This is a genomic window from Candidatus Ancaeobacter aquaticus, assembly GCA_030765405.1.
Lineage (GTDB): Bacteria > Auribacterota > Ancaeobacteria > Ancaeobacterales > Ancaeobacteraceae > Ancaeobacter > Ancaeobacter aquaticus.
In genome coordinates this window covers 1-47,346 of record JAVCCP010000018.1, presented here as the reverse complement: position 1 = coordinate 47,346, position 47,346 = coordinate 1, and the positions used below count along the sequence as shown (strand labels likewise).

The window sequence follows — 47,346 nt, the reverse complement described above, 5'->3', positions numbered from 1 at the left end:
GTCTTAAGATCGGATCCTTAGAAGAATGGCTTAAGAAAACATTAGAAGCTTATATTCATAATCCTGATATTGATCCTTATTTACTCTTACCTCCCAAATAATTCCCCCTTTTGCTCACCGGTTACTAATATACTTGGGTTTCACCTGTTAAAAATTTATCTGGAATCGACCTTCTAGAATATCGGATGAGCCGGTACTATTACGGTTAGAGTGAACATAGTTACCCATTACACGCATACATGGATTCCAATACCAATTCAGCCCTACAGATACATCTGAGACAATTCCGCCTAAAATATTCTTATCCTTAAGATCAAGATATGAGTACCGCACAGTAACCTCCCACGCACCCCATGTCTTATCTTTAATTGAGAACTTCTTCAGCGGTTTTACGCGGGTAAAACATCCTCTTTTCATGTGATAAGCCCTGTTTTCACCCGTAAGGAAGTAACTTCCGTATACATATACCCCGGGGAAATACGTATGCGAAGAATTGCTGTGTGATTGATCAACAAAGGATTGCATTAGCTCACTCTGCAAAGAGAATGAACCATAGACAAGCGCGGTTTCTAGTCCCAATATACTTACATAGTCTGCATCAAATGTATACGTATCTACGTAGCGTTGTGATAAATGTGTCTCCGGTCTCTCTCTATATCGGAGATCATCTCTCGGATCCCTTAAACTGTAAGCGGCTCCGACATGAAGCAACACTCTCCCCTCTTCCTTATATATAGGGAGCCCTGTAATACGTCCAGTAGCAGCCCCCCCTCCTCGGTCAGAAAAACCAAAATCATCACTCTGCCGAAACACACCCGCGGCCCAAGTGAGCCTTTTATCAAACAAAGTATTATTTAATTGCAGACCCATATTTCGGCTGGGTGCAAAAACGTTAGGTAATCCCCGTTCCAAAAAAGTGATGTAATTGCTACTGGTAAGCTCTTCAAGACTAAACGGTTCTTTAAAATGTCCCACTTTAAATGTGCCGATAAATGGAATATGTTTCATTCCTAAATAGACATTCTTAAAATCAGCATCTCCATCAGCAAAGTCATATTGCGCTTTGAAAAAATAATCTTTATATATATCACCCGAAATATACAAACGCGCCCGTCTAAACTCTGCGTTTCCGTCCGGTTTGCCCACTAAATCCTTCAGTGCAGTATCCTGTTTCATCCATGCAGTATCAGCCTGTATACGCCCGCCGATTTTTATTTTTACATTTTCGTCAGCCGTTTTCATATGAACGCCGTGTTTCCAATACACCTTAAGGTCGTTTTTTCCGGCGGGCTTAATGCTTGCTTGTGCTAACGAACTATCTATCTCTTGCTTCGTTTCTTGAGAAATCTCTTCTTTAGTCCTTTCAACAAGGATATCTATCTCACTTGCGTAAAGTCTCGCGTTAATAGATAAACTGACTGTTAGTATTGCTACGAAAAAGAATATTCTTTTCACGCATTTTCTTCCTTGTATTATTGAACTTCGCCTTGCCTTGTTTTTTCATCAAAATGATCGAGATCAGTAAGCGGCATATATACTGAAGAGGCAATATTCCCGAGATGAGCACAAATCCTTTTGTAATACCTAAGCGTCAACGTTGAGCATACTGCCTGATTTGTCTCTAACTTACTTTTTGCAAGCTTTTCAATTCCTGTATCACATGCTTTAACAATACCACGCTCTATATCAACTATTTCCTGTGCCAATTTCTCATCTGAATCAATAAAACATTTCTTTGTCTTCTGAAATATATCCAAAAGTTTCTTATCCATAGAATCAAAGAGATCTTCGTAATACCCCTTATCATACGGCCTTTGCAAAAGCTCGGTCACTTCATACAAGTTCTTTGCATAATCCCCGAGCCTCTCAGCATCTTTTACAACACTCATTAAAATAAGCGATGTAGGCATATCAACCGTTGGCTGTAGCGCAAAATGTTCAATAACCCTTTTGCGTATATCCCGCTGAAGTTTATTGATTGTACGATCCATTTTATAGATCGTATCCTTAATATCTGTTTCGGTATCTTCCCCCGTTAATCTCTTATTCACCAGAACAAACATTGTCTCGGAATCATTGAGCATAGTTTCAAAATCACCTAACACCTTAGACATGAAATCTTTACCTTTCCAAAAATTAATAATGCTTTTAAACATAATCTTTCCTCCCTTTTATTTAAAATATTCTGTAATAAATATTAGTATGCCTGGAACAATAAAAAACAATGTCACTACATACAAAATTGCATATCCTCTTTTCCTGTACGCCAGTTCACCGAGCGACTTTGCCAATCGTATCGGAATTTTCCTAAACAACTGTATCGGATAGAGAACCGTAACACCTATCATATTAAAAAGAAAATGTACAAACGCTATAATAATTGCCGATACATTTCCTGTCGCAAATGCCGCAAGAATAGATGTTGTCGTTGTTCCGATATTTGCTCCCATCGTAAGAGGAAATATTGTCTCGATATTCATGATACCAGCCGCGACAAGGGGTATCAATAAAGAAGTTGTTATCGAGCTGCTTTGCACCAATATGGTGAATATAACTCCCGCAATTATTGCAATAATACCGCTTTTTCCAAGAACCTTATCGAGTGAATTTTCCACCTTGTTCACAACAAGAGATTTCATTAGCTTAACGATGAAATATAGTGCTAAGAATAGAAGCGCAAATGAAAGAGCAAGCATTATTACATAGGCCGTTTTCTTGTGGTCTCCGGATAAATCTATTAAAGCATGCTTGATCATATTAATAACCGGTTTTGTAATGGCTTTTATCGGGCTATTAAACGTCGTTCCACCCACTCCTGCAAAAAGCGTACTCATCCATGTTGCAGTCTTTTGAAGAAATCCTGTCGCTAATTCAAGGGGGAACATGATCGCTACACAGATCATGTTAAAGAAATCATGCACGGTCGCCCCGGCTATTGCCCGCTTAAACTCTTCCCTACGAGTTACGTGGCCCAAAGATACAATGGTATTGGTTACCGTTGTGCCAATATTTGCGCCCATAATGATTGGAACGGCATTCGTTACGGTTAAAACCCCGCCACCAACCATACCCACAACCATTGATGTTGTCGTTGACGAGCTTTGAATAACGCTGGTCGCAAGAACACCGATAAAAAGACCAACAAAAGGATTTGATGTCGTTTGGATAAGATGCTCTGCAAATCCTTCTCCAAAGCCCTTAAACGCCGCGCCCATCATGCCAATACTTATTAAGAACAAATACAAAAACAACACGACGCATAAACTCTTAATAATAGTATTCAAATGTTCATTCTTTATATACACATTCTCTCCCTGTTAAAATCATGCGCATATAATAGAATATAATTGTGAAGATAGTATGAAGGAAATATGAAGATTTCGTGAAGATAGCACTGCAACTAACAGGAGAGAATAACAGTAACGGAAGTCCCTTTTCCCGGCTCACTATCGATATGTACCTGCCCGTTGTGTAATGATACAATGTGCTTAACAATGGATAAACCAAGACCGGTCCCGCCACGTTCGCTTGATCTGGCTTTATCTACTCTATAAAACCGCTCAAAAACGCGCGTGAGCTCTTCCTGTGGAATTCCAATGCCAGAATCAGTGATCTTTATCTTAAGAGCATCTTTTTCTTTTTCTAACGATATCTTTATAATTCCGCCTGGTTCAGAGTATTTCACCGCATTATCGATAATATTGACTATTATCTGCTCAATGCGATCCTTATCAGCTGAAATAGTAAAATCAGAACCGGTATAGTTAGTTTCAAGTGAAATATGCTGTTTATTTAACGCGTGACCAAAACCGAGAAGCACTTCTTCAATCAACTCTTTAAGATCAAAATGTGTCCTTTCAATTCTATCTCTTTCAAGTTCCAGCTCCGTAAGGGTCAAAAGATCATTTACAATAGCATCGAGCCGGATCGTATGCTTATTAATAATAGAGAGAAACCGCTTGGCGTTTTCTTTATCGTCAAGCGCACCGTCTTCTAACGTTTCAACAAATCCCCGTATAGATGTAAGCGGTGTCTTGAGTTCGTGCGATACATTTGCAACAAAATCTGTTCTCACTTTATCCATTTTTCTTAAATTATCCATCTTAATCTGAAGTTCAACAGCCATGCTATTAAGAGACTGAGCTAATTGACCAAGCTCATCTTTAGAAGTGATTTTGATCTTTTTTGTAAAATCTCCTTTTGCAAAATTCTCTGCTTTTTCTTTCATCTCATATATTGGCCTGGTAACGCTTCGTGAAGCATAATATCCAATAATGAGCGCGCAAATAAGAGCTATAACGCCACCGAACAATACTACTCGATAAATGAGTTTTTTTTGTATTTCGATATCTGCAAGCGGAACCGCTAATCTAACTATTCCAACGATCTGATTCTTGTTTTTTATTGCCGTAGCGACATATTTCATCCTCATACCGACAGTACTACTATACCGCGTACTATCCCCGTATCCATTATTAAGCGCTCCGACAATCTCTGGCCGTTCCTTATGGTTATCCATATTTCCAGGACGAACACGAGAATCCCCCAAAACCGCCCCATTATTATCAAGCACAGTCACTCTGTAATGCAACCGCACTGCTAGTCTTTTTACTTCTGTTTGCACATCACTGCTGTCTTTACGCTCAATACACTTCTGTATTATATCGCCAACAAGAAACGAGTTACTTTTAAGCTCTTCAATGATTTTATCCTCATAATAATCCTGAAGCCTCAACCCAACAAAAAAGTTCATCACAAATATTGATATAAGTGATACACATGCAAACGCACTTAATAATTTCCAGATTATTTTATCTTTCATGAGCTTATTCCTTCTTACTCCTTAAAGCGATATCCCGATCCACGTACAGTCTCTATGTAGCTTTTTGCGTTGCCCAGCTTTTTACGCAGTGATTTTATATGTACATCTACGGTTCGGTCATATACCGGAGAGTCATAACCGAATACCCGATCGAGAATTTTTTCCCTTGATAGGACCATCCCCGGTTTCTGCATAAAATATTCTAAAAGCTTGAATTCTGTACGCGTAAGTTTAATTTCTTTTCTATGCACAGTTACCTTTTGTTTTTCCGGGTCTAAACATATTGCGTTTTCATTTGAAGCACCTTTGCTATCAGAGACCGCATGTCTTCTTAAAACAGCTTTTATACGGGCGCTCAACTCACGGACACTAAACGGTTTTGTAACATAATCATCAGCACCAAGTTCTAGTCCAAGTACCTTATCTGTTTCCTGAGACTTTGCACTTAACATAATTATAGGCACGCGGCTTGTCTTTTTATCAACTTTTAACAGCTTACAGATTTCAAAACCGTCCTTATCGGGGAGCATAATATCTAAAATAATGAGATCTATTCGTTCCTTTTCAAGTAAGCGAAACGCTTTAGCGCTATTTCCCGCAGAAAAAACACGATACCCTTCCTTGGTAAGATTATAATCAATCATCTCACAGATATCTTTTTCATCTTCAATGATAAGAATATTGGCTTGGGACATTATCTTTCCTCAGGCAAGCGTTTCATACAAATCTGTAAATAATAGGTATGTATAGACTTTCTTATGCAATGCTTTTTTGTCTTTGTTCCCACTGCAACCCATCTATAACTTTTTGAGCAACATTATCGAGGTGATCAGCAATTTTTTCAAAATTACTTATTAAATCTAAAAATACCACGCCTGAAAGGGCATCACATTTACCATCTTCAAGGCGATGTATATGATTATCCTTAAACATTTCACGCATACTGTTTATACGCTCTTCAAGCTTTAACACTACTCGAGCCTCATGAATATTGTTTGCTTTTAAAGACTCGATCGTGGAATCGATCATTAGATCTACTTCTTCATGTATCTTCTTGCATTCCTCGAACGCTTTATCAGACAGCTTGAGACCACTATCAATCTTTTGCTCCGCTAAATCTCTTAAATTCTCAGCGTGATCACCAATTCTTTCAACGTCATTAATTACATGTAATAAAACAGGAATCTTTTGAGATTGCGCTCTGGTGAGCTCTTCCCCCATAAGATCTACAAGATAATTTGTAACTGCTTCCCGCATTGAGTCAACTGCTTCTTCCCCGCGAGTTATCTTATCCAAAGATTTAGGATTATTTTTATAAAAGCTTTCCATTGCAAGATTAATCATTTTTTTGGTAAGTTCAAGTGTTCTGACAGTCTCCTTCTTTACCGCGTCAATTGCAATGGGTGGAGTACTTAAAAGGTGCGGCTCTAAATATTTCGGCATATAATCAAACTCTTCTTCTTCTTTACCCTTAAATACCTTCATAAGAGCCGTCGCATATTGACCGACAAAGGGGAGAAAAATAAGCGTTGTAACGACATTAAATAAGGTGTGGACATTAGCGATTTGGCGCGGCAAATAATCAGAACTTGCAACAGCAAATGTTTGCAAAAGTGATATAAACGGAAAGAATATGATCACACCTAACACATTAAAGAATATGTGCGCGATGGCAACCCTTTTTGCGGTAACATTCGCCCCTATTGACGCAATAAGGGCTGTTACACATGTGCCGATATTACATCCCAAAATAAGCGGTATGGCAGCATGCAAATCGATCAGATTTGCCATGGCAAGCCCTAGAACCATACCCGTTGTAACAGAACTGCTCTGAGTAATAGCGGTTACAACTGCTGCAGCAAGAATCGCAAGAACTGGGTAACGGCTAAAGCTGACAAAAATGTCATTAAACAATGCAGAGTCACCTAAAGGTTTTACTGCCCCAGTCATAATTTTTAGACCTAAAAACAATATTCCAAAACCCAAGACAAAATTTGCGATATTCTTTGTTCTTTTCTTTTTAGCAAAAAGAAGCATGAGCATGCCGATACCAATAACCGGCAAGGCAAAATCTGTCAGCTTAAAAGCAATGAGTTGGGCGGTAATTGTTGTACCAATATTTGCGCCAAAAACAATGCCTAGGGCTTGTTTGAGTGTCATGAGGTTTGCGTTCACGAAACCGATCGTCATGACTGTTGTTGCAGAAGATGATTGAGTGAGGCTGGTAACTCCGGCACTTACCATAGCCCCCTTAAAAGGGTTATTGGTAAGTCCCGAAAGAATTTTTCTCATTTTTTCACCACATATTTTTTGCAGTCCCTCGCTCATTACCCATATACCATAGATAAAGAGTCCTAAACCACCAAATATGCCAAAAATAAGTCCCTGAACCATATTTCTTTACTCGCTTATAAATAATAGTATTGCTCGTTTAATTGAATATGTCTTCCTGCTAACATGTAGTGAATCTGCTATATAGTAATCTCCCTCCATAAATACATCAAGAACAAAATATACTACTATAATAATAAGAATTCCCCTTATTTATTCACTACATATTATTATTCTTTATAATGCCTTTGTCGTATGATATTATATGCGGTTCTAACCATCATATACCTATAAAAGGAGGGGAGATATGAAAATCACAATGTTTATTGTTTCTACTGCGCTTTTTGTTTTTCTTGCGACATGCGGACACGCAGAAGTAAAAGAAAATCCGTGGATGAAGGCAACAAAAGGCAGCTGGGCAAAACATAAGAACACCACTCAAACAAAAGTTGCAGGACAAGCGTTTAATACTGAAAACACGACGACCACAACCTTGCTTGATAAAGACGAAAACGGTGCAACCCTATCAATCAAAACACAGATGGGCAGTACAAAAACAGAAAACAAAATGAAAGTACCTGCAACAAGCGATTATTCAAAGATGGGTATGGACGTTAAAATCAAAGAAGTCGGCAAAGAAACAATTACTGTCGCTGGCAAAAGCTATGATTGTACCGTAAGTGAAACAATACTCAATTTTGGTGGTAAAGAGACTATCACTACCACATGGACATGCGACAAAGTGCCTTCAGGAACAGTTAAAGCAGTTACAAAAAACGATATGATGAACTCAACAATAGAGCTTGTTGAGTATGAAGTGAAGTAGGAGAATTCTCACCGCCCCGATAAATCGGGGCGGTGTTTTTTTTACTTTTTTACTGCACGTTTGTTCCAGATATTATTTGCTCGTTTAATCTCATTGCCTTCTATCTGAACCTGAATAAATATCTTTTTCTTATCAATGGTATGCTTTAAATACTTTCCGATCGATATCTTAATTTCCTTATGAGGCGGTATCCTTTTCTGGAGCCGTAATTGTCTCGTCTGAGGTTTTCCTTCGATCTTGATTATCATTTTTATCTGTTCGCCGTATTTTTTAGCAGGCGCTGGCACAGCCCCCTCATTTTTCAGGGTAACAACAACCTCATAATGAGCTCCTTCTCCTAAATGACGGGCACTAACATCAGCAATGGCAATATCAGGCAGCTTGTTCTTAAAAGGCTTTGCCTTTTTTGCGATTTTTTTAGGAGTCTCTTTTTTTGTCGGAATCTTTTTTTCCTTCTTCTCAATTACCTTTTCTGTTTCTTGCACAACATCTTCTTTTGGCTTCTTTTTCACAATAGGTTTTGCAATTGTGTCTTCTTGAATATTTTCAAATTTCACATCTTCGCTAACGATAACTTCCGGTGCTTGCGGTTTTTCAATCTCTTCGACTTGAACAACTGGCGCTACTTCTTTCTCTTCTTTTGGCTTCTCTTCAAGAATAGGCTCTGGTATTGATTGAGGAATTGCCTGCTTTACTTCTTCAATCTGTGGGCTTAACTCTTCCTTTTTCTCCTGCACAACTTCTTTTAAAGGATCAATTTCTTTGGGTTCGCTTGCCGCGAATGTCTCAGGAGCTATTTTATCTTCAGCGTCTTGGCGCGCAGCTTTTGAGTCATCTTCTTTTTCTATCTCTTTTATTTCTTCTCCGGCACTTTTTGAAAGTTCCTCTTTAGTTGGGACCGGCAACACATCCTTGGAATATATAATCTCTTCTTCAAAAGAGGGCAGAGATTTTTCAGCATCTTCGGCATCTTGTTCAGACCATATAGCCCCACCAACATCTATGACATTCTCATTTTGTACCTTCGGTACATTTTTATTTGATATCTCTTCTTCGCAATAGCTTTGCGGCACTACACAACATACAAAACCATATATAACACAACACGCAAATATGTTTTTAATTTTCATTTACTTCTCCTTCGGCCCGTTACAAACAATATAGCCGTTATACTTTTTGTATTATTAAAATAATATCTCCATGATGATTACAGTAGGGACACTCTTTACCTTCTCTGGATAAACGCAGTTTCTGGCCGTCTTTACATCCCTTGGGAATCTTTACGGTAAAGGCCTTGCCACCGGGTATCTTTATTTTTATCTTGCCGCCTTCTTCAGCTCTTTTACTATCGAGTTTTATTTTAACTTTTATATCAGTATTGGTTGTCTTTGGTGCTGTTGTTTCATATTGACACCCCGCACCTTGTCCGGGAGACGCTTGTTGATACCCGCCGCCGCCAAAGATATCACCAAAGATATCACCAAACATTGAGTATTGGCTATTTGCGCGTCTACTAGACTTTTTTCCGCCGGAATACTGGTGCAGTAAATCTTCAAAATCAAAACCCTGTGCCCCGGCAAAATTACCTGAATAACCGCCGCCATATTTACGCATTGTATCATATTCCTGACGGCGCTTCTTATCACTCAACACGTAATAAGCCTCAGATATTTCTTTAAATTTCTCTTCGGCTTCTTTTCCCTTGTTGGGATTTTTATCGGGATGATATTTTACCGCAAGCTTCCGATATATCTTTTTTATTTCAGCATCAGATGTGTTTTCTGATACCCCAAGAATTTTATAATAGTCTTTTTGCATACTCACTCCATTTTCCTTATACTACCACCACTATTTTTCTCTTGTAAAACATTTTATTAAAAAATAGTGTTTATCAAAGATTCTTCTCAAAAAATTGCACTATACGCCGCTGATATTCCGAGCTCTGTGAAAGCTGCCCATGCTCCCCCGCTTCAATAACCCATGATTGTGCACGCGGTTGTGTGCGCAAGAGTTTCTCTGCATGTAAAGCAGGGATCTGACTGTCTTTCTCGCTATGAATAATAAAAATTGGTATATCTTTTTCAGCAATGCTCCTAGCAGGTGATTGCTTTGACAGGTCAATTTTTAAAAATATCTTTGTATACCATTGGGGCAGATATGCAAGCGGATACTTTAATGGCCCCATTTTCGCGTATATTGTATCAAGAAGCATGCGCATATCCGCGTATGATGACTGAAAGCATTGTATCCTGAAAGTGGTTCTCAATTGTAATCTTTATTTTTTAGATACTGCGCGGCTCTTTACCATACACTTCTTGGTACCGCTCAGTATATTTATCCTTACCGCACGACAGAAGCATGGTTAGTGGCGCCACTTTTCTCACTTCTTCAGTCATTACTGAAGCAACTTCTCGTATATCCCATTGTGCATGCTGGTCATCACGTAATCGCGCGACATGATAGAGTTCTCTCGCATTAGCGGTAAACAATACTCTTCTTCTGTGGGCATTTGTTAGAACATATGGCGCCGCGTGAGGAATATCTTTTGCTATTTTATCGTATACCTCTGCGCTTTTATGGACCATATCCAGAAAAGAAGATTCCATCCCGATTTCTTTAATTGATGGGGGTATCGTTACACCCAGTGAAGGGTCGTAAGGCTGAGTTGTCAGCGTTGCCATACGATGACGTTTAAGCTGCCCAAAACACGCAGCGGAAACAATAAGGTCATACACATAATTCGAGTGTTCATATTCTCTTAAAACTGTGTCATAAAATGCCATGTGCTTACAGGATGTCTTAACAACACCCTCTTTTTCTTGATCACTCATCTTCTGGGCAATATCCATGCAACGAGAAAAACTGATTTGTGCACTTGTATGCATAAGTGCAGCTACTGTTATGTTATCAGCATTATGCGGATACTCGCAAAGAGTGACAAGATTCTCTGAGGGGTTACTATCTGTATTGCCTTGTAAAAATGGCTTCACATACGAGGACACTTCACTATACGTTTTCTGGTCATATTCATTTGCTTCATGAAATAGAATAATTGAAGGCGCAATTTTTTCCACTAAATCATAGTAGTATTTTCCGAGCATCTGCACTTCCTTTAGTGGATGCGAGGAAAAACGTCTTAAGAGAAGCTCAAGATTACGTGCATTAATTGTCTGCCCTAACTGTCCCGTGTTTGCAAGCGGTGTAATATAGCGTGCGTCTTCCTTCGCCCATCCCTCAAGTAAAGAATGGTTTTTTTTGTCTTCAGCTAATTCTGCATACTTTTTAAATACATGATCCTTAAGTTTCTCGTAAAGTATCTGATAAAAATTATTGAGTTCTTTTGTGCACTCAACATATAGGGCTTCATGGGGCGAGCCTTTGATTTCTTCCGGAACAGTATACGCTCCATCTAACGTAATATATCGTTGTGATTTCTCTGTATATGAACATAGTCTGAATTTTTCAACCTCTTCAATCGCAAAACGCGAAACACCTATAATATCAAAATTAAATACCGCGTGTTCCGCAACAGAATGATGTCCCATCTTAAAAATGATGTTTTTATTTGATTTGCGCGATTTTTCAACCTCTGAGCGTGATAATGCACGTAGCTCGTTAACCGGTTTTGGGCTTCTGCTGATACGAGCATACGCAGCAGACAATGTTTCCGGTGTCATTCTGCTATGATCGAGCGTACCGTTATTAAGTGATTTTAATGTTTCTACATCAACATTAAAACCCGCGAGCAATAATTCCATAACTACTCCTTTTTCTTATACGTATCAATGTTCAGTACTTTCAGCGTGCGTTTTCCTTCAGGCACATTAATTTCTACAAGGTCCCCTACCTTTTTCGTTATCATACCGCGGGCAAGGGGGCTTTTATATGATATTACATCGTTTCCGAATTCCGCGTCACCGGGACCAAGTATCGAATAGATTACTTCTTTATCGCTATCCATGTCATGAAAAGTAACTATTGTCCCAACCGAAATGATAATGCCCTTAATTGGTAAGTCTTCAATAAACTGAACATTTTCTAAATCTGCAGACAATTCACGAATTTTATTTTGTATCATCTCAAGTTTTTGTTTTGCGTATTCGTAGCCAGCATTTTCGCTCAAATCGCCCTGTTCAGCAGCTTCAAGTTTTTCCTTACTAATTTCAGGCAATTCCTTTTCTCTTAAATTTATCAGTTTCTCCTGTAGTTTCTGGTGTGATTCACGCGTCATATAATTCTTATCCATACAATTCTCCTTTTCCTCTCCTTTTTCACATCGCTAAATTATAGCAGAAATGTTAGAATTATTAACAAAAAAAGGAGTAAAACGATGAAATATGTTATTCCGGCAGCCGTAACAGTAAAAATCTCTATCCCTGCAAGTCACCTCCAAAACAATGTAAGTAACTTTGTAGTAGATGTTGAGCTCGTAACAGATGCGAGTAATACTGAGGAAGCTTTAATAAACGCCACAAACCATCTAGAAAAAGATTTTTTAAAACGTATAAAAATTGAACTCAAAAATTATAGCATCAGTAGAAAGCCCATACCACTCAAAAAAAAGAAAGACACACCAAATGAAGCAGAATGAGTTTGAAAAACTTGTCCAAACAGCGTTAAGTGATATTCCCGATGAATTCATGAATGCACTTGAAAATATCGCTATTACGGTCGAAGATGAGCCAAAAAGAGATATTGCCATAAAATTGGGACTAGCCGAAAACGATATACTTCTTGGCTTATATCAAGGAATACCGCTAAAAAAACGTTCAACCTGGTACGGAAATGTCATGCCTGACAAAATAACGCTATTCAAAAAATCTATCGAACGACTATACAAAACACCCGAGGCCATTAAAAAAGCTGTTCGCAAAACAGTTATTCATGAAATTGCACATTACTTTGGGATTGGAGACGCACGTCTTAAGGAACTTGGAATCTGAGAGTTTAATGCACTAAATGCACTTTTGTGTCACTTTTTCTATCAATCACCTTATCGCAGAATTCCAGCATTTCTTTTGCCACTTTTCGAACATCAATCTTATTATGCTGAGCTAACGCATTTTTGATAAAAGATGCTCTGAGCGATTGGTCATCATATACAAACTTAAACTCTGTCAAAGCATGAAGAAGAGACTCAGGTGTAGGGCTGTCGTCAAAATAGGTAACTTCAAAACCATTTGCATTTTTTTGTGTATCATCAGGATCATAATAGTTAACCGATTCAGGGACTGCGCCATCCGGTGTTGCGATGATCATAGCACCGTTCATTTGCGCCTTCATAAAACCGGTTGCAGCTGCTTCTTTCCCTCTGTCAGAAATCATAATAGCCGCATCAATTCCCGGAAATATTTTAGGTGCTTCCCATATATTAAAATTATCAAGTATTATTACTCTCCCCTCAAGCTCAGGATATTTTTGAATAACATCAAGAAGTTCAAATACTAACCTGTCAGAAAGCGTGTCCTGCTGATGTATTCTTCCGCCAACTATCATGCATATATCAAGATCAATAAATCGTTTCCGCCACAGGTCGTTTTGCACAATCTCTCTTAAAAGATCGAGCCTCTTGTAACCGGTAACTCTTCTCATCCACATAATAATAGGTCTTTTTTTCTTGTCTTCTCTCCACTGGGAATCAAACTTATACCGTAACCATAACCAATTAACGAACAAATGTTTTTCTTCTTCTTTTACCGCAAGCAATTGGTCGTCTGAAAGATTTTTATATCCCTTAAATGCTTTTGCCTGCCAAATAGCGGAACTTACACCATTGGTAATCGTTTCAATCTTATCGGCATATTTTTGCAAAGTAGGCATTTGCCTCATAACATCACCATGAATTTTACTAACACCGTATACTCCATCGGAGACATCAATAATCATTTGGGTAATATCAATTTTCTGCGGATTATTCTTATATGAATCGAGTTTTTTATACATCTTTGGATTAAATTTAAGCATCTCAAGATTTTCCTGTGTCCATACTGGGTGAGCATATTCAAGCGGTGTATGATCATTAAATATATATTTCGTCTTTGCAAAACGTGACGACTCTGAGTATGCATCTTTCACAAGATCATGTTTGGCAAATATTGTCGGGGTTTCACTTAAAATAGTAATATCAGGCGATACATTCAGTTTTTCGAGTAAGGCTAAAGAACCTCTTCCGAGAAGCCAGCTTTGTTTTAGCCGCATAGTATTAGCCCATTGATCGGGATACTGGGTATCAGGCGGCGCATCGAAACCACCGGGATAAACGATCATACCGACATCTGCTTGATCAAGAAAATACACTTTTGCTTTACCGTATGTTGCTTTCCATACAGCACAGGTTACATCAGTTCCATCAAACATCTTTATGGTTAAATCGTCCGGTAGCTTCTTTAATGTCCTTGCGATATACTCGCCTGCCTTAACCTTATCGAGATAAAACTGTCCCCAAGCATGCCATCTTTGAAGCCATACTTTTTCGTAAAGCAGCGTCACGCCTATTACGTCCGCACCTTCATCAGCCTGAGCAATTATTCTTTCGCGTAAAAGTGGGCCTATTCCACCAACTGATGTAGACATTCCTGAGCTAATAGCACCGTAAAAACTGATTTCTTCAGCTATAGTGTCCAAGATCTTCGGGGTGAGCGAAATTTCCATCGCAACTTCGACTATTACCCGTTTATCTTTGTTCGTAGCATTTTCCTTCATTTTTTGTCCTTATTAAGGGTTACTATAATTGTTTTAAGCTAAAATACAAGGAAAATATTCTTTATGCAATGTATATTATATTTTGTATTTCGTACATTTTTCATTCCTAAAAGCACTGAAACATATTAGAGTATATATATGCGCATAATACATTTTCTTTTCAATGACTTTGCTTTCTGTATACGCAGACTTTGCACGATACTCGTAATCTCCTTGCTCCTGTTCCCGCACACTATTTATGCTGACACATCAGCTGCGATAGCCACTGCAAATATCCCTGTTTCAATGGGAACCATCGAAGCAATTCATAAGGGAAGTTCTTCAAAAACAGCATATATAATCGTGTACTCTCCTGAAAACATCACTCGTAACGGCATGTGCGCTAAATCAGCACAATGGATTTCTCACAAAATACTTAAAAAGAATCCATATGTATTTGCCTTTTACACAAAAGAAAACCACTCTTTTAAAGATACATTGTCGGGAAGAAACACACTCAGTATCGATCTTAATGCTATACTCTCCGGCAGAAATGAACTCTCTGAACGCACGAAACTATTGGAAGATGTTTCTCGCTACAAAAAAACCATTTCTCGCATACAGACACTCACAGAAACCATACAAAAAGAATATCTTCCCAACACATTACAAAAACTTCATAGTAAAACGCGTGATTATTCCCGCAACCTTATTACTGACCATGATTATGCGTATTTTTTAGGATCCCTTGCTGTCGACGAAAAAATACCATTAAAAAATTATCCCGCAATTTACCACACCCTAAAAGAAGCGAAGCTAAAAGAAAACATTGAGCTCGACAGAGTGAATGAAGACATAGCTCGTCTTATGTCTCTATTGGAAAAAAGACTTACTCGCAAAGAGCTCTCATCTCTTCTTGATGCTGAATCAGTGTATAAAAAAGGTGAAATAACTCCATTTGCATACTTTTCTCAATTAAAAGAAATAACATTCTCACTGGACATATCACTCAAGAGATATGCCTACCTCTATAGTTATATTGAATATCTTACATTTGCTCAAGAAACCCGTGTTCTTTCAATACATAAAGAGTTGCATGCATTACACAACGATTTACTCGACACCATTCTCTCCCGTGAAAAACCAGCTATTCGCATGATAGAAGCACGTACTCAAACACTCAAATTTTTTTGTGCACTATTCACTCTTAATCCACCACACAGTAATTGGCAGTTTTATACAGAAAACAAATCTCTTTTTGATTCCAGAAAACTTGCATATTTTCTTAGAAAAGAATCCCGCGCACTCCTAGAAAGACCTTCTCTTTCGATAAACGATGTAATGGCTATTACAATGATGGATCACTCATATATTGATATGAAAAAAATATTTGTGCTGCTTCCTGATGTGTCAGGATATCTGGGGGCGGCGCTTGAGGAAGAACGATTACTTATGCACTCTGTAATTAACACAATGAATGAAAGGAAAATTAAGAACTCTATCATTATAGTTGATAGCAGTTTTTTGGATGAAACGTGTCGTGCATTCGCTCAAAACAGCTTTTCATATATTGTGCTGTATCCGGCACACCCAAAACCAAAACGCAGCGGGCTCTTTCCCTCTACCATGATCTTGAAAAGTAGATAAATGCCTTCGGCGCATTCTATATAGCATTTAGCGTATAGTTAAATAATCAAAAAATCATACGCTTCTTCAAAATGTGTGATTCTGTGCACAAAAAAGCGCCCCTCAACATGAGGGGCGCCTGTAGTGTTAACTTAAATGTAAATTTTTAACTTATTACCGTCAGGGACATCGACCACCACTCTTATCATCACCGCTTGGCGGTCTGGTGACATCTGGCGGCCTCGAACTACCGATCTGATCAGCTCTCGAACCGGAACCAATATTTCTATCCGACGAAGGATCTACATACCCTTGCGAATATGCCGGACCGCTTTTAGCTGTATCATAGACTGGTCTTCCGCTTCCTTTTTTCTTGGGAGCATGAATGCTTGTTCTCAATATCTTGAATGCACCGCCATGAAGATCTCTGAAATCTCTAATATTCACCTCTAAAATCCTCATCAGCTCTCTACCTCTGTTGCGGTCAATATCTGACAAAGGTTCAAGAAATACCGGTGTATCTGGCTGTTCAAGAACTTTTGCTTTTTCACCTTCAGGTATCAACGCCCGCAAATGGTCATCCATAGAAAGGCCCAGAACACCCATTTCGCCTTCATGTACATAAACAATCGTTGCATCTATCATGACTTGCATTTCTGGACGCGTACCTCTAACACCAGCAATCGCATGCGGTGTTTCAAATTGAAATTTTTCGCCCGGTTTTACTTTGTCAAGTATGGCAAATACTTTTCCTTTTTTGATATTTATCTTTACTTCTTCTTCCGGAGTTACGATTGCTTCGGTTTTTTCCTCTATAAGCACTGATTTACCGAGACTCGGCGTATAGGCAACCTGCACTGACGAGTCCTTATCCGTTACGAACTTTGTCCCGTTGGGAACAATTCGTCCTTCTTTAGCTTCGATAACAGAACCGGAAGGCATAGTCATTGTAACATTACCTGATACGGCAATAATACCGGCTTCACCTTTTTCAAGAGACCGCTCTTGACTATCTGCTGCATCAACAGCTTCATTATAAAAACTTGTTTTCGCATCGGTCTTTTTTGTTTCCTCGGTTGCAACACAACCAAACATTAACGGTACTAATACAAATAACAATAACCATTTTTTCATAATTTTACCTTTATTTCCTTTCGCTTATATTATACTATATGGATTCTAATTTTTCACTAGAAAAGATAATAGGAGGTTTTTATGGCTACATCTTTAAAAGGAACGCAAACTGAGAAGAACCTGCTTGCAGCATTTGCCGGTGAATCACAGGCACGTAACAGATACACCTACTTTGCAAGCACTGCAAAAAAAGAAGGCTACGAACAGATTGCGGCGATCTTACTTGAAACAGCTGAAAATGAGAAAGAACACGCAAAATTGTTCTTCAAACACTTAGAAGGCGGCGACGTAGAAATCACTGCGACATATCCTGCAGGACAAATTCTCGATACAAAAAGCAATCTCGAAGCTGCAGCGGCAGGTGAAAAGATGGAATGGACAGCAATTTATACCAATTTTGCTCAAACCGCAAAAGATGAGGGCTTTGACGATGTTGCCAACACCTTCACTCAAATAGCAAAAGTAGAAAAATACCATGAAGAGAGATATAGAAAACTGATTGCATGCATAGAAAACAATGCTATCTTTAAAAGAACTCCTTCTGCAAAATGGCATTGCAGAAACTGTGGGCTTGTTTTAGAGAATGAAACAGCGCCAAATCAATGTCCTGCATGTAAACATCCACAAGCATATTTCGAAATACTTGCTGAGAATTACTAGTCTTACATACGTAGAATAAAGAATATTTAATATAAAAAAACGAGGAATAATTAATATTCCTCGTTTTTTTATACGCTTTCAATCCTCATAATAGCAAATTTTAAATATTTTCCTTCTGGATATGTATTGCTGACATAAAAATCGCTGCTTTGAGTACCCAAACACACAATTGTCCCTTTCTTTCCTACATCGCGCGCAGACGCCAGCAGCAGTTTTTCAAACCAGTTCTGACTTAAATCATGCAAATTAAGCGCACATGCCAATAACCCGCCATTACTGACAAGCATGCTCGCCTGTTTGCACAATGGGCCATAATCCTTTTCAGCTTGAAATACTCCTTTTTTACCCCGTGAAAATGAAGGAGGATCAATAACAATAACATCAAATTCTTTTTTTTGTCGTATATACTTAGCAAGAACGCTATGCACATCATCGGCAATGAACTTACTGTTTTCTAAGCCAATATTGTTTATTTCACAATTCTTTTTGCTTATATCCAGTGCTTTTTTTGATAAATCAACATTCACTAGTGCCCTTGCTCCGCTCACTGCGGCATATACCGAAAAACTCGAAGTATAAGAAAATGTATTCAACACTGATTTACTGGCGCAGTAGCGCTGCAAAGCTTTTCGATTATCTTTCATATCCAGATACAGGCCTGTTTTAGCCCCTTCTTTCATGCTGACAAAAAATATAATGCCGTTTTCTATAACCTGAAAAAATTCGGGGGCTTCCTCTCCCCATACAAGATCTGTAGGGTGTATCTTTTTCTCTGCACAGGGATATATCTTTGACCGCGTAATTCGTGAAACAGAATATATTCCTTTTACCTTAATCTCTGATTGTAACGCGTCCACGATACAGTCCAAAAATGACTCTATCCCGTGAGAAAAAAATGATATAAGCACATATTCACCGTACACATCTATCGCAAGACCGCTTATTCCATCTCCTTCCTCATTAAAGATACGGTATACATCAGTATCTTCTGCATGAAGATATCTTTTTCTTCGCTTTAACGCTTCTTTTAACTTTACATTGAAATATTCCTGATCAATGCATTCATTCCTGCGCGTGAGAACCCTTACCGGATAAAGCGAATCTTTCTCATAATAACCTCTGCCAATAAACTTGTTATCCTCGCAACATATATCGACTATCGTTCCGGAAAGATATGTGTTCGGTTTTATAATGGCATCTTTATGAATAAGTGGATACTTGCTATGGATTGTATGTTCGGCTTGTTTTTTAATACGTACAGAATACATGTATCACCATTTTAGAAAGGAACTATAATTTTTCTTTGCAAAAGAAACTGTTTCATGTCGCTCGGCAACGGTTGTGTAAATGTAACATACTTTTTTGTCATAGGGTGCTGAAAAGATATACGGTAAGCATGGAGCGCCGTCCTCTTAAACCGCACATGATAATCCCGCGCAAACGCAAACTTTCTTTCACCTAAAATAGGATACCCTATCATTTTAAAATGTATGCGTATTTGATTTGTTCTTCCCGTGACCGGCTCAGCCTCAACAACACTAAAGTCAGATGCTTTATGCACAATATAATATCGTGTAATAGATTCTTTTCCTTCTATGCGGTAATCGACGGTTGCTCGGTCCTTCTTTGGCGTTCCATTGATAAAGGCAATATATTTTTTTGTTATACGCCTTTCTTTAAAAACGTCCATCATGGCATCACGAACAGTCTTACCTTTTGCATACACAATAATGCCTGATGTATCACGATCAAGCCTATGACACGGGTAGAGTTTTGTTTGGGTGCGAGCACGGCTCTTTTGCTCATTAAGAAAGTTTGTGAGCGTTTCTTTCTCACCCTTAGGCGTTGGAACAACCAAAAGCCCGGAAGGTTTGTTTGCAACAACAATAAAATCGTCCTCAAATACAATGTCTATTTTCTTTTTCACTCATTCACGCTATGGGTTGCGACCAAGTAATATGACTAACCCTTTGTTATTCATGCGTTATTGTTATCCTGCCATCTAGCTTTGGATTAATGTTTTTCTTTTCATTAATGTGCTGCTGCAAGACGGTTCTTAGGTCAACATATGTTTTTATGGCAGACTTGTTTTTAAGCATATAATAACTATCCCCGCCACCAGCCATATAAGACCCCACAACAACATCATAAAGCTTATTATTTTTTAGCGGGACATATATGTTCTTTTTGTTTTTACACAACACATTACTAACCCTTTTACCGTTACTCTTTATACCAACAGCATTGCCTTCATTATCAATAGTTAACCTTAGTGGCTCATTGCCTGGATTATAGGTATACTTCAATCCTGAAGGATGCAAAAATCTGCCATTATATCTTTCGACTTCAGATACACCTAACTCTAATATATCCTTTATTTCTGCGCCACTGAGCTTAATATTCACTACAGTATTGTTAAAAGGGAAGAATTCAAGCATCGTATCATTAAACATCGTTCCCTTTAGATACACCTTATCACCTCGTAAAGCCCCGCCATTTATCAATGCAATATCAGCTTTAAAACGTTTCCTCATTATGTCAGCAACGAAGTTTCCTAAATTTGATTCTTGCGATCGAATCACTTTACGTCGCGCATCTAAATCACACATTGTTTTTCCAACTGTAAAATCCTGAGGGACCTTATCCTTGAAACGTTTTGTGATTGTTTCAACAGCGTCGTCTCCTGAGTATGTACTATCCATATCTATAACACGCCATGAGTGGCGCACAATTTTTCCATTATCAATAAAAAGATCGAGTCTCCCTAAAACACGTGATTTTTCGCCAGACTCAACAATAATGGTCTTATCGTGAACACTTTTATTGACAACCACTTCTTTATCAGTTGGAAGCAACGTATGCGAATGCCCGCCGCATATAACATCAATTCCTGACACTCGGCGTGCTAATTCAAGATCAAGATCAAAGCCAATATGCGTAAGAGCAACAATTATATTAACGTTCTCAACATGAATAAGATACCCCGCATATTCGTCTGCAACGTCAAAAATGTTAATATCAACCTTTATCGGATCTTCTATGGTTGTAATTTGCCTCACATCAGGCGTCATGAGGCCAATAAAACCTATGCGCACACCATCAATTTCTGTTACCCAATACTTTTTGATCTTTTCAAAAAGTGTTGTCCCTCTAAAATCCATATTGGTAACAATAATGGGGAACTGAGCCTCTTTGACAGCCTTAACATATTTTCCTATTCCATAATCAAACTCATGATTACCAGGTGTAACAACACTATACTGCAAGGCATTCATGACGCCGTAGGTAACCTCACCGTGAAATAAATTATAGTATTTACCCATCAGGTCATCACCCGAAGAAACGAGAAGAACACGATTTGGGTTTTCTTTTCTGATTACATCAACAGCTTGAGCTATTCTATTGAGTCCTCCTACAGTACATATTTTTTCTGTATCACCTGTCTTTTTTTTCACAACAAATGGTTCTAGCTGACTTTCCATATCAGCAGTGGTAAGCAATACAATATGTGTCTCGGCTGCACGTCCTTGCGAAATAAAAATGATACCACTGGTAACAACTACCGCGATAAGCTTCACGGTTCCATTAAAAAGCCTTGTTATTTTTAATATTCTCATAAGGTACATTCCTTTTTTATTCTCGGATAACATCATACCAATTTATCCTCGAGCGGAACATGCTGCGCATTGTTCTTTTGCATTTTCTTCCGCTTTCTTTTCTCTTTCATTTTTCTAAAGTTAGTTATTGCGCCATAACTTACAATATATGCGCCAATGCCAATAATTGCAGACACTATACATAACCCGAGCATCAAGGGAAGCAGTACATTAAAAAAACTTTCTTGCATAAGATCAGAAAAACTAAAATTTTCCCTAAGACCATTTACATTCTTTTTAAGCTCTTGAAAACCAATACCGCAAATCGCTGAGCCTATTTTCATAGCAGGAATCAACACAACCAAACTAATCCATGTATTAACTACGATACACCCTAAAAGTGCTGCTGCTTTATTAGCTCTGAGTATAAACGCAAGTATGAGCGAGAAGATAGGGCCCGCACCAGGTAATACACCGCTAAATATGCCGCTAAATATGCCGAGTGCTATTCGATGCGGCGTATCGTGTATTCGCAATATTTTTAAATAAAAGTACTGTAATGACCTTTTAATATTCATGCACACTCCATATTATTATTGCGATAGTATACCATAAACACTTTTCTAATATAAAGACTCTTTATTAACCCATAATGTTCTCTCCATTATTTTATTACATAAACATTTTGGGGTTGTGATATACTCCAACTATTATGAAATCAATTTGTGTTTACTGTTCATCAAGTGATGCTTTGCCCGACATTTATTATACCGAAGCCGCCCGTTTAGGAAAACTCCTTGCAGGGGCAGGGTATCGATTAATATATGGGGGTGGAAGTATCGGGCTTATGGGTGTTCTTGGCCAGACAACACAAAAACATAACGGCAAAATTACCGGTATCATCCCCAAGCATCTTGCAAAAAAAGGGATCATGTACGAACATGCTGAAGAAATGATCGAAACACATAATCTGCGTGACAGAAAAGAACTCATGGAACAAAAAGCACATGCTTTTATTGCGCTTCCAGGCGGCATCGGCACTCTTGAAGAAATAGCCGAGATCATTACTTTAAGACAGTTGCACTGTCACTCAAAACCTATTGCTATTATTAACACAAATAATTTTTATCATGATCTTCTCAAACACCTCAACCGCTGTTATAAAGAAAATTTTATGCATGAAGGAGACCGCCAGTTGTATTATGTCGCAAATAACTCTCAAGAAGCACTCACATATATCTCAGAACGTATAGAACGATAATGAACTTAAAATGGGCATCAGCGTTTAGAGCGCTTCAATATAAAAACTTTCAGCTGTATTTTGGCGGCCAAGCAGTGTCTCTTATTGGAACATGGATGCAGACAACTGCGTTGTCTTGGCTTGTGTATCGCATGACACATTCACCTTTTCTTATGGGTTTTACTACCTTTATCACCCTTATTCCCTCATTTATTCTCGGCACATTGGGCGGCGTCATTGCTGACAGGCATAACCGACACAAGCTTGTTCTCATAACACAAGTGTTGGAAATGGTACAAGCATTCATATTTGCGTATTTTATACTGTCTGGCCATATTACCCTTCCATACATATTCTTATTTGCCGGCCTCCTCGGCGCGATCCACGCCTTTGATATGCCTGCTCGACAGTCATTTATTGTTGAAATTGTCCCTCAATCGTCTCTCCCAAGCGCAATTGCCCTTAATTCATCTCTCTTTAATGCCGGGCGTATTATTGGTCCATCTTTAGCGGGAATATTGATCGCCTTTTCAAGCGAAGGTTATTGTTTTTTAATAAACGGCATAACATATCTTTTTGTCGTAATTGCCCTTATAAAAATACGTACGAAAAAGAAAAAAACCGTAAAACACGCAACAACACACTTTGAGTCACTTCTTGAAGGATTACGTTATGCCTTTGGCACACCACACACGCGGTGGGTACTTATACTTCTTTCCGTCTCGGTTTTTTGCGGCACACCGTATCTGACATTTATGCCTATTTACGCCAATGACATTTTACACCGTGGAGCAGAAGGATTAGGAATACTGATGGGCGTATCGGGTATAGGCGCCTTTTTAGGTGGAATTTTTCTTGGCGGTAAAAAAGGTGTTCGAGGGTTGGCAACATTGATAGGGATTTCTATCTCCGGTTTCGGTGTAAGCATGATGCTTTTTGCGTATGCAACACACTTTATTGTGTCGTGCATTTTTATCTTCTCAATTGGTTTTTGTATGCTTGCAGGTCTTGTCTCGAGCAATCTACTTTTACAGCTTCATGTACCCGACAAACTCCGCGGAAGATTAATGTCGATTTACGCAACAACCATAGTGGGCATAATGCCAATCGGCAGCCTTCTTTCAGGTATTGTCGCACGGTATGTAGGAGTAGAAATAGTTACCTTTATTGGTGGGCTGTTTGCAGCCATCGCCGGTATATGTTTTCTGCTAAAGGCACCTAAAGGCGCTCAAGATATCCCGATAACACTCGAAGAATACGAAGAAGCAATAGGCATGGAACAATAAACTTTACTCCCTCACCAAAACATATTCTTGATCTTGAAAAAGTATTGTTACTGAAGATTTGTTAATTTCCTTAATGGTAACGTCTTCACTGACTGTATCACCTACGGATAATATTTTGCCGTTTATAATGGCAAGAGATGAACTTTCATCCCATATAATACCTGAAAGTTCTAGCGCTGGAAGAGCATTATCTTCCTGAGCAAGCACCTCAACGTGAATGGCCATCTCATCTGCGGGTGCTTCAACGGGAATCTGCTTTTTGGTGATGCCAATTTCTTCAACTTGTATATCTAAAGACTGGGGGTTTTTGTCATTTTGTGTAGGTAATGGTATAGTTTGCTGCACATCTGCAATGATCGGTTTGACTTTTCGGGCAAGACTTGTTAAGACATCAACTGAACGGGTATTATCATGGAAATAATATGCGCCTGCAACGCACCCTGCTACAACGAAAACAATCACAAAAAGAAATATTCTCGGTTTCTTTTTCTGTACAGGCAGCACAATGGGCTTATCTACTGAGGGTTCCTTGTTTTGAGTTTCGCGTACGTCTTTTTCTGCTTTCGTCAATGCTTCATAGATAAGACTCATTCACTACTTCTCCCGGCATTCTTCACAGACACTTAAACAGTCATAGCGGTTGGTTCTTCGATTCGATCATTCTCCACGGAAGAATCCGTGCTCTGTTCATTTTCAGCTCCACTCATTTCATGAATAGCCCTTAAAACAATTTTCTCGGATATTTCTTTCGTCTCTTCTAAAAATCCGGCCATAAGTGCATAATCGCTTAAAACATTTATCATGCGTGGAACACCTTTAGAATATTCATAAATAACCGAAAGTGCTCTATCGGTAAACACAACTTCATGCCCTCCGGCAACTCGTATTCTGTGGGTAATATATAATTTTGTTTCTTCTACATTCAGTGGAGGTATATGATAGCGCACACTTATTCGCTGATTTAACTGTAGCAATTTAGGAGATGTGATTTTTTGTCTAAATTCCGGCTGGCCAACCAAGATAATCTGGATCAGTTTATCTTTTTCCGTCTCAAGATTCGAGATCATTCTGATTTGCTCAATAACGGGTAACCGCAAGTTCTGGCACTCATCGATCATCAAGACAACATTTTTATTCTGTTTTCTCTGAGAAATAAGAAAATCACCCAAAACATTTAAGAGATCTGCTCTTGTTTTTGCATTTGTTTCAATAGAAAAATCGTCTATTATTGTCTTCAATAGTCCCGTTTCTGATAAATAGGGATTAAAGACAACAGCAACATTTATTTTCTCGTTCAGTTCCTTGAGAAGCGCTCGACACAAGGTCGTCTTTCCGGCACCGACCTCACCGGTAAGCAATATAAAGCCTTTTCGCTCATTAATGCCGTAGAGAAGACTGCGCATTGCCATCTGGTGATGTTTGGAAAGATACAAAAAATGCGTATCAGGTGTTAAATTGAAAGGATTTTCCTTAAAATTGTAAAATGAAAGATACATAGCTTCATTATAAAGCTCCCCACCTGCTCTGCCAACATAATTTTATTAAATAATTGAAGAATGTTCGAAAAAAGGCAATAATATCCTTGATGTTGTCTTATTACTTAAAGCTTACAGCTTATAGCTTAAAAATGAGGAGTTTTTTATGACTTATATACTTAGGATCGTTTCTGTTCTTGCTGTATTGTTTGTGTGTGGACAATCTTTACACGCTGACGAGCTACAAGATAAAAAGCTTACACAACGGCTCGTAAACACTATTTCCGGCGACTACGATGTAAACGACCTTTTCTTTAAAATTAAAGTAATTGATGGAAAAGCCATCCTGAGTGGTCGAGCTCTTTCTGAAGAAGATAAAGAACGTGCGGAAAAAATTGCACTCGAAATAAAAGGAATTAAAGATGTTCAAAACAACTTGGAAGTGAAACCCCTGACAAAAGATGACATTAGTACCTTAGGCACTATGAAAGAAAGGACACAAGCAGGTCTATCAAACACGGTATATCCTGATGAATCTATCGGTGATAAAGATTTTCCGACGTATTTAGAAAAAATTGAATTGGAATCGGAAAAAAACTATAATCGTGACTTAATGAACATGGAGCATTCGCTTAATAAAAATATACGCGCTGGTTACTCGGATAGAGAAATAAAAATGCACGTCGAAGACGCCATACGGCGAGCACCTTTACGCGGACGTGCTGACAACATCACGGTCCTGGTACAAAATGGATATGTATCGCTCTATGGGACGGTTGGCAATGTCATGGATCAACAGACAATACGAGATGCAGCAGCAAGCGTTCCTGGTGTAAAAGGTATTAGCGACAGCACAAACCTCAACAGATAAAAAAAGGGGAAGCATATTAAAAATGCTTCCCCTTTTTTCTTACAACTCAAGAGATGTCTTACTTTTTTAGGTGTCCTGCAACCAATTTTGTCATTTCAAACATATTTACTTGCTTCTTGCCATCAAAAACTTTTAAAAGCTTATCGTCTGCATTGATGTTTCTTCTATTCTTGTCATCCTGAAGTTTATTTTCCTTAATATAAACCCACAAAGCTTTTGTTACCTCTGTTCTTGGAAGAGGCTTTGAACCAACAATCTCTGCTAATGCATCATCAGGTTGTAGCGGTTTCATAAAAGCGGCATTAGGTTTTTTTGCCATGAAATCCCCCTTTCTTTAGTTATATGGTAAATGTTTGCTATGCCTCTCGCGGCATACATACGTACTTTCAATCTATATAGTAGCAGAAAGCATTGATTTTGCAAAACCTTTTTATTCTTTTTTACCCTATGATTAAAACGCAATAAATATGACATTTACTCACTGTCCGTGGTATTATACAGATGATATGAATACACAAGCCACACATGAACATTTTACACCACTACAGGAAGTTGATCCACTTTCTGAGTTTCTTTCAAAAGAAGAGGAACAATCACTATTAGCGCTGCGCATATCTGACTTACAACTGAAAATCGAAGGATCAACAATTGAACCCTTTATAAAGAAGTTACTTAATGAAACCGCTTCAAAAGGGATCAAGTTTATCCCCCCATTTTATCTTGCTGATGAATGGGGTTGTCCAAATGAAATACCCGCTATCGCAATCCCGTTTTACCTTGTTGACAAGAAACTATCTCGCTTAGAGGTTAAAGCCTTGAAGGAAATAGAAAATAACGATGACGAGGAGATATCACAAATACTTCGCCATGAAATGGGTCACGCGCTCAATTATGCATACAAACTTTACAATACACCCGAATGGAAAAAGACATTTGGTAACTTCTACCTGCCGTATAAAGAAGAATATAGACCAAACCCGTTCAGCAAGAAATTTGTAAAACATCTCACCAACTGGTACGCACAAAAACACCCGGATGATGATTTTGCTGAAACTTTTGCGGTATGGTTAACCCCAAAAGTTAACTGGCAAGAAGAATATAAAGGTTGGGGCGCATTGAAAAAACTTGAGTATGTTGACCGCGTAATTCCGACAATTAAAGATCTTCCACCTTTAGTATACCCGGATCTCAGTAAAGAAATCATGGTGCACGACCTCCACATCACACTGCGCGATTTTTTCAAAAAGAAGATCAAAGAATATGAAGATGAATTCCCTGATAGATTTGACATCGATTTAAAAGAAATATTTTCAGGATCAGAAACAAAAAAACATACGGGATCGGCTGTTCATTTTTTGAGAAACAACCAAAAACAACTCACAGATATTATCTCACACTGGACAGGTGAAAACAAATATGTCATTAAACCGTTATTTAAACATTTCATTGTGCGTACGCGTAAACTAAAACTGACATATCCATTGCAATCGGAAAATACCATACGAAACGAGATCGCTGTTTTTGCGACTGCACTCGTTATGAACTATTATCACACACATAAATTTTAGGGTGTTATGAGTAAAAATCGCATACTAATACTTCATGATGAAAGACCAAAACAGAAACCACCTGAAGAAAATCAGGAAATCTACAATCTTCACGTTGAAGAGGATGTCCGTGACGCTCTCACTCGCCTTGGATACCCATTCGAAACATTCGCTATTGATCATTCTATAAAAAACCTTATTGATAAGATTGAGTCTACCAAACCAGACCTCGTTATGATGCTTGCCGAATGCTTTGGCGGAAACAACGCTATGGAACCACATATTATCGCTATACTTGAAATGCTACGCGTCCCGTATACGGGCTCTAATATGTTTGCTATTTCCATTAACTGTAATAAGGGTATTCAAAAAAAGATCCTTTCTTACCACGGTATTAAAACTCCTGATTTTGTAACGTTCCCTCTCGGATCACGGATCTCTATACCCGAATCACTCGCTTTTCCACTCATAGTAAAACCGCTCGAAGAAGATTCTTCTATTGGTATCCATGATTGTTCTGTGGTTAAAAACTTGGATGCACTTACCGAACGAGTTAAATTTCTTTATACCAACCGCGAACAAGGTGCTGTTGTGGAAACATTTATTGATGGCCGCGAATTTTACGTTGGCATCTTAGGAAATAAAAATGTGCAGGTGCTACCTATTGTTGAGCTCGATCTTTCAGGCATTCCTGACGGAAAACCCAAAATCGCGAGCTTTCGTGTAAAATGGAATGTTGACTATAGAGAAAAGATGAATATCCAGTCAGTCTTCCCGAACAATCTTACCCCTGAAGAAACGCGAAAGATTCACGATACATGCATAAAAACATATAAAGTACTCGGGATACAAAACTACGGTAGAATAGATGTGCGCATGTCGGCTCATGATGGACAAATATACGTCTTGGAAGCAAATCCTAATCCTTGGATAGCAGAAGGGGAAGATCTCGCAAATGCAGCAGAAAAAGCTGGTATGAATTTTGACACATTCATATTAAAAATCATCGATTATGGACTTGCAAAAAAGAAAAAAACCGTTAACAAATGAATTATTCTTCAGTAATCTGTTTTGGGGTAGGCGTACTCAACTTTATCGCTACATAAAAACCTATCGCACACAAGATAACGGCATAAATAGTTTCGGCATTAATCTGGGGAGGTAAAATATTAACCTGTTCGATAGGTATAATTTTACCCTTACTGCTCGTTATTGACTCTAAGGTAACTTTCCACGGCCATATTTTTCTTAACGAACCCAGTACGAGTCCCGTAAGAAACGCTACGGTAACATCGTGTTTATGTGTTAATAACCAATGAATACCCCGCACAAAGACCAATACCCCAACCGCACAGCCAAAGGCAACAACTCCCAGACTAACAATATCACCGTCATTAATTGCATCGAGAATATACTGATATTTACCTATAAGAACAAGCATGAAGGCCCCTGATAAACCGGGTAGAATCATACTTACTGCAGCTATCATACCACTTAAAAATAAAAACCATAAAGTATCAGGAGTAGTGACCGGAACAAGGCCAACAAAGAAAAATGTGCCAACAGTTGCTAGAAGCAATGCTATCCCTGTCGGCACATTCCACTTCCTAACTCTTTTAGCAATAACTGGCCCCGTCGCAAGTATGAGACCGAAAAAAAATGCATACACCAACACCGGCTTGTTTTGCAACAACCAGCTCAAACCCCGAGACACACTGAGAATAGCTGTAAATACACCAAAAAACACTACAGCAAGAAAACGCCAAGGAATATGGTTAAATAACGCCTTTATCTTGAATGTAAAAAGAAGTTTCAGACAAGTTATGTCAAACGATTTTATTGCTTTAACTAAATCTTCATATATTCCAAATACAAAAGCAACGGTACCGCCGGAAACACCGGGAATAATGTTCGCTATCCCGATACAGCACCCTTTTAGCCAGAGCTTTATATAATCATATATTTTATTATTGCTCAGTTTTGAGTCAGGCATTTTTTACCGTAATTGGACGAGGTTTAATTCGACTCACATGCTTTATCAACTTTACATTTTTCTTCATTGAACAATTCTTCAGCATCTTTGACCGATGCTTTCTCATGCACGATACTCTTAATGGCTTTTATCATGGGAACAGGATATTTTGATTGCCATATGTTTCGTCCCATATCAACACCTTTAGCGCCAAGACCTATAGCGTCATGCGCCAATTTCAACGCATCCACATCCGTTTTTAGTTTTGGGCCGCCGGCAATAACAACAGGCACCGGACAGGTATTGATCACCTTCTCAAAATTTTCGCAGTAATACGTCTTCACAAAATGTGCCCCGAGTTCTGCTGCAATTCTACAACTCAGTGAAAGAAACCGCGCGTCTCTTTTTTCAAGCTCTTTACCGACTGCAGTAACGGCAAGAACCGGTATGCCATACTCTTGTCCTTGGTTTACAAGCTCGGATAGCCCCAACAATGTTTGATGTTCATACTTAGCCCCAACGTAGATTGAAAGAGCAATTGCAGAAACATTAAGCCTCACAGCGTCTTTAATTGATGTTGTGATTTTTTCATTTGAAAGATCTTCACCGGCAATACTATTTCCACCGGACACCCTCAAAACAATCGGCTTAGCATTTAATGGATCAATTGATGTTCTTATTGCTCCTCTGGTAATCATTAGCGCATCAGCATACGGAATAAGCGGCGTAATGGTATCACCCACATGCTCTAATCTACTTACCGCGCCAAGAAAATACCCGTGATCAGCTGCAAGCATAACGGTGTTACCAGATGCTGGTTGAAATATGTGTGCCAGTCTGTTTTTCATTCCCCAATCCATACCAACCTCCTTCGTAAAACGATTGACGAAAGATGATAGACGATCGCTTCGCTAGGAAGAAAAACAATATCTTTTTCGTCCCTCGTCCTTCGTCCTTCGTCCTTCATTATTCTTGTGGTTTAATTATTACTTTTATCGATGCTTTTCCTTCACTCACCAGATGAAAGCCTTTTACCGTATCCCTGAGCCCTAATGAATGAGAGATCATGTCTGAAACAACAATTCTTCCTGAACGAATAAGTTCATGTGCTATAACATGATCTTCGGGACTCCCTGCATAGGTTGTCGTTACCGTAGCATCATTTTTCCAGAATATATCATTTAGTGAAAGCGGCATCGTAAGTCCATGCTGAGTCGGTGCAAATATAAGCATTGTCGCACCGCGTTCTAAAGAAGCAAACCCTGCTTCAAACGCACTTGTTGCACTTGTGCATACTATAACATTGTCAGCCAAATACCCATTATTGATTTCTCGAAACTTTTCCGGAGAATACTCGCTGGCATGATACGCATAATCTGCACCATATTCCAACGCTGCCTTCAACCGATTCTCCAGAACATCAATGACGACAATACGGCCGGCACCAAGCGCTCGTGCACATTTTACATGTAACAGGCCTGATATTCCCCCACCAAAGATAAGAACACTCTGCCCTGGTTTTATCTGTGCTTTTTTCTGACCGCGATACACGCATGCAAGCGGTTCAACAAATGTTGCATCTTCAAACGTCACACTATCTGCAATAGGAAACACCCCCCTGTCGACATTGATCGCAGGAAGCCGCACATATTCTGTAAATCCTCCCGGATCAAAATTTGTACTTCTCAGAGTATCGCATACCGTATGATTGCCACTGATGCAATACTTGCATGTATTGCACGGTACGTGGTGAGCCGCAACGATCCTCTGCCCCTGGGCATACTGGGAAATATGAGCACCTTTTTTGTGCACTGTACCACTTACTTCATGGCCCAAAACAAGCGGGGCTTTTTTAATCCGATACCATTCCATTACATCTGAGCCACATATCCCGCATGCTTCGATCTTCATGAGTATTTCGTCTGGACCGATTTCTGGAATAGGTTTTTCCTCAATCCGTATATCTTTATTGTTGTAGTAAACAGCCGCGCGCATATACTTACCCCTTATTCAAACAAATAGTGTTTCTTTATAGGTTCCGGGGGTTGCGAAGTAATGATATGTCAAACTTGGAGGCTCATATTTGAGCCGTATGCAAGGCGCGACAACGCTGGCGTACCCTATGCGGTACGTCAAGGAGGAGCAACGAAACAGACGGCCAAAGATGTGCCTCCCCGAAGGGGCTGGCCGCTTTTGGGCTGCAACTGCGTCACTCATCGCTTGCGTATCGCAAGGGATACGCGGCACTCTTCGTTCCTTGTTTCGCTCCAAAATCGGCTCAGCCAAGTTTGTCATATCATTACTTCGCAACCCCTTTATCCACGTACAGGAAAGTCCTTTCGGAAACTTTACAAGATCACCTTTTTCGAATGTTACTTCTTCCCATTCAGTCTTAACACGAGCTTTCCCTTCAAGAATATAGCATGTTTCATCACTATCATAAGACCAATCAAAGATGCTTTTCTCTTTTTCCCATATACCCCAGTCAAACACGCCTAATGCATCAAGCTTTTCCTGTGTTGGCTTTTCAATAGCTATTTTATACATAAAAGCTCCCATTTTAAGCTATAAGCTGTAAGCTTTAAGCTGTAAGACAAAATACAATATATTTACAACCTATTGCGTAAAAACTCCTATGTTACTTATAAAGAAGAAAATCCTCTATGTTGATAAAACGATTTCGACAGTATTATTGCCTTTTTCTAAACATTCTTCAACTACATTTAATGGAATACGTACCCCACCCATTCGATACGGGTTTACTAATGGGACTGTTTCAACCCTTTTACCGTTAATACACACACTGCTCACGCCATAGCTATACTTCTTTGCCGTACGGAATATATATAGCACTTTAATCTCCGGAGCATAATCACACTCATACTGAAGGGCGTCAAACCGTGAAGGGATAACAGGATCAATAACAAGATCGCCAAAAGACGATTTTACCCCAAGAATATTATTTATTATATGGTTAATAAAGAGTCCAGGACCGCTTGAATATATCCGCCACCCACCCTTAACCGGAACTGTTCCTTCTCGCAAAGAAGCATAATCAACTTCATAACGTGTCTTAAAATCACCGTCTGAACTGCTAAAATATGCGTTTGCTTGTCGGGTAACGGCATTTTGCACATTATCAGTAATGGTAATCGGGATAATCTTCATAGTGGAATCAAAAAGCTCCTCTGCCTTACCCATCTTTGCAAGAGCCTCCATATACCGAATATGTGCATGTGCGTACATAAGACCGATTTCTCTCCCGAAATTTGCACACATCTCAGCGCGCCTGAACCATCTGTTAGGACCGCCGCTGTAGGGTACCGCTTTATCCATAAGACGTGCACCGTCCGGACAATCAAGGTATTCTTTAATAATAGTATAGTACCGCACCATTTCTTCGGGGGTAAAAAACTCACTGATTATTCCTCGTATCATCGGGAGGAGTCGATAATGCATATTTGTTCTTTCATCTGACGGGTGAATGATATAATCTACCTCGCCTGCGTTACCGATATAGATAAAACCTGCGCAAACACCATCTTTTATAACGTACCTACAATAATCCTCTTTAATCTTACCAACCAAATCATCGAGCTCTTTACTCTCGTCTAATTTGCCAACTTTCGAAAGTATAGCGCTGTATGCCTTGAGGTACTGATAAGTAATTAAAATTGTCCACCCGCTCACCATGCGTTCGCGCAAATCTTTATTTGCAGGTCTTAGCGTATCATCCCAATCACCACCGTCATAAATAGATAGATGTGTTCCCGGAACACATTGAGTTTTTATATACTCGACAGCTCGTGCCAAGTGTTCATACACGGTTTCTTTTTGTTCAGTATATCCTTTTTGTGGATCATCCTGCACGGTATAGGGAATCTTTTCCTCAAGGATAGAAAAATCATTTGTTGCTTCGACATATTCTGTTATTGCCTTAAACGGCCACACAATAATGTCGCCATGACTTTCAGGATGTTGTATATCTTTATATGCCCCAAGCATAAACCACTGGGGCCAATTACCTGTTTCAATAAACTGTGTCTTAATTACCGTTAAAATCATCTCGCGTATGGGCGCGTATTGCTTAAGAGGTAATAATGCCTCGATAGGTCCTTGCAAAACATCCCGAGTTCCCCATGCCCCGCCCTTAAACTGTTCAAGGCCGAACGCTATGGTAAAATGTACATTGGCATTATGAAGATACCAATACAAAATATCGCTCATCTTAGCAACATCACGACAATCTTTTCCCGTTCCCTCAGGAAGAGATATGCGAATATTGCGTAAAATATTTTTCCAGTGATGTATCGCTCCGGATATATCGCTCTCATATGAGCGATCAGCAAAATCACTATGCGTGCAAAGTTCCTGAGCCTGACTTTGTGAGCGGGCACTACCACCTATTGCCACGCGCAACCGTTCAATTTCCTGCGTTTTCAAAACAATATACGGTAAATTCTGCCCGGCAGCGCCATCACCTAAGAGATTGTCCGTGCCGCACACCTCCACTGCATCTTTTTCATATGCCACAAAAAATGTGCATTCGGGACGTCTTTTACCAAGAAAACTATTTTCGTCCGGCTGAACCGTTACACAACCTTTTTCAGAATCAAAGAGTATATGACCCCTTTCATCAAACTCAGTACCGCCGAGAGCAAGTTCATGCGATACAAGAAACGATGCTTTTTCTCCTTTGACTATGGCCAGCTCCATATATGCCCGAGAACAATCATTATCAGACCATACCTTCACTTCGATTGTGCGCTCGCTGCCCTTATATATCCACCGAGCATGAGTAACACCCATTTCATATGTCGATGGAAGACCAAGCATTTCGTATGAACCATTTTGATTCTTTATAAAAATACGCTGACCGCTGGACTTTAACATATTTAACATTCCGCGGTGATGCGACATAAACTCTTCAAAAGATGTGTTTCCAACGGAGAGACGCATAATAAATCCGCCATAAATAAAATGCGAGAATGAAAGAACATCAAGATCTCCTGCTAACTCTTTTCCTGAGCGGATAATATATCCATGAGTCCGGGGCGAAATAAGATCTTTTTCCTGGCAAACAACATGTGACGCGTCAGTAAAAAATGAATACAACGTACCCTGTGCGGTTTCAACATGACTCCGCGCACTGCCGAAGTAATCGATGAGCTCTTGATCCGTAAGTGCATTTGTTTTAAAAAATGAAATATTGTTATAAAAACATGTCTGTGGTGTTCGCCAATCAACAACTTCTGCACTTTGATCAGTCAAAGATTTCTCGTACCAGGACTCGACATGATCAAGTATACTCAAATCTTTTTCGCAGGTCGCTTTCGTATGATTTTCTTTTATATATCCAAAATATCTCGCCGTACACGTATCCCCTGATGCCAAAATATAGATATCGCTTTTTAAACCAGTAAGAGAAAACTCATCTTGCAAAACGACGTTTCCCCAGTCTCTTTGTTCTAAAGCCATCGGAATATTATCTTTTTTATAACTGAGGCCATAAAACTGTACCCCATCTGTAAGGTAACCACTTGCTCCGTCAAGGCACCCTTCAATCATCCATGGACACCTATCACCAAACGGGTGATTCTGTCTACTGGCAATAACATATCCAAAATGATCGACATGAAACGATTTTTGATCAATATACTGACTGGTATAGTTTTCGTTAATCCTTACCGTAGCTTCATTGGTAAGACCTTTATCCTGGATATAGACGATATCGCAGTGTTTTTCATCTTGCGTGGTATTTGTCGCGGTAACAGTATAAAACCAACTATCACTATCAGAACTTAATGTGAAAAGGAGAACATATGAGAGGCCAAACACCTCGCCTTTCCAGGACACTGAAGTGTCAGTCATGCTAAAAACGCTTTTACTTTCAGGCCCGATCAAAGGGGCATAACGAAGACCATCACGTTCGATCAAGCGGATATACAGATTTGATATACTGCCTTCAAGGGGATGTCCTACATAAAGGTTTGCCATTATATCTTTAAAGCCAATACGGCGCAGAGCTCCATGAGAACGATAAAACACGAATTCTAATCCGGTCTGGTTGCGCACGACATGCTGAGCAATCTCATTCTTCGAATTAAAAAATATATTCACAAAGACATACTTCCCGTTTCAAAGTTTTACGATATAAAAAGAGTGTTGTTTTTCTTTCACACTCATATCTTTTTATGTATACTCTGTTTTGATAAATATCTGATACCAACTAAAATAAACATAAATGTTACTAAACTTTTAGTTTAAATCAAGATAAAAATAGTTGGGAGAGTGGAACATTTTGCCCAGCGCTTGCGTAGTAAAGTAGTGGGTATAAACAGGAAAAATCGTAACCATTTCCTGTGCCATTTGTTACGGAACATTTACAGACACCGCTCGTCATAATTATTGAGAGCGGGAGGTATATCATATTATGGTAGAAGAACACTCTGAAGAACTCCCACAGATAGATGAAGCAACTATCAGAAAGTGTCAGGAAGGCGATAAGGGGGCGTTTCACATGATATATCAACATTTTAAAACTAAAGTATTTTCAACAGCGTTTCGCTTCACTAATAATTACGATGAGGCGATGGATCTTACACAGGACATTTTTATTAATATCTTTAAGAAGATAAAAATGTTTGAGTTTCGATCATCTTTATCAACGTGGATATATCGGCTTTCAGTTAACGCAGGCATTGATAGGGTTCGTAAATATAAACGTTACACTCTTACATCAATGGATCATCCTGATTTTCAGGCAACAAACGATTTTAAAGAGCTGCATAAAGAACATCAGGTAAAGCGTGCAGATGAGAATGTCATACAGGATGAAAATGCCGCAAGCACGCATGAGGCGCTGCAAAGACTATCACCAAAATTAAGGGCAATACTAATTCTTCGTTATATCGAAGATTTACCCTATAGTGAAATAGCAACCGTATTAAAGTGTTCTGAAGGAACAGTGAAATCTCGTTTAAACAGAGCTCATATAAAACTTAAAGAAGTACTAGAAAAAGATTCAGAGGTTGGGAGATAATTATGCGCTGCGGAAAAATAAAAAAACTAATGTATGATTATATTGATGGCACGCTCACCGAATCAGTTTCTCAGGATATTGATAGACATATCGATGAGTGTTCAAAATGTGCCAAGCACCACCAAAACATTACGCAAAATATCGCTCTTTTAAAAGAACTGCCAAAGCTTGAAACACCTGATATGTGGACATCGATACATGAAAAGATAATGGAGGAAGAGCAAGCCTCGTCACTTGCTGTATTGTGGAATCATTTTAAAACCATCTCCCAACCATATGCCGTCCCGGTTGCGTCCTGTGCACTTATTCTCATTGTCTCTGGCGTATTATTATCTCGCGGCATGCTTGCAAGTAAAGATACCGTTATTGATGTGCAGTTTAGAACAACACAGGAAATAGCATTTTATATCCGTGAACATAATCTTCCGGACAATTCCGCAACATTTCACGGAGAATTTGAAACATTAAGTATTACCACCGAAAACGGTGTATAACTGAAGGTAAGGATCATGAAAAGAATACTAGTCTGTATGAGTGTTATCGGGTTATGCGTATGTGTGTCCTCGTGCGCACAAAAAACAGATGTTGATCCTCAAAGCGTCATAAAAAAAATGATGGCACAGGAATCACAGCTGGATTATTCCGGGACAAAGGTTGTCACTCAGCATATTAAAGGTCTTCCTTTTTCAGTAACACTCGATATTTTGCGTGAGCATCCCGATAAGTTACGTTTCACCTTTATTGATCCGCCGGAAATGAACGGTAAAGAATGCATAAAAATAGGCGATAATTTCTGGCGCATTAAAGACGACAGGCCGCATCATAGAAAACATTTCAAGTTTCATCGCATCTTCAAGAATTTCCAGATACGAAACCTAAACCTTCTCCTAAAGAACTTTTCATTGCGATATATTGGAACAGAAAATGTCGCGGGCAGACCTTGTTACGTTATTTCAGTTACGCCAAAGTCACGCAGTCCTCTGTGGAGAAAATTGTGGATAGATAAAAAACATTATCTTACTTTACGATCAGACGAGTTTTATAAAACATGGGGGCGTTCAAAACCTTTATCAATATTTACTTTTACAAAAATAAACTATGCACCGACATTCAAGAAAGATACATTTACCGTGCCTATTGATGAAGGAGCAAAATCAATCATAACTGAATCTTCACGAGAAAACGTAACGTTAAAACAGGCTTCTCGCAGAATCAATGTACCTATCTATTTACCAACACATATCCCGAGAGGTTATGAGCGGGATGAATTACAAATTTATCAGCGCGACAAAAAAGAATTTCTACATGTACTGTATTCAAACGGCCTTTCAACGATATCTCTTTTTCAGGGAAAAATGACCGGGCATCACAAGAAATGGTTAAAACAGCTTAAAGGCAAACAACCTCAAGATGGCGTCACATATCGCATGAAAAAGGGGATGCTTACCATACTAAACAAAAAAGAAGGCCCCACAAACATAACGCTTATGGGTAAAATCCCGACGAGCAAACTGGAAAAGATGTTTTCTTCTTTAAAGAAAGTAGAAAAATGATCCTTCGGATCTATTATTTATTTTCTATCGGGTAATGTTTTTTTATCAAAGATAGGGCGTGTCTTTTTGTTTTGATAGTATTTTCGAGCTGACCATCTTCTACAAAAGTAAGAATTTCTTTAAACCTCGGACTAGGAACATACCCAAGCTTGATAAGATCATTCCCATTAACAAGCGGCTTTGGTCTTAAGGCTTCTTTAGTACGGCTGTACTCTCTTAGTTTCCGTTTGCAAAAATGCCAGTTATCGAGCATTCCATGGCTTGCAAGACAATCAAGACGATGCAGATCAAGCTCCATAGGAAACGTCGGTTCTTTTAAAAAACGTTTGAGCTTATTCACGCGCATCTTTTTAACATCCATAAACTTAAGATGGTTAAAGATAGCGATTTCAACCGCTTTGCGTATATCATTAGGAAACTTCAGGCGTTTCATTATAACGCCTGCCATGCGTGCCCCAACCCATGTATGCCCGTCAAACCGTATCCTTTCAGCGACTCGATAAGTGTCTGGCTTACCCACATCATGCAAGAGCACCGCAAACGCAAGGGTAGCGGACATTTTTTTTCCTAATTCAAACATCAGCCGTGTATGTACGTATACATCTCCCTCGGGATGAAAATTCGGTGGCTGAGCGACTCCTTGCATTTTGCATACTTCCGGCAAAACTTCTTTCATGAGTCCACTTTTTACTAAAAGATCCATGCCTTGCGCAGCATTTTTATCGGTAAATATCTTCGAGAGTTCATCGCGTATTCTTTCAGTGCTAACTTCATGTATTTTCGAGGCATGTTTCTTTATTGCCGCAAACGTTTTCTTTTCGATTATATACCCAAAGCGCGCACTGAAACGCACGGCTCTTAACATACGGAGTTTATCTTCTTTAAAACGTTTTTCAGCGTCACCAATACACCGCAACACTTTCTTTTCAATATCCTTAACACCACCAACATAATCGAGTGTCTTCCTCTTGGCGGGATCATATAAAAGACCGTTAATGGTAAAATCTCGCCTCAGAACATCTTCTTTAGCGTTAGAAAAATGTACTTTTACCGGTCTTCTTCCATCAATATACTCACCGTCTTTTCTAAATGTCGCAACTTCGTACTGGATCTTACCCTTTACAACAACGACAACACCAAACTGCACGCCAACAGGTATCGTTTTGCGAAACAACTTCATTACGTCACGTGCGGTTGCGTCTGTCGCAATATCATAGTCTTTGGGCACCTTTTTCATAACGCGATCGCGCACACATCCTCCAACAAAATAGGCTTCATACCCTTTTTTGCGTAAGGTGTTAACGATTTTTTTTGCATTTTCCAATTTTACATTTTTCATGCTGTATGTTCCTATACTCGGTAAAGGGTAATTGCATCCCGGAAAACAACACGGTAGGAGTATCGACTATTCCTGCATCTGCTCGACTGTCTCTTCGGAAATTTCTTCATGATCTTTGCTGTCGGGTTGACCTTTTCGATACTCTTCGATCTTATCTATTTTTCGGTCAAGCTTACGTTGACGTGTCCCAACAAGATCACCATATGACTTCTGCACTTTTTCAAGCCGATCACCCATTTCAGTCATTTTATCGCAAAACTTATCATACTCACCAAGAAAAGACTGGATAAGAGTCAGTACATGCTGCACACTTTGCGAGGTATGATAATTTTCCCATGCCTGCCAGATAATTCTAAGTACTGCATACAGCGTCCACGGCGAACACAGTATAACTTTTTTTTGTATCGCTTCATCGATCAGTCCAGGAGCAACTTCATTTGCAAATGAATACACCTGCTCATTCGGAATAAAAAGCAATATATAATCAAGTGTCTTTTCATCGGGATTTATATACTCTCTTTTCGTTATTTCTTTTATTCGTAATTTTACATCCGATACAAATTGATTTTTTTTATTTGTACGCTCAACGTCAGATTGCGCATTGATATATCCTAAATATGCTGAAAGCGGGAACTTTACATCCATATACACCTTATGCCCATCGGAAAGATTAAACATGAAATCCGGACGGGTATTTACTGTTTCCTGCGCGGTATTTTTCTTATAATGCAGCCCTTCAACCAGTCCTGAATATTTGAGAATATCATCGGCTATTTTTTCACCCCAATGCCCTCTCAACTTTACGTTCCCGAGTATTGTATTCAGTTTTTCAGTTGAACACTGCAACCTATTTGTTATCTCAGTGGTATTCCTTAAATTTTCTTCCAGGCTACCGTATTTATCACCTCTATCTTTTTCAAATTCACGCATAAGTGATTCATATTTTTTTAACTGATCAGATAATTGTAAAACTGAAGACTCAACTTTTTGCCTGTTAAGATCAAGTTCTGTTTTTGCTTTTGTCTGTTCGTGATCGAACTTTTCTTTCGCAAGCGCCATAAAATGCTCATTATTGTTTTTGAGCATGTCTTGCGTTGCGGATACAAACTGTGACTTCAAATCTTCGCGAGTGTTACGCATAACAAACTTAATAAAAATAATCGCAATCGCTGCACCAAAAACAAAACTAATTATAATCCAAAATATATCCATATGTATCTCTTTCAAAAATTAAGGTGTTACTTATAACCTGCTTCATAGTATACCATCTGGCAGATTCTTTACCAGCCTAAAAAGCTTGAGAATTGGTGGTGTTTGTGATTGCGGTAGTATTTACTGGAACTGACTTCTTTTTTAGCTCTTTTTCGCTTTTTACTAGTTCTTCAATATCCCAATCAACCGGCAGTTGGACAGTTTCACCGTTTTTGCGCTGAAAAATGACGTGCTTTTTCAGGGCGCCATGCAAAAAAAGGTCCCTGGTGATTTCCACGTCTTTGGTGCAGTACTCTGCAATCTCTTTCATTTTTCCTTCTTTAAACCATCTGAGCGCCATTAACCCGTCTGCGGACTTTTTTGAGCCAAGAGTATTTTTAGCAAGATGGTCAAGGCTTAATCGATGCCCTAGATTCTTGTGTATATCCTCTAAAATATCGAACGTATTAAGCTTTGTAAAATCAAAGTCGGTATATCCTTTTAAAACACCATAATCAAACCGTTTCACATTAAAACCGACAACAAGATCGGCTGCTTTCAGCAGTTCTATTAAATCATCAATGGTGTTTTCATAGAAAGTGAGGAATTTATCCTGCCGCGAATCAAATGCAACTCCTACTGATACCCTCATAAGATGGTTATTGTTCCATCCACCAACTTCAGCGGCTGATCGTTGTGTTTCAAGGTCAAAGTAAACAACGCGTTTGGCCTCTTGTTTTATTTCCACGGGTACTTCTTCCATGAATTTTTCCATGTTCTGGAGGCCCTGGTCGAGATCAGTTGCCGTATTTTGATTTTCAAGAGATCGTTTGCCTAATAAGAGCTCTAGGAGCATTATCGCTCCCTGCTTATCAAGCGGTTTGTTTCCCGAGCCGCATTTTGATGAATGTATGCATGAAGGACACCCAAAATCACATTCGCATTGTGAGACAAGGTTTAATGTCGCGTTAAGATGCTCTTCGATCTTGTCATAACATCTTTGTGATAAGCCAATCCCTCCCGGATAGCCATCATAGATAAATATCGCTGATTTACCTACCTGAGCATGTACCGGATAGCATATTCCACCCACATCATCACTATCACACATAATAAAAAGAGGAAAAAGAGCGATCAGGGCGTGCTCAATAGCATGTATAGCCCCCATATAATTAAACCCTGCCTCTTTAAGGTGATCTTGAAACATCCATTCGATCTCTATCCACATACCGACTGTTTCAAACATCTGTGGAGGTAATTCAAGCTCATAATTTTCCAATACCGACTGGCTGTAGAGCTCTTTTTTCTGGTAACCGGTAATGGTTTGGGTTACTTTCAGGTTTCCTTCGCGAACAATGAAGTTGTGCACTGGCTTCATCCTGTCACGGGAAAGGATCTCAGTTTCTTTTTCCGATATTGCGTGTGTGTAATATTTCTCTCCTGAATGTGAGACAATAATATTCTTGTTCTCGAGATCAAGTTCGGTAACCACATACTGTTTTGCCCTATGAAGATATATTGCCCCTTTATGACATTCTTTAAACACTCGTATCCCACTTACACTACCCATAGGTTTTTTCTCACCTTTTTCAAATATGGTGTATCCCTCACCAATTGATCGAATATGCACATGTCGTTGTGGTCGCTGGCTCGCCCCGTACCAAAGATCTTCGGTTGCACTCTTAAAAAGCCCTTTTTCAAGCTCGAGCTCACGAATACTTACAGAATGTGTTTCAAATGGATACGAAAGATCCTTCTTTTTTAGCGGGAGTTCCTGTGCGGCGCATTTAATATGCGCTTTTTGTATGGGTCTATTGGTATTATCAACTATGATATCTTCGTATCGGCGCGTAAAGAAATCGTCCGGATTATGCATAAAATACTGATCGAGCGCATCCTGCCCCGCGATCAAAAAGATGATCGAGTCATTCCCCGCTCTCCCTACGCGTCCGCCCCGTTGCCATGTACTCGTAATCGTTCCCGGATACCCAACAAGGATGCACACGTCAAGGCCACCAATATCAATACCCATCTCAAGAGCACTCGTTGATATCACCCCGTCCATTTCATCGCTGAAAAGTTTTCGTTCAATCTCTCTTCTCTCTTCCGGCGTGTATCCCGCACGATACGAGCTTACCCGGTCATGCAGTGAAGGAGATTTTTCTAATACCCAGGTATAAATAAGCTCGGTAATCTTTCTCGCCTTTGAAAAAACGATTGTTTTCAGTTTTGCCTGAATACTACGCAAAAAAAGTTGTGATGCTGCTGTATACGGGCTTATTTCAGGGTTTATAAACACAAAGTGTTTTTTTGCTTTTGGGGCACCGTCTTCTGTAATGATCGAACATTCATGGCCGGTAATGTCTTTAAGAAATTTTTCGGGATTACTTACCGTCGCGGATGAACAAATAAACTGTGGGGAAGCACCATAATGCTCTGCAACTCTCTTTAACCTCTTTAAAACATGGAGAAAATGTGTCCCGAAAACACCTTTATAGGTATGCAGCTCATCGACAACAATATACCTTAGGTTTTTAAAGAATGTTTCCCATTTTGAATGATGAGGAATGATCCCTAAATGCAACATATCCGGTGTCGTAATAATAATGTTTGGCATTTCACGTATAATCTTTGTTCTATGACTTGGCTTTGTGTCACCATCATAGATTTCTGCGGTGATAAAGCCAGCGCTTCCAATCCCGTTAACAAATTCACGCAGCCCTTTAAGCTGGTCTTGCTCTAACGCTTTAATAGGAAAAATGTATAGGCCACGAGCACTATTATCATCCAAAATATTGTTTAAAACTGACGTGTTGTATATGAGGCTCTTACCACTCCCGGTAGGAGTCAAAATTCCGGTATGGTTTCCTTTATGGATTTCTTCCAGTGCTTCGTGTTGATGAGAAAAAAGTTTTTCGACCCCGTTTTCTTTAAAGTATGAAGTTATCGATTCAGCGATCCATGGATTAATATCACATAGGTCAGGTTCTTTTTCTTCAAGCTCTTCATGGTGAATCACATAGTCTTTAAAGACAGATGATTTCTTCAGGGAGGATATAAAATCATGTATTTCTTGGGGCATAACAACAACACTTTTTGGGTAATTTCAGGTTAACATTTTTAACTTAGTATAATTACCCCCAATTATCAAGCACAAAGACATTTCATGTCATTTAATTTTTTTGGTTGGGAAGCATATTCGTATTTATGTTAGAAAAAACGAAAAATAAAAGAGTCGATGACTCTTTACTTTGATGAACCGTTTTTCTTGATCTTTTCTACGGGGTGAGGGATGTTTCCCTTGATGTATTTCTGGTCAAACTCTACTTGCATAGCCTTAATTGCATGGATTTCTTCAGGGGTAAGCTCATATTCTTTGAGTGCTTTTTCGGGATTTTCCATTAACTGCTTAGCAAAAGCTCTATCTATAACACTTTTACTGATTATATCATATACGATTTTTCGAGTCATGATACACGCACACCCTTCTCTTTTTCTGTTATTGCTCTACATTATACACTACTAGTGTTGCTTTGTCAATAGCGCGAATTGCTTTGTCAACCCAAAGTTAAAATGTCCGCTTTTTAATTAACTAGTTGCAACTGTTCTTTCCCTTTTTTTAGATATCTTTTATATGGGTGACTCATTGGTGGAAGATACCTCTTCTTGATCTTTGTCGTCTTTGTCTCTGTTTGCTTTGTAGAACGGCTTTTTATCTCGATACACTCCAAAAGACGTCCACTATCCTCTCGTATTACCACCCTGCCGCTTATCCTCTCTTCTACCGTTATTTTCTTAGCTTTTGTCACACTTGTTACCTGATATAGCTTACTGTTATAACCCACCGTATAGTCATTACGGATTGTACGCTGTGTTTTAATGCATAAATACTCATCAAGGTCCATGCCCTCAGGTATTTCCAGGTGCTAATGTCGGCCCAAAATCCCAGTACTTCTCTCGGCATATCTTCCTCACCTTTTCCTTGACCTCTTCCGGATTGGCATTATGTGAGGCTCTGCCTCACGACTAGTGTATTATCTCTTTATCTCCTTCTGTTCGTACCCGTTTCGTTTTCCTGCGTATTTGCCGCGTGCTTAATCCCAATATCTTTCCTGCTTCACTTTGTCTTATTTGTTTCTCCAGTACTTTCCTGATCACATGCAAGTGCTTTAACTCTTTCTGTTTTATCACGATTATGTCCTTTTCTGCCATATTGCCCTCCTCTTGGAGGTACAATTATAGCATCTGTAAATAGGACATTATCGCATTGGTATAACAGGAGAGGGCTAAAAAAGGTGAATGATTGAAACAAATAAGTGCGTTCTCAGAAATCGCATTGCGATTACAAGATTGGAAGTAACATTCTCACCGCGTCGGTGAAAAATCCCACCGACCGCGGTGTCTGTTTCAAAAAAATAAAAGTGATGACATAAGAATGAAAGTAGCGAAGCTACCCCTTGATGACGCCGAGGGGTTTCATGCGGACAACGGGACGGGCAAGACCTGCTCCGGTAACTGCTTCAGTGACCTCGTTAACATCTTTATATGCGTAAGGAGCTTCTTCAGCTATGGTGCTTTTACCTGTCGCCATTACTAGGATACCTTTTTTCTCGAGATCTGAGACAATCTGGTGTGCAGTTGACTGTTTTACGGCTTGAGTGCGACTCATTACCCTACCGGCACCATGACAAATTGAGCCGAATGTTTCTTGCATTGCACGTTCGGTTCCGACCATAACGTATGAGTAGCTTCCCATATCACCAGGAATAATGACCGGTTGCCCTATAGCGCGATACTTTTGCGGTATATCGGGATGATTTTTTGGAAAAGCACGGGTTGCACCCTTGCGATGAACACAGAGAGTCTTTTCTTTACCCTCAATGACATGGTGCTCGATTTTTGCAATGTTGTGTGACACATCATACACAAGATCCATCCCGAGTCCGTGATAGCCCTTTTGAAAGACTTTTTCAAACACGCTGCGGGTAAGATGCATTAGACACTGTCTGTTTGCCCACGCATAGTTTGCAGCAGCATACATTGCCGCGAGATACCGCTGGCCTTCCTCTGATGCGACAGGAGCACTGACGAGCTGTCTGTCAGGAACACTGATTCCGTATTTCTGAGGACAGTTTCGCATAACTTTCAGGTAATCAGCACACACCTGATAGCCAAGCCCGCGTGATCCCGAATGGATCATTACCGTAACTTGCCCCTCGAAAAGACCAAAACATCGCGCTGCAGTATCGTCAAACACTTTATCTATGACTTGCACTTCAATAAAATGGTTTCCCGACCCAAGTGTTCCTGATTGATCTAGCCCTCGTTTAATTGCACGATCAGATACACATTCCGGGTCAGCGTCTATCATGCAGCCATTATTTTCGGTATATTCAATGTCTTCTTCGGTACCATATCCATTATTAACGGCCCATTTAGAACCTTTTTTGAGTAGTTTTTTTAATTCAGCCGGATTAATTTTTATCTTTCCGCCGACACCAACACCACAGGGAACATTGTGATAGAGAGCCCTGACAAGGTCTTGCACCTTTGGGGTAATATCTTTCTTTTCAAGATCCGTTCGCAAGAGACGTACCCCACAGTTTATATCAAATCCAACTCCTCCCGGTGTAAGAACCCCGCCATTATCAATATCAGTAGCTGCAACACCTCCAATGGGAAAACCATAACCCCAATGTATGTCGGGCATAGCGAGCGAATACTTCACTATGCCGGGGAGAAAGGCAACATTCGCTATTTGTTCCTGACATTTATCTTTAACGATCGCATCAAGAAATTTTTCAGGGGCATATATCCGCCCGGGAACTTTCATGCCTGGTTTAAAAGTTTGTGGCATTTCCCAGCAGTAATCGTTTATTTTTTTAAGTCCTTTAATTGATTCGTGATCCATAGCTTACCTTTGAAGTTTTTATTTCTAGTAATAAAATTCCAATTAACAAATACCCACTCAACCACCTAATTCCCACCGCGTAGGAGCCCCTTTGGGTCACCTACGCGGTGGAAAAGGGGTGAAATTACGCCGTGTCGGGGGGGGGGGGGGGGGGGAACCACCCCCCGCGGGGCGGCCGCCCCCGCGGGGACAAAACCCCCCCTACGCCCACACCACCCCCCCCCCCCCCACCAAACCTTTTAC

Annotated in this window: 45 protein-coding genes; 13 read left to right on the top strand and 32 right to left on the bottom strand. The window is 39.4% G+C overall.

Features of this window, described 5'->3' with window-relative positions; all coding sequences use genetic code 11:
• Positions 1-147: 147 nt before the first annotated feature.
• The 6 genes from P9M13_02045 to P9M13_02020 all read right to left on the bottom strand — a co-directional run bounded on the left by P9M13_02045 (position 148) and on the right by P9M13_02020 (position 7,216).
• Entirely contained in the window at positions 148-1,455 is a 1,308-nt protein-coding gene (locus P9M13_02045) for a porin (protein MDP8262071.1), read from the bottom strand.
• Between the two features lie 17 nt (positions 1,456-1,472).
• On the bottom strand, positions 1,473-2,156 hold the full coding sequence (locus tag P9M13_02040) for a PhoU domain-containing protein (protein MDP8262070.1): 684 nt from the start codon (positions 2,154-2,156) through the stop codon (positions 1,473-1,475).
• 15 nt (positions 2,157-2,171) lie between these two features.
• Positions 2,172-3,305, bottom strand: a complete 1,134-nt coding sequence (locus tag P9M13_02035; protein ID MDP8262069.1) for a Na/Pi symporter — start codon at positions 3,303-3,305, stop codon at positions 2,172-2,174.
• A gap of 95 nt (positions 3,306-3,400) precedes the next feature.
• Positions 3,401-4,822 carry an ATP-binding protein gene (locus tag P9M13_02030; GenBank protein ID MDP8262068.1) on the bottom strand — a complete coding sequence of 474 codons (1,422 nt, stop codon included), beginning with the start codon at positions 4,820-4,822 and terminating at the stop codon, positions 3,401-3,403.
• A gap of 14 nt (positions 4,823-4,836) precedes the next feature.
• A complete protein-coding gene (locus P9M13_02025) occupies positions 4,837-5,517 on the bottom strand; it encodes a response regulator (GenBank protein ID MDP8262067.1) in 681 nt (226 codons plus the stop codon).
• A 61-nt stretch (positions 5,518-5,578) separates the two neighbouring features.
• Positions 5,579-7,216 (bottom strand): Na/Pi cotransporter family protein, encoded by a 1,638-nt coding sequence (locus P9M13_02020; protein ID MDP8262066.1) that lies wholly within the window; start codon positions 7,214-7,216, stop codon positions 5,579-5,581.
• Between the two features lie 244 nt (positions 7,217-7,460).
• On the opposite strand from P9M13_02020, the gene P9M13_02015 reads away from it, so the two are divergent.
• Positions 7,461-7,979 (top strand): hypothetical protein, encoded by a 519-nt coding sequence (locus P9M13_02015; protein ID MDP8262065.1) that lies wholly within the window; start codon positions 7,461-7,463, stop codon positions 7,977-7,979.
• A 41-nt stretch (positions 7,980-8,020) separates the two neighbouring features.
• Here P9M13_02015 and P9M13_02010 read toward each other — a convergent pair whose 3' ends face one another.
• The 5 genes from P9M13_02010 to greA form a co-directional block, all read right to left on the bottom strand.
• Positions 8,021-9,109: a hypothetical protein gene (locus tag P9M13_02010; GenBank protein ID MDP8262064.1), complete on the bottom strand. Its 1,089-nt coding sequence runs from the start codon at positions 9,107-9,109 to the stop codon at positions 8,021-8,023.
• Positions 9,110-9,146: 37 nt separating this feature from the next.
• Positions 9,147-9,797: a DnaJ domain-containing protein gene (locus P9M13_02005; GenBank protein ID MDP8262063.1), complete on the bottom strand. Its 651-nt coding sequence runs from the start codon at positions 9,795-9,797 to the stop codon at positions 9,147-9,149.
• A 73-nt stretch (positions 9,798-9,870) separates the two neighbouring features.
• On the bottom strand, positions 9,871-10,191 hold the full coding sequence (locus P9M13_02000) for an alpha/beta hydrolase (GenBank protein ID MDP8262062.1): 321 nt from the start codon (positions 10,189-10,191) through the stop codon (positions 9,871-9,873).
• A 70-nt stretch (positions 10,192-10,261) separates the two neighbouring features.
• Positions 10,262-11,737 (bottom strand): FAD-dependent thymidylate synthase, encoded by a 1,476-nt coding sequence (locus P9M13_01995; GenBank protein MDP8262061.1) that lies wholly within the window; start codon positions 11,735-11,737, stop codon positions 10,262-10,264.
• 2 nt (positions 11,738-11,739) lie between these two features.
• Positions 11,740-12,225, bottom strand: a complete 486-nt coding sequence (gene greA, locus P9M13_01990; protein ID MDP8262060.1) for a transcription elongation factor GreA — start codon at positions 12,223-12,225, stop codon at positions 11,740-11,742.
• Between the two features lie 84 nt (positions 12,226-12,309).
• Between greA and P9M13_01985 the strand changes: the two genes are divergently transcribed.
• Positions 12,310-12,570 carry a hypothetical protein gene (locus tag P9M13_01985; GenBank protein MDP8262059.1) on the top strand — a complete coding sequence of 87 codons (261 nt, stop codon included), beginning with the start codon at positions 12,310-12,312 and terminating at the stop codon, positions 12,568-12,570.
• Positions 12,557-12,922 carry a metallopeptidase family protein gene (locus P9M13_01980; protein ID MDP8262058.1) on the top strand — a complete coding sequence of 122 codons (366 nt, stop codon included), beginning with the start codon at positions 12,557-12,559 and terminating at the stop codon, positions 12,920-12,922. The genes P9M13_01985 and P9M13_01980 overlap by 14 nt, the downstream gene beginning before the upstream one ends.
• A 4-nt stretch (positions 12,923-12,926) precedes the next feature.
• On the opposite strand, the gene P9M13_01975 is transcribed toward P9M13_01980, so the two are convergent.
• Positions 12,927-14,681, bottom strand: a complete 1,755-nt coding sequence (locus tag P9M13_01975; GenBank protein MDP8262057.1) for a glycogen/starch/alpha-glucan phosphorylase — start codon at positions 14,679-14,681, stop codon at positions 12,927-12,929.
• 138 nt (positions 14,682-14,819) lie between these two features.
• Here P9M13_01975 and P9M13_01970 point away from each other — a divergent pair, with 138 nt between their 5' ends.
• On the top strand, positions 14,820-16,307 hold the full coding sequence (locus P9M13_01970) for a hypothetical protein (GenBank protein MDP8262056.1): 1,488 nt from the start codon (positions 14,820-14,822) through the stop codon (positions 16,305-16,307).
• A 159-nt stretch (positions 16,308-16,466) separates the two neighbouring features.
• Here P9M13_01970 and P9M13_01965 read toward each other — a convergent pair whose 3' ends face one another.
• Positions 16,467-17,420, bottom strand: coding sequence for a FecR domain-containing protein (locus P9M13_01965; protein MDP8262055.1), 954 nt, complete (start codon positions 17,418-17,420; stop codon positions 16,467-16,469).
• A gap of 81 nt (positions 17,421-17,501) precedes the next feature.
• Here P9M13_01965 and P9M13_01960 point away from each other — a divergent pair, with 81 nt between their 5' ends.
• Positions 17,502-18,080, top strand: a complete 579-nt coding sequence (locus P9M13_01960) for a ferritin family protein (protein ID MDP8262054.1) — start codon at positions 17,502-17,504, stop codon at positions 18,078-18,080.
• A gap of 68 nt (positions 18,081-18,148) precedes the next feature.
• Here P9M13_01960 and P9M13_01955 read toward each other — a convergent pair whose 3' ends face one another.
• From P9M13_01955 to P9M13_01940, 4 genes are read right to left on the bottom strand one after another with little or no spacing between them, the layout of a single operon-like run.
• Positions 18,149-19,348 (bottom strand): class I SAM-dependent rRNA methyltransferase, encoded by a 1,200-nt coding sequence (locus P9M13_01955; protein ID MDP8262053.1) that lies wholly within the window; start codon positions 19,346-19,348, stop codon positions 18,149-18,151.
• Between the two features lie 11 nt (positions 19,349-19,359).
• Positions 19,360-20,007 (bottom strand): RluA family pseudouridine synthase, encoded by a 648-nt coding sequence (locus P9M13_01950; GenBank protein ID MDP8262052.1) that lies wholly within the window; start codon positions 20,005-20,007, stop codon positions 19,360-19,362.
• A gap of 46 nt (positions 20,008-20,053) precedes the next feature.
• Positions 20,054-21,733 carry a 5'-nucleotidase C-terminal domain-containing protein gene (locus tag P9M13_01945; protein MDP8262051.1) on the bottom strand — a complete coding sequence of 560 codons (1,680 nt, stop codon included), beginning with the start codon at positions 21,731-21,733 and terminating at the stop codon, positions 20,054-20,056.
• The gene (locus P9M13_01940; protein ID MDP8262050.1) at positions 21,730-22,254 is read right to left on the bottom strand and encodes a DUF2062 domain-containing protein; all 525 of its coding nucleotides are present in this window, start codon (positions 22,252-22,254) and stop codon (positions 21,730-21,732) included. The genes P9M13_01945 and P9M13_01940 overlap by 4 nt, the downstream gene beginning before the upstream one ends.
• A 134-nt stretch (positions 22,255-22,388) precedes the next feature.
• Here P9M13_01940 and P9M13_01935 point away from each other — a divergent pair, with 134 nt between their 5' ends.
• Both P9M13_01935 and P9M13_01930 read left to right on the top strand, forming a co-directional pair.
• Positions 22,389-22,937, top strand: a complete 549-nt coding sequence (locus P9M13_01935) for a TIGR00730 family Rossman fold protein (protein ID MDP8262049.1) — start codon at positions 22,389-22,391, stop codon at positions 22,935-22,937.
• Positions 22,937-24,202, top strand: a complete 1,266-nt coding sequence (locus P9M13_01930) for an MFS transporter (protein ID MDP8262048.1) — start codon at positions 22,937-22,939, stop codon at positions 24,200-24,202. Before P9M13_01935 ends, P9M13_01930 begins: the two co-directional genes overlap by 1 nt.
• Positions 24,203-24,205: 3 nt before the next feature.
• On the opposite strand, the gene P9M13_01925 is transcribed toward P9M13_01930, so the two are convergent.
• Both P9M13_01925 and P9M13_01920 read right to left on the bottom strand, forming a co-directional pair.
• The gene (locus P9M13_01925; GenBank protein ID MDP8262047.1) at positions 24,206-24,793 is read right to left on the bottom strand and encodes a general secretion pathway protein GspB; all 588 of its coding nucleotides are present in this window, start codon (positions 24,791-24,793) and stop codon (positions 24,206-24,208) included.
• 32 nt (positions 24,794-24,825) lie between these two features.
• Positions 24,826-25,698: an AAA family ATPase gene (locus P9M13_01920; GenBank protein MDP8262046.1), complete on the bottom strand. Its 873-nt coding sequence runs from the start codon at positions 25,696-25,698 to the stop codon at positions 24,826-24,828.
• A gap of 145 nt (positions 25,699-25,843) precedes the next feature.
• Here P9M13_01920 and P9M13_01915 point away from each other — a divergent pair, with 145 nt between their 5' ends.
• Positions 25,844-26,548 carry a BON domain-containing protein gene (locus tag P9M13_01915; protein MDP8262045.1) on the top strand — a complete coding sequence of 235 codons (705 nt, stop codon included), beginning with the start codon at positions 25,844-25,846 and terminating at the stop codon, positions 26,546-26,548.
• 58 nt (positions 26,549-26,606) lie between these two features.
• Here the strand turns inward: P9M13_01915 and P9M13_01910 are convergent, their stop codons facing one another.
• Positions 26,607-26,867 (bottom strand): SWIB/MDM2 domain-containing protein, encoded by a 261-nt coding sequence (locus tag P9M13_01910; protein MDP8262044.1) that lies wholly within the window; start codon positions 26,865-26,867, stop codon positions 26,607-26,609.
• A gap of 187 nt (positions 26,868-27,054) precedes the next feature.
• Between P9M13_01910 and P9M13_01905 the strand changes: the two genes are divergently transcribed.
• Positions 27,055-28,116, top strand: a complete 1,062-nt coding sequence (locus P9M13_01905; protein MDP8262043.1) for a hypothetical protein — start codon at positions 27,055-27,057, stop codon at positions 28,114-28,116.
• Positions 28,117-28,122: 6 nt separating this feature from the next.
• Positions 28,123-29,145, top strand: coding sequence for a hypothetical protein (locus P9M13_01900; GenBank protein ID MDP8262042.1), 1,023 nt, complete (start codon positions 28,123-28,125; stop codon positions 29,143-29,145).
• 1 nt (position 29,146) lies between these two features.
• Here the strand turns inward: P9M13_01900 and P9M13_01895 are convergent, their stop codons facing one another.
• The 5 genes from P9M13_01895 to P9M13_01875 form a co-directional block, all read right to left on the bottom strand.
• On the bottom strand, positions 29,147-30,088 hold the full coding sequence (locus P9M13_01895) for a DUF368 domain-containing protein (protein MDP8262041.1): 942 nt from the start codon (positions 30,086-30,088) through the stop codon (positions 29,147-29,149).
• Between the two features lie 23 nt (positions 30,089-30,111).
• Entirely contained in the window at positions 30,112-30,927 is an 816-nt protein-coding gene (gene lsrF / locus P9M13_01890; GenBank protein ID MDP8262040.1) for a 3-hydroxy-5-phosphonooxypentane-2,4-dione thiolase, read from the bottom strand.
• Positions 30,928-31,033: 106 nt separating this feature from the next.
• Complete coding sequence (locus P9M13_01885) at positions 31,034-32,062, bottom strand: alcohol dehydrogenase catalytic domain-containing protein (GenBank protein ID MDP8262039.1); 1,029 nt, start codon at positions 32,060-32,062, stop codon at positions 31,034-31,036.
• Between the two features lie 15 nt (positions 32,063-32,077).
• The gene (locus P9M13_01880; protein MDP8262038.1) at positions 32,078-32,614 is read right to left on the bottom strand and encodes a cupin domain-containing protein; all 537 of its coding nucleotides are present in this window, start codon (positions 32,612-32,614) and stop codon (positions 32,078-32,080) included.
• Between the two features lie 114 nt (positions 32,615-32,728).
• Positions 32,729-36,187: a hypothetical protein gene (locus tag P9M13_01875; GenBank protein ID MDP8262037.1), complete on the bottom strand. Its 3,459-nt coding sequence runs from the start codon at positions 36,185-36,187 to the stop codon at positions 32,729-32,731.
• 313 nt (positions 36,188-36,500) lie between these two features.
• Between P9M13_01875 and P9M13_01870 the strand changes: the two genes are divergently transcribed.
• From P9M13_01870 to P9M13_01860, 3 genes are read left to right on the top strand one after another with little or no spacing between them, the layout of a single operon-like run.
• A complete protein-coding gene (locus tag P9M13_01870) occupies positions 36,501-37,109 on the top strand; it encodes a sigma-70 family RNA polymerase sigma factor (GenBank protein MDP8262036.1) in 609 nt (202 codons plus the stop codon).
• A 2-nt stretch (positions 37,110-37,111) separates the two neighbouring features.
• Entirely contained in the window at positions 37,112-37,603 is a 492-nt protein-coding gene (locus tag P9M13_01865; GenBank protein ID MDP8262035.1) for a zf-HC2 domain-containing protein, read from the top strand.
• A 15-nt stretch (positions 37,604-37,618) separates the two neighbouring features.
• Positions 37,619-38,662: a sigma-E factor regulatory protein RseB domain-containing protein gene (locus P9M13_01860; protein MDP8262034.1), complete on the top strand. Its 1,044-nt coding sequence runs from the start codon at positions 37,619-37,621 to the stop codon at positions 38,660-38,662.
• A gap of 13 nt (positions 38,663-38,675) precedes the next feature.
• On the opposite strand, the gene P9M13_01855 is transcribed toward P9M13_01860, so the two are convergent.
• From P9M13_01855 to P9M13_01825, 7 genes are all read right to left on the bottom strand, one after another.
• A complete protein-coding gene (locus P9M13_01855) occupies positions 38,676-40,001 on the bottom strand; it encodes a CCA tRNA nucleotidyltransferase (GenBank protein MDP8262033.1) in 1,326 nt (441 codons plus the stop codon).
• 66 nt (positions 40,002-40,067) lie between these two features.
• The gene (locus P9M13_01850; GenBank protein ID MDP8262032.1) at positions 40,068-41,213 is read right to left on the bottom strand and encodes a DNA recombination protein RmuC; all 1,146 of its coding nucleotides are present in this window, start codon (positions 41,211-41,213) and stop codon (positions 40,068-40,070) included.
• A 76-nt stretch (positions 41,214-41,289) separates the two neighbouring features.
• On the bottom strand, positions 41,290-44,274 hold the full coding sequence (locus P9M13_01845; protein MDP8262031.1) for a DEAD/DEAH box helicase: 2,985 nt from the start codon (positions 44,272-44,274) through the stop codon (positions 41,290-41,292).
• Positions 44,275-44,438: 164 nt separating this feature from the next.
• Positions 44,439-44,663, bottom strand: coding sequence for an Os1348 family NHLP clan protein (locus P9M13_01840; GenBank protein MDP8262030.1), 225 nt, complete (start codon positions 44,661-44,663; stop codon positions 44,439-44,441).
• 113 nt (positions 44,664-44,776) lie between these two features.
• A complete protein-coding gene (locus P9M13_01835; protein MDP8262029.1) occupies positions 44,777-45,097 on the bottom strand; it encodes a hypothetical protein in 321 nt (106 codons plus the stop codon).
• A 121-nt stretch (positions 45,098-45,218) separates the two neighbouring features.
• A complete protein-coding gene (locus P9M13_01830) occupies positions 45,219-45,404 on the bottom strand; it encodes a helix-turn-helix domain-containing protein (protein MDP8262028.1) in 186 nt (61 codons plus the stop codon).
• 238 nt (positions 45,405-45,642) lie between these two features.
• Positions 45,643-47,103 carry an RtcB family protein gene (locus P9M13_01825; protein ID MDP8262027.1) on the bottom strand — a complete coding sequence of 487 codons (1,461 nt, stop codon included), beginning with the start codon at positions 47,101-47,103 and terminating at the stop codon, positions 45,643-45,645.
• Between the last annotated feature and the right edge of the window lie 243 nt (positions 47,104-47,346).

What these genes read in the sequence shown, in the direction of transcription:
- P9M13_01830 (MDP8262028.1), bottom strand. Translation starts at nt 45,404, where the DNA reads ATGGCAGAAAAGGACATAATCGTGATAAAACAGAAAGAGTTAAAGCAC.
- P9M13_01965 (MDP8262055.1), bottom strand. Translation starts at nt 17,420, where the DNA reads ATGAAAAAATGGTTATTGTTATTTGTATTAGTACCGTTAATGTTTGGT.
- P9M13_01935 (MDP8262049.1), top strand. Translation starts at nt 22,389, where the DNA reads ATGAAATCAATTTGTGTTTACTGTTCATCAAGTGATGCTTTGCCCGAC.
- P9M13_01885 (MDP8262039.1), bottom strand. Translation starts at nt 32,062, where the DNA reads ATGCGCGCGGCTGTTTACTACAACAATAAAGATATACGGATTGAGGAA.
- P9M13_01835 (MDP8262029.1), bottom strand. Translation starts at nt 45,097, where the DNA reads ATGGACCTTGATGAGTATTTATGCATTAAAACACAGCGTACAATCCGT.
- P9M13_02020 (MDP8262066.1), bottom strand. Translation starts at nt 7,216, where the DNA reads ATGGTTCAGGGACTTATTTTTGGCATATTTGGTGGTTTAGGACTCTTT.
- P9M13_01865 (MDP8262035.1), top strand. Translation starts at nt 37,112, where the DNA reads ATGCGCTGCGGAAAAATAAAAAAACTAATGTATGATTATATTGATGGC.
- P9M13_01895 (MDP8262041.1), bottom strand. Translation starts at nt 30,088, where the DNA reads ATGCCTGACTCAAAACTGAGCAATAATAAAATATATGATTATATAAAG.
- P9M13_01915 (MDP8262045.1), top strand. Translation starts at nt 25,844, where the DNA reads ATGACTTATATACTTAGGATCGTTTCTGTTCTTGCTGTATTGTTTGTG.
- P9M13_01945 (MDP8262051.1), bottom strand. Translation starts at nt 21,733, where the DNA reads ATGATGTTATCCGAGAATAAAAAAGGAATGTACCTTATGAGAATATTA.
- P9M13_02040 (MDP8262070.1), bottom strand. Translation starts at nt 2,156, where the DNA reads ATGTTTAAAAGCATTATTAATTTTTGGAAAGGTAAAGATTTCATGTCT.
- P9M13_01900 (MDP8262042.1), top strand. Translation starts at nt 28,123, where the DNA reads ATGAGTAAAAATCGCATACTAATACTTCATGATGAAAGACCAAAACAG.
- greA (MDP8262060.1), bottom strand. Translation starts at nt 12,225, where the DNA reads ATGGATAAGAATTATATGACGCGTGAATCACACCAGAAACTACAGGAG.
- P9M13_01840 (MDP8262030.1), bottom strand. Translation starts at nt 44,663, where the DNA reads ATGACTCGAAAAATCGTATATGATATAATCAGTAAAAGTGTTATAGAT.
- P9M13_01955 (MDP8262053.1), bottom strand. Translation starts at nt 19,348, where the DNA reads ATGTATTCTGTACGTATTAAAAAACAAGCCGAACATACAATCCATAGC.
- P9M13_01960 (MDP8262054.1), top strand. Translation starts at nt 17,502, where the DNA reads ATGGCTACATCTTTAAAAGGAACGCAAACTGAGAAGAACCTGCTTGCA.
- P9M13_01850 (MDP8262032.1), bottom strand. Translation starts at nt 41,213, where the DNA reads ATGGATATATTTTGGATTATAATTAGTTTTGTTTTTGGTGCAGCGATT.
- P9M13_01980 (MDP8262058.1), top strand. Translation starts at nt 12,557, where the DNA reads ATGAAGCAGAATGAGTTTGAAAAACTTGTCCAAACAGCGTTAAGTGAT.
- P9M13_01880 (MDP8262038.1), bottom strand. Translation starts at nt 32,614, where the DNA reads ATGTATAAAATAGCTATTGAAAAGCCAACACAGGAAAAGCTTGATGCA.
- P9M13_01930 (MDP8262048.1), top strand. Translation starts at nt 22,937, where the DNA reads ATGAACTTAAAATGGGCATCAGCGTTTAGAGCGCTTCAATATAAAAAC.
- P9M13_01995 (MDP8262061.1), bottom strand. Translation starts at nt 11,737, where the DNA reads ATGGAATTATTGCTCGCGGGTTTTAATGTTGATGTAGAAACATTAAAA.
- P9M13_01940 (MDP8262050.1), bottom strand. Translation starts at nt 22,254, where the DNA reads ATGAATATTAAAAGGTCATTACAGTACTTTTATTTAAAAATATTGCGA.
- P9M13_02005 (MDP8262063.1), bottom strand. Translation starts at nt 9,797, where the DNA reads ATGCAAAAAGACTATTATAAAATTCTTGGGGTATCAGAAAACACATCT.
- P9M13_01845 (MDP8262031.1), bottom strand. Translation starts at nt 44,274, where the DNA reads ATGCCCCAAGAAATACATGATTTTATATCCTCCCTGAAGAAATCATCT.
- P9M13_02000 (MDP8262062.1), bottom strand. Translation starts at nt 10,191, where the DNA reads ATGCTTCTTGATACAATATACGCGAAAATGGGGCCATTAAAGTATCCG.
- P9M13_01905 (MDP8262043.1), top strand. Translation starts at nt 27,055, where the DNA reads ATGAATACACAAGCCACACATGAACATTTTACACCACTACAGGAAGTT.
- P9M13_01920 (MDP8262046.1), bottom strand. Translation starts at nt 25,698, where the DNA reads ATGTATCTTTCATTTTACAATTTTAAGGAAAATCCTTTCAATTTAACA.
- P9M13_01855 (MDP8262033.1), bottom strand. Translation starts at nt 40,001, where the DNA reads ATGAAAAATGTAAAATTGGAAAATGCAAAAAAAATCGTTAACACCTTA.
- lsrF (MDP8262040.1), bottom strand. Translation starts at nt 30,927, where the DNA reads ATGGATTGGGGAATGAAAAACAGACTGGCACACATATTTCAACCAGCA.
- P9M13_01910 (MDP8262044.1), bottom strand. Translation starts at nt 26,867, where the DNA reads ATGGCAAAAAAACCTAATGCCGCTTTTATGAAACCGCTACAACCTGAT.
- P9M13_02025 (MDP8262067.1), bottom strand. Translation starts at nt 5,517, where the DNA reads ATGTCCCAAGCCAATATTCTTATCATTGAAGATGAAAAAGATATCTGT.
- P9M13_01975 (MDP8262057.1), bottom strand. Translation starts at nt 14,681, where the DNA reads ATGAAGGAAAATGCTACGAACAAAGATAAACGGGTAATAGTCGAAGTT.
- P9M13_01825 (MDP8262027.1), bottom strand. Translation starts at nt 47,103, where the DNA reads ATGGATCACGAATCAATTAAAGGACTTAAAAAAATAAACGATTACTGC.
- P9M13_01925 (MDP8262047.1), bottom strand. Translation starts at nt 24,793, where the DNA reads ATGAGTCTTATCTATGAAGCATTGACGAAAGCAGAAAAAGACGTACGC.
- P9M13_01970 (MDP8262056.1), top strand. Translation starts at nt 14,820, where the DNA reads ATGCGCATAATACATTTTCTTTTCAATGACTTTGCTTTCTGTATACGC.
- P9M13_01870 (MDP8262036.1), top strand. Translation starts at nt 36,501, where the DNA reads ATGGTAGAAGAACACTCTGAAGAACTCCCACAGATAGATGAAGCAACT.
- P9M13_01985 (MDP8262059.1), top strand. Translation starts at nt 12,310, where the DNA reads ATGAAATATGTTATTCCGGCAGCCGTAACAGTAAAAATCTCTATCCCT.
- P9M13_02030 (MDP8262068.1), bottom strand. Translation starts at nt 4,822, where the DNA reads ATGAAAGATAAAATAATCTGGAAATTATTAAGTGCGTTTGCATGTGTA.
- P9M13_02015 (MDP8262065.1), top strand. Translation starts at nt 7,461, where the DNA reads ATGAAAATCACAATGTTTATTGTTTCTACTGCGCTTTTTGTTTTTCTT.
- P9M13_01860 (MDP8262034.1), top strand. Translation starts at nt 37,619, where the DNA reads ATGAAAAGAATACTAGTCTGTATGAGTGTTATCGGGTTATGCGTATGT.
- P9M13_02010 (MDP8262064.1), bottom strand. Translation starts at nt 9,109, where the DNA reads ATGAAAATTAAAAACATATTTGCGTGTTGTGTTATATATGGTTTTGTA.